Origin of the sequence: Methanobrevibacter gottschalkii DSM 11977 (genome assembly GCF_003814835.1) — an archaeon.
In the GTDB taxonomy this organism is placed as follows: Archaea; Methanobacteriota; Methanobacteria; order Methanobacteriales; family Methanobacteriaceae; genus Methanocatella; species Methanocatella gottschalkii.
On sequence record NZ_RKRG01000002.1, the window covers coordinates 227,737 to 285,407 of the forward strand.

The 57,671-nt window shown below is 30.2% G+C and carries 57 protein-coding genes (2 of these 57 only partly in view); 39 read left to right on the forward strand and 18 right to left on the reverse strand.

Going from position 1 to position 57,671, the window contains the following annotated elements:
• The 11 genes from EDC42_RS04940 to EDC42_RS04990 form a co-directional block, all read left to right on the forward strand.
• Window positions 1–110: the final stretch of an isopentenyl phosphate kinase gene (locus EDC42_RS04940; protein WP_069574656.1), read on the forward strand. 691 nt of this gene lie to the left of the window's left edge; only the last 110 of its 801 coding nucleotides appear in the window; its start codon lies beyond the left edge, outside the window; it ends in the stop codon at window positions 108–110.
• Window position 111: 1 nt separating this feature from the next.
• Window positions 112–1,158: a type 2 isopentenyl-diphosphate Delta-isomerase gene (fni, locus tag EDC42_RS04945; protein ID WP_069574655.1), complete on the forward strand. Its 1,047-nt coding sequence runs from the start codon at window positions 112–114 to the stop codon at window positions 1,156–1,158.
• Window positions 1,159–1,161: 3 nt separating this feature from the next.
• Window positions 1,162–2,505, forward strand: a complete 1,344-nt coding sequence (locus EDC42_RS04950; protein ID WP_069574654.1) for an RNase J family beta-CASP ribonuclease — start codon at window positions 1,162–1,164, stop codon at window positions 2,503–2,505.
• A 13-nt stretch (window positions 2,506–2,518) separates the two neighbouring features.
• Window positions 2,519–3,499 carry a short chain isoprenyl diphosphate synthase IdsA gene (gene idsA / locus EDC42_RS04955; protein WP_069574653.1) on the forward strand — a complete coding sequence of 327 codons (981 nt, stop codon included), beginning with the start codon at window positions 2,519–2,521 and terminating at the stop codon, window positions 3,497–3,499.
• A gap of 628 nt (window positions 3,500–4,127) precedes the next feature.
• Window positions 4,128–5,141 carry a molybdopterin-dependent oxidoreductase gene (locus EDC42_RS04960; RefSeq protein WP_123833407.1) on the forward strand — a complete coding sequence of 338 codons (1,014 nt, stop codon included), beginning with the start codon at window positions 4,128–4,130 and terminating at the stop codon, window positions 5,139–5,141.
• A gap of 7 nt (window positions 5,142–5,148) precedes the next feature.
• A complete protein-coding gene (locus tag EDC42_RS04965) occupies window positions 5,149–6,297 on the forward strand; it encodes a Coenzyme F420 hydrogenase/dehydrogenase, beta subunit C-terminal domain (protein ID WP_123833428.1) in 1,149 nt (382 codons plus the stop codon).
• Between the two features lie 11 nt (window positions 6,298–6,308).
• A complete protein-coding gene (locus tag EDC42_RS04970) occupies window positions 6,309–6,710 on the forward strand; it encodes a hydrogenase iron-sulfur subunit (protein WP_123833408.1) in 402 nt (133 codons plus the stop codon).
• Window positions 6,711–7,435: 725 nt separating this feature from the next.
• Window positions 7,436–7,801 (forward strand): hypothetical protein, encoded by a 366-nt coding sequence (locus EDC42_RS04975; RefSeq protein WP_091699933.1) that lies wholly within the window; start codon window positions 7,436–7,438, stop codon window positions 7,799–7,801.
• Between the two features lie 16 nt (window positions 7,802–7,817).
• Window positions 7,818–8,834 (forward strand): molybdopterin-dependent oxidoreductase, encoded by a 1,017-nt coding sequence (locus EDC42_RS04980; RefSeq protein ID WP_123833409.1) that lies wholly within the window; start codon window positions 7,818–7,820, stop codon window positions 8,832–8,834.
• 9 nt (window positions 8,835–8,843) lie between these two features.
• On the forward strand, window positions 8,844–9,986 hold the full coding sequence (locus EDC42_RS04985; protein ID WP_211327345.1) for a Coenzyme F420 hydrogenase/dehydrogenase, beta subunit C-terminal domain: 1,143 nt from the start codon (window positions 8,844–8,846) through the stop codon (window positions 9,984–9,986).
• Window positions 9,987–9,998: 12 nt separating this feature from the next.
• Window positions 9,999–10,403 (forward strand): hydrogenase iron-sulfur subunit, encoded by a 405-nt coding sequence (locus EDC42_RS04990; protein WP_091699559.1) that lies wholly within the window; start codon window positions 9,999–10,001, stop codon window positions 10,401–10,403.
• A 458-nt stretch (window positions 10,404–10,861) separates the two neighbouring features.
• Here EDC42_RS04990 and mcrA read toward each other — a convergent pair whose 3' ends face one another.
• Genes mcrA through mcrB form a run of 4 tightly spaced genes read right to left on the reverse strand, consistent with a single transcriptional unit; the run spans window position 10,862 to window position 15,167 of the window.
• A complete protein-coding gene (mcrA, locus tag EDC42_RS04995) occupies window positions 10,862–12,517 on the reverse strand; it encodes a coenzyme-B sulfoethylthiotransferase subunit alpha (protein ID WP_069575111.1) in 1,656 nt (551 codons plus the stop codon).
• 1 nt (window position 12,518) lies between these two features.
• The gene (gene mcrG, locus EDC42_RS05000) at window positions 12,519–13,313 is read right to left on the reverse strand and encodes a coenzyme-B sulfoethylthiotransferase subunit gamma (protein WP_069575112.1); all 795 of its coding nucleotides are present in this window, start codon (window positions 13,311–13,313) and stop codon (window positions 12,519–12,521) included.
• Window positions 13,314–13,330: 17 nt separating this feature from the next.
• Window positions 13,331–13,825: a methyl-coenzyme M reductase operon protein D gene (gene mcrD / locus EDC42_RS05005; RefSeq protein WP_069575113.1), complete on the reverse strand. Its 495-nt coding sequence runs from the start codon at window positions 13,823–13,825 to the stop codon at window positions 13,331–13,333.
• Between the two features lie 10 nt (window positions 13,826–13,835).
• Window positions 13,836–15,167: a coenzyme-B sulfoethylthiotransferase subunit beta gene (gene mcrB, locus EDC42_RS05010; protein ID WP_069575114.1), complete on the reverse strand. Its 1,332-nt coding sequence runs from the start codon at window positions 15,165–15,167 to the stop codon at window positions 13,836–13,838.
• A gap of 1,238 nt (window positions 15,168–16,405) precedes the next feature.
• On the opposite strand from mcrB, the gene EDC42_RS05015 reads away from it, so the two are divergent.
• Together EDC42_RS05015 and EDC42_RS05020 are read left to right on the forward strand one after the other, a co-directional pair.
• Window positions 16,406–17,227 (forward strand): nicotianamine synthase family protein, encoded by an 822-nt coding sequence (locus EDC42_RS05015; RefSeq protein WP_091699558.1) that lies wholly within the window; start codon window positions 16,406–16,408, stop codon window positions 17,225–17,227.
• Window positions 17,228–17,319: 92 nt separating this feature from the next.
• Window positions 17,320–18,105 carry an ADP-ribosylglycohydrolase family protein gene (locus EDC42_RS05020; protein ID WP_180365871.1) on the forward strand — a complete coding sequence of 262 codons (786 nt, stop codon included), beginning with the start codon at window positions 17,320–17,322 and terminating at the stop codon, window positions 18,103–18,105.
• Here the strand turns inward: EDC42_RS05020 and EDC42_RS05025 are convergent.
• Entirely contained in the window at window positions 18,098–18,880 is a 783-nt protein-coding gene (locus EDC42_RS05025; RefSeq protein ID WP_069574559.1) for a TrmB family transcriptional regulator, read from the reverse strand. The genes EDC42_RS05020 and EDC42_RS05025 overlap by 8 nt on opposite strands.
• Window positions 18,881–18,998: 118 nt before the next feature.
• Between EDC42_RS05025 and hcp the strand changes: the two genes are divergently transcribed.
• Window positions 18,999–20,306, forward strand: coding sequence for a hydroxylamine reductase (hcp, locus tag EDC42_RS05030; protein ID WP_069574558.1), 1,308 nt, complete (start codon window positions 18,999–19,001; stop codon window positions 20,304–20,306).
• Window positions 20,307–20,308: 2 nt separating this feature from the next.
• Window positions 20,309–20,638 carry a cupin domain-containing protein gene (locus tag EDC42_RS05035; protein ID WP_069574557.1) on the forward strand — a complete coding sequence of 110 codons (330 nt, stop codon included), beginning with the start codon at window positions 20,309–20,311 and terminating at the stop codon, window positions 20,636–20,638.
• Window positions 20,639–20,769: 131 nt separating this feature from the next.
• On the opposite strand, the gene EDC42_RS05040 is transcribed toward EDC42_RS05035, so the two are convergent.
• From EDC42_RS05040 to EDC42_RS05050, 3 genes are read right to left on the reverse strand one after another with little or no spacing between them, the layout of a single operon-like run.
• Entirely contained in the window at window positions 20,770–21,582 is an 813-nt protein-coding gene (locus EDC42_RS05040) for a class I SAM-dependent methyltransferase (RefSeq protein ID WP_069574556.1), read from the reverse strand.
• 2 nt (window positions 21,583–21,584) lie between these two features.
• Entirely contained in the window at window positions 21,585–22,592 is a 1,008-nt protein-coding gene (locus tag EDC42_RS05045) for an aldo/keto reductase (protein WP_083234846.1), read from the reverse strand.
• A 1-nt stretch (window position 22,593) separates the two neighbouring features.
• Complete coding sequence (locus EDC42_RS05050) at window positions 22,594–23,598, reverse strand: tetratricopeptide repeat protein (protein ID WP_069574554.1); 1,005 nt, start codon at window positions 23,596–23,598, stop codon at window positions 22,594–22,596.
• 105 nt (window positions 23,599–23,703) lie between these two features.
• Here EDC42_RS05050 and EDC42_RS05055 point away from each other — a divergent pair, with 105 nt between their 5' ends.
• Window positions 23,704–25,374, forward strand: coding sequence for a glutamate--tRNA ligase (locus EDC42_RS05055; protein ID WP_069574553.1), 1,671 nt, complete (start codon window positions 23,704–23,706; stop codon window positions 25,372–25,374).
• Between the two features lie 7 nt (window positions 25,375–25,381).
• Window positions 25,382–25,843 carry a hypothetical protein gene (locus EDC42_RS05060; RefSeq protein WP_069574552.1) on the forward strand — a complete coding sequence of 154 codons (462 nt, stop codon included), beginning with the start codon at window positions 25,382–25,384 and terminating at the stop codon, window positions 25,841–25,843.
• Between the two features lie 163 nt (window positions 25,844–26,006).
• On the opposite strand, the gene EDC42_RS05065 is transcribed toward EDC42_RS05060, so the two are convergent.
• Window positions 26,007–27,482: a hypothetical protein gene (locus EDC42_RS05065; RefSeq protein ID WP_091699552.1), complete on the reverse strand. Its 1,476-nt coding sequence runs from the start codon at window positions 27,480–27,482 to the stop codon at window positions 26,007–26,009.
• 324 nt (window positions 27,483–27,806) lie between these two features.
• On the opposite strand from EDC42_RS05065, the gene EDC42_RS05070 reads away from it, so the two are divergent.
• From EDC42_RS05070 to EDC42_RS05090, 5 genes are all read left to right on the forward strand, one after another.
• Entirely contained in the window at window positions 27,807–29,036 is a 1,230-nt protein-coding gene (locus tag EDC42_RS05070; protein ID WP_069573895.1) for an LL-diaminopimelate aminotransferase, read from the forward strand.
• Window positions 29,037–29,738, forward strand: coding sequence for a DUF6882 domain-containing protein (locus EDC42_RS05075; protein ID WP_233144859.1), 702 nt, complete (start codon window positions 29,037–29,039; stop codon window positions 29,736–29,738). It abuts the gene before it with no gap.
• Window positions 29,728–30,339 (forward strand): DUF6891 domain-containing protein, encoded by a 612-nt coding sequence (locus EDC42_RS05080; protein ID WP_245988571.1) that lies wholly within the window; start codon window positions 29,728–29,730, stop codon window positions 30,337–30,339. Before EDC42_RS05075 ends, EDC42_RS05080 begins: the two co-directional genes overlap by 11 nt.
• Window positions 30,336–30,920, forward strand: a complete 585-nt coding sequence (locus tag EDC42_RS05085) for a hypothetical protein (RefSeq protein ID WP_069573891.1) — start codon at window positions 30,336–30,338, stop codon at window positions 30,918–30,920. The genes EDC42_RS05080 and EDC42_RS05085 overlap by 4 nt, the downstream gene beginning before the upstream one ends.
• A 212-nt stretch (window positions 30,921–31,132) precedes the next feature.
• A complete protein-coding gene (locus EDC42_RS05090; protein WP_069573889.1) occupies window positions 31,133–32,155 on the forward strand; it encodes an adenylosuccinate synthetase in 1,023 nt (340 codons plus the stop codon).
• 200 nt (window positions 32,156–32,355) lie between these two features.
• On the opposite strand, the gene EDC42_RS05095 is transcribed toward EDC42_RS05090, so the two are convergent.
• The 3 genes from EDC42_RS05095 to EDC42_RS05105 all read right to left on the reverse strand — a co-directional run bounded on the left by EDC42_RS05095 (window position 32,356) and on the right by EDC42_RS05105 (window position 33,976).
• Window positions 32,356–32,850, reverse strand: coding sequence for an N-acetyltransferase (locus EDC42_RS05095; protein WP_198923024.1), 495 nt, complete (start codon window positions 32,848–32,850; stop codon window positions 32,356–32,358).
• Window positions 32,850–33,452, reverse strand: coding sequence for a class I SAM-dependent methyltransferase (locus EDC42_RS05100; RefSeq protein WP_069573885.1), 603 nt, complete (start codon window positions 33,450–33,452; stop codon window positions 32,850–32,852). The genes EDC42_RS05095 and EDC42_RS05100 overlap by 1 nt, the downstream gene beginning before the upstream one ends.
• A gap of 266 nt (window positions 33,453–33,718) precedes the next feature.
• On the reverse strand, window positions 33,719–33,976 hold the full coding sequence (locus EDC42_RS05105) for a methyltransferase domain-containing protein (protein ID WP_083234827.1): 258 nt from the start codon (window positions 33,974–33,976) through the stop codon (window positions 33,719–33,721).
• Between the two features lie 165 nt (window positions 33,977–34,141).
• Between EDC42_RS05105 and EDC42_RS05110 the strand changes: the two genes are divergently transcribed.
• The 3 genes from EDC42_RS05110 to EDC42_RS05120 all read left to right on the forward strand — a co-directional run bounded on the left by EDC42_RS05110 (window position 34,142) and on the right by EDC42_RS05120 (window position 37,847).
• Window positions 34,142–35,080, forward strand: coding sequence for an ABC transporter substrate-binding protein (locus tag EDC42_RS05110; RefSeq protein WP_069573883.1), 939 nt, complete (start codon window positions 34,142–34,144; stop codon window positions 35,078–35,080).
• 160 nt (window positions 35,081–35,240) lie between these two features.
• Complete coding sequence (locus tag EDC42_RS05115) at window positions 35,241–36,647, forward strand: glutamate--cysteine ligase (RefSeq protein ID WP_069573879.1); 1,407 nt, start codon at window positions 35,241–35,243, stop codon at window positions 36,645–36,647.
• A 228-nt stretch (window positions 36,648–36,875) separates the two neighbouring features.
• Window positions 36,876–37,847: an ABC transporter substrate-binding protein gene (locus EDC42_RS05120; protein WP_069573897.1), complete on the forward strand. Its 972-nt coding sequence runs from the start codon at window positions 36,876–36,878 to the stop codon at window positions 37,845–37,847.
• Window positions 37,848–37,877: 30 nt separating this feature from the next.
• Here EDC42_RS05120 and EDC42_RS05125 read toward each other — a convergent pair whose 3' ends face one another.
• The 3 genes from EDC42_RS05125 to acs all read right to left on the reverse strand — a co-directional run bounded on the left by EDC42_RS05125 (window position 37,878) and on the right by acs (window position 41,052).
• Entirely contained in the window at window positions 37,878–38,504 is a 627-nt protein-coding gene (locus tag EDC42_RS05125) for a DUF447 domain-containing protein (protein ID WP_069573876.1), read from the reverse strand.
• Entirely contained in the window at window positions 38,501–38,875 is a 375-nt protein-coding gene (locus tag EDC42_RS05130) for a hypothetical protein (protein WP_069573871.1), read from the reverse strand. Before EDC42_RS05130 ends, EDC42_RS05125 begins: the two co-directional genes overlap by 4 nt.
• Window positions 38,876–38,955: 80 nt before the next feature.
• Complete coding sequence (gene acs, locus EDC42_RS05135) at window positions 38,956–41,052, reverse strand: acetate--CoA ligase alpha subunit (protein WP_069573867.1); 2,097 nt, start codon at window positions 41,050–41,052, stop codon at window positions 38,956–38,958.
• Between the two features lie 323 nt (window positions 41,053–41,375).
• Here acs and EDC42_RS05140 point away from each other — a divergent pair, with 323 nt between their 5' ends.
• Window positions 41,376–42,296, forward strand: coding sequence for an MJ0548 connectase family domain-containing protein (locus EDC42_RS05140; protein WP_069573863.1), 921 nt, complete (start codon window positions 41,376–41,378; stop codon window positions 42,294–42,296).
• Between the two features lie 10 nt (window positions 42,297–42,306).
• Window positions 42,307–43,230 carry an MBL fold metallo-hydrolase gene (locus tag EDC42_RS05145; RefSeq protein ID WP_069573858.1) on the forward strand — a complete coding sequence of 308 codons (924 nt, stop codon included), beginning with the start codon at window positions 42,307–42,309 and terminating at the stop codon, window positions 43,228–43,230.
• Here the strand turns inward: EDC42_RS05145 and aroC are convergent.
• Window positions 43,227–44,327 (reverse strand): chorismate synthase, encoded by a 1,101-nt coding sequence (gene aroC, locus EDC42_RS05150; protein WP_069573853.1) that lies wholly within the window; start codon window positions 44,325–44,327, stop codon window positions 43,227–43,229. The genes EDC42_RS05145 and aroC overlap by 4 nt on opposite strands.
• A 530-nt stretch (window positions 44,328–44,857) precedes the next feature.
• Between aroC and EDC42_RS05155 the strand changes: the two genes are divergently transcribed.
• The 7 genes from EDC42_RS05155 to EDC42_RS05185 all read left to right on the forward strand — a co-directional run bounded on the left by EDC42_RS05155 (window position 44,858) and on the right by EDC42_RS05185 (window position 53,277).
• Entirely contained in the window at window positions 44,858–47,485 is a 2,628-nt protein-coding gene (locus EDC42_RS05155; protein WP_069573849.1) for an FmdE family protein, read from the forward strand.
• An 86-nt stretch (window positions 47,486–47,571) separates the two neighbouring features.
• Window positions 47,572–48,066, forward strand: a complete 495-nt coding sequence (locus EDC42_RS05160; protein WP_069573842.1) for a hypothetical protein — start codon at window positions 47,572–47,574, stop codon at window positions 48,064–48,066.
• A gap of 396 nt (window positions 48,067–48,462) precedes the next feature.
• Window positions 48,463–49,467, forward strand: coding sequence for a porphobilinogen synthase (hemB, locus tag EDC42_RS05165; RefSeq protein WP_069573837.1), 1,005 nt, complete (start codon window positions 48,463–48,465; stop codon window positions 49,465–49,467).
• Entirely contained in the window at window positions 49,464–50,345 is an 882-nt protein-coding gene (locus EDC42_RS05170) for a triphosphoribosyl-dephospho-CoA synthase (RefSeq protein WP_069573832.1), read from the forward strand. Before hemB ends, EDC42_RS05170 begins: the two co-directional genes overlap by 4 nt.
• 165 nt (window positions 50,346–50,510) lie before the next feature.
• On the forward strand, window positions 50,511–50,834 hold the full coding sequence (locus EDC42_RS05175; protein ID WP_069573831.1) for a hypothetical protein: 324 nt from the start codon (window positions 50,511–50,513) through the stop codon (window positions 50,832–50,834).
• A 125-nt stretch (window positions 50,835–50,959) separates the two neighbouring features.
• Entirely contained in the window at window positions 50,960–52,504 is a 1,545-nt protein-coding gene (pheS, locus tag EDC42_RS05180) for a phenylalanine--tRNA ligase subunit alpha (protein WP_069573828.1), read from the forward strand.
• Window positions 52,504–53,277 (forward strand): exodeoxyribonuclease III, encoded by a 774-nt coding sequence (locus tag EDC42_RS05185; protein WP_069573823.1) that lies wholly within the window; start codon window positions 52,504–52,506, stop codon window positions 53,275–53,277. Before pheS ends, EDC42_RS05185 begins: the two co-directional genes overlap by 1 nt.
• 23 nt (window positions 53,278–53,300) lie before the next feature.
• Here EDC42_RS05185 and EDC42_RS05190 read toward each other — a convergent pair whose 3' ends face one another.
• Together EDC42_RS05190 and EDC42_RS05195 are read right to left on the reverse strand one after the other, a co-directional pair.
• Complete coding sequence (locus EDC42_RS05190; protein WP_069573820.1) at window positions 53,301–53,996, reverse strand: TIGR02253 family HAD-type hydrolase; 696 nt, start codon at window positions 53,994–53,996, stop codon at window positions 53,301–53,303.
• Between the two features lie 38 nt (window positions 53,997–54,034).
• The gene (locus EDC42_RS05195) at window positions 54,035–54,718 is read right to left on the reverse strand and encodes a DNA polymerase domain-containing protein (protein WP_069573815.1); all 684 of its coding nucleotides are present in this window, start codon (window positions 54,716–54,718) and stop codon (window positions 54,035–54,037) included.
• A 192-nt stretch (window positions 54,719–54,910) separates the two neighbouring features.
• Here EDC42_RS05195 and EDC42_RS05200 point away from each other — a divergent pair, with 192 nt between their 5' ends.
• The 5 genes from EDC42_RS05200 to EDC42_RS05220 form a co-directional block, all read left to right on the forward strand.
• Window positions 54,911–55,255, forward strand: a complete 345-nt coding sequence (locus EDC42_RS05200; RefSeq protein ID WP_069573810.1) for a hypothetical protein — start codon at window positions 54,911–54,913, stop codon at window positions 55,253–55,255.
• Between the two features lie 63 nt (window positions 55,256–55,318).
• Window positions 55,319–55,594, forward strand: a complete 276-nt coding sequence (locus EDC42_RS05205; RefSeq protein WP_069573804.1) for a hypothetical protein — start codon at window positions 55,319–55,321, stop codon at window positions 55,592–55,594.
• A 12-nt stretch (window positions 55,595–55,606) separates the two neighbouring features.
• Window positions 55,607–55,837, forward strand: a complete 231-nt coding sequence (locus tag EDC42_RS05210; RefSeq protein ID WP_091699536.1) for a hypothetical protein — start codon at window positions 55,607–55,609, stop codon at window positions 55,835–55,837.
• A gap of 191 nt (window positions 55,838–56,028) precedes the next feature.
• On the forward strand, window positions 56,029–56,403 hold the full coding sequence (locus tag EDC42_RS05215) for a 30S ribosomal protein S8e (RefSeq protein WP_091699535.1): 375 nt from the start codon (window positions 56,029–56,031) through the stop codon (window positions 56,401–56,403).
• A gap of 384 nt (window positions 56,404–56,787) precedes the next feature.
• On the forward strand, window positions 56,788–57,671 hold the 5' portion of the coding sequence (locus EDC42_RS05220; RefSeq protein WP_069574471.1) for an MFS transporter. It continues 496 nt past the right edge of the window; 884 of the gene's 1,380 nt are visible here — the first part of the coding sequence; it begins with the start codon at window positions 56,788–56,790; the stop codon falls past the right edge of the window.

Here is a 57,671-nt window from a genome sequence, read left to right on the forward strand (position 1 = left end):
CAGATTTGGGAATTGAATCTAAAATAATAAATGCGGAAGTTGAAGACAATATTTTTAAAGTATTGGAAAACGAAGATGTAAAAGGAACTGTGATTTCAAGGGGGAAGTAACATGATTTCAGATAGAAAATTAGAGCATTTATTAATTTGTGAAAATTATGATGTTTCATTTAAAAATAAAACTAATGGTTTTGAAGATATTGAATTGATCCATAATGTTTTACCTGAAATTGACAAACAGGAAATTGATTTGTCCACTTCTACTTTTGGTAAAAAATTAGATTCACCTCTTTTTATTACAGCCATTACTGGAGGACATCCTGCTGCAAAAGAAATCAATAAACAATTAGCTATTGCTGCTGAAAATAATAATATTGCATTAGGTGTTGGATCTCAAAGAGCAGCATGTGAACATCCGGAACTTGAGGATACTTATACTGTTGTTCGTGAAAATGCTCCTAATTGTTTACTTGTTGGGAATATAGGTGCACCTCAATTAAATTTAGCTGAAAAAGCAGTTGAAATATTGGATGCAGATATTCTAGCAATTCATTTAAATCCTCTTCAAGAATCAATACAGCCTGAAGGTGATTTGGATGCAAGGGGATATCTTGATTTAATCAGTCAAATTACAAATTCAGTCAACATTCCAATTATTGCAAAAGAAACTGGCTGCGGTATATCAGCAGAATCTGCAGAAGCACTAGTCGAGGCAGGTGTTGATTTTATTGATATTGAAGGTGCTGGTGGAACTAGCTGGGCGGCTGTTGAAACATACCGGGCTGAAGATAGATATTTAGGAGAAATATTTTGGGATTGGGGAATTCCAACTGCGGTTAGTACAGTTGAAGTTACTAATGCTATTGATGTTCCAGTAATTTCATCTGGAGGAATTCGCAGTGGTCTTGAAGCGGCCAAAGCAATTGCTCTTGGAGCAGATGCTGTTGGTATGGCTTTACCTTTCTTAAAAAATTCTACCTCACAGGAACAATTAAACAAATTTATTTCAAGATTCAATGAGTCATTAAGAATTGCAATGTTTCTAGTGGGAGCTAGTAATATTGATGAATTAAAAGAATCTAAGTTAGTTATTCGTGGAAAAACAAGGGAGTGGCTTAATGAAAGAGGTATTAACACAAAAAATTATTCAAGGAGATAAAACATGAGCGTTGAAGTAATCGCTATTGGAGGATACCAAGAAGTTGGGAAGAACATGACTGCTGTCAAAGTTGGTGAAGATGTCATCATTTTTGATATGGGTATCCATTTGGACAGAATTAGTATGCATGAAGATACAGATATCGATAGAATGCATAGTTTAGATTTAATCGAAAGAGGAGTTATTCCTGATGATACATTAATGAAAGATGTAGATGGAAAAGTCAAAGGAATAATCTTTTCACATGGTCATTTAGACCACATTGGTGCTGTTGCTAAATTAGCACATAGATATGATGCACCATTAATTGGAACTCCGTATACTGCTGCTTTAATTGAAAAACAAATTAAAGGTGAACGCAAATTCAAAGTAAATAATCCAATTAGACCTTTAAATGCAGGTAGTAAATTAAAACTTTCAAAAGATATTACTTTAGAATTTGTCCAATCAACTCATAGTATTCCACAAGCAGTATTTCCGGTTTTACACACTCCGGAAGGAATTATTGTTTATGCTTTAGATTTTAAATTTGACAATCATCAAAAAGTATCTCCTCCTCCTGATTATAAGAGATTAAGAGAATTAGGTAGGGAAGGAGTACTTGCTTTAATAGTGGAAACAACTAATTCTACTAATTATAATGAAGTTAAAACTCATTCCGAGCGTATTGCTCGAAATATATTGGAAGATGTAATGAGAGGACCTCTTCAAGAGAAAACTGGTATGATAGTCACTACATTTTCATCTCATGTTGAACGTGTACAAGCTATTGCAGATATTGCTAAAAAAAGTCACAGAGAAATATTTTTCCTAGGAAGATCAATGGAAAGGTTCTGTGGTATTGCACAAAAGTTAGGTATTTTAAAATTACCTAAGAATGCTAGTATTTATGGATCTCCTAAAGCAATAAATAGAGCTTTATTGAGGGCCGATGAGGATAGGGCTAATTATTTGCTTGTAACTACAGGTCACCAAGGTGAACCTGATGCATTACTTCCAAGAATAGCTAATGGTAGAACACCATTCAATATTAAAAAAGGAGATAATGTAATTATTTCAGCACCTATTATTCCAAATCCAACTAATGCTGCAAATAGGCATATCATGGAAAGAAGATTAAAATTAAAAGGTGCAAGAATTTATCCTAATGCTCATGTTTCTGGGCATGCTGGAAGAGAAGATCACAGAGAATTTTTACGCATGTTAAAACCTCAGCATATCATACCAGCACATGGAGACTTAACAATGCTTTCAGCTTATGCAGAACTTGCAGAAGAAGAAGGATATAGAATTGGATATGATATTCACATCTTGAGAAATGCTCAAGCACAAGTTTTTAAAAGTTAAAAGAGGGATGTATATGAGTGATGTAAAAAAAATACTTGGAAATTATTCCACTGATATTACAAGAACAATTGAAGAAGAATTATCAGCAATTACTCCTAATAATCTTGCAGAAGCATCAGTTTACCTTACAAGAGCTGGTGGTAAAATGCTTAGGCCTGCTTTAACATTAATTGCTGCTGAGGCTGTTGGTGGTAATCGTGAATCTGCATTAAAATCTGCAGCCGCAATTGAATTGATCCATACATTTTCACTTATTCATGATGATATTATGGATCAGGATGATATGAGGAGAGGAATGCCTTCTGTTCATAAAGTTTGGGGTGATGATGTAGCAATTCTTGCAGGAGATACATTATTTTCAAAAGCTTTTGAAATTATCATTGGAAATAAAGGAACTACCTCTGATCAGAATAACAAATCTTTAGCTACTGTTGCTGATGCTTGTGTAAAAATTTGTGAAGGTCAGGCATTAGATATGGGCTTTGAAGAAAGATTTGATGTAACAGAAGATGAATACATGGAAATGATTTTCAAAAAAACTGGTGCATTAATTGCAGCGGCTACTAAAGTTGGAGCTATTATGGGTGGGGCATCAGAAGGAGTCATTGATGCTATGTATGAATATGGTCGTTTGATTGGTCTTGCTTTCCAGATTCAGGATGATTATCTTGATTTAGTATCTGATGAAGAAACATTAGGCAAACCAATTGGTTCTGATATTGGTAAAGGTAAAATGACCGTTATTGCAATTAAAGGTTTGGCTAGTGATGATACTGGCAGATTGCTTGAAATCTTAAAAGATGATGAAAACTCAAATGAAGATATAACTGAAGCAATCGATATTTTAACAAAATGCGGCGCTATTGAATATGCTCGTAATTTGGCATTAGAATCTATTAAGCAAGCAAAAGAAGTACTTGAAATATTAGATGATTCTTCATCTAAACAAATGCTTGTAGATATTGCAGATTTTGTACTTGAGAGAAGTGCATAATTTTTCTCTCACTTTTTTATTTTTCATTTTTTTTATCAGGATTAATCGTAATACTTATCATAATTTATACATGATTAATTATGATATTTCATGATTAATTATGATAATTATTTTTTTTAATATATGCTCTTTGATTATAAATCAAAATTCAATATCTCATTTATTTTTAATATTCTTATTTTATAAATGGATATTTTCAGTATAATTTAATTAAATAAATTTATATTTGATTTAAACTCTTTAAATTCCCTAGGTTTAAGAGACAAGATTTATATATGTAATACCATATATACAGTATTAATTATTTAATTAAAGTTCTTAATTAGATAATTGACATATAAAATAGTTTGGGAGTATATGGAGATATAACATAAGATAATGGATTGATTAGAACAAATTTTATCGTATGATTGAGTTTGATGATATTATCGAATATGTTTTGGTGAAGTGAAATAAGTTTTGACATTATTTCAAGATAATGTGAAAATTTAGATTTAAACTTTATGATTGATGGAAATTTCATTGGGTTAGTCAAAAATTTAATCTAGATTATACTTTTTTTAGTAGCTATGATGTTCTCATTATAGAACATGTTTTACTCCCTTTAACTACTTTTTGGTGATGTATTATGTTGGAGATTAAGCATACATTATGCCCTTCCTGTAGTGTTGGTTGTGGGATTAATGTAGTTTTAAAAGAGGGGAATGTTGTCGGGACTTTTCCCTATAAAAGACATCCGGTTAATTCTGGAAAAAATTGTTTAAATGGGAGAAATTCAATTGAATGTTATTTAAACAAATTTGAAGATATTAATGTGGATGATGTTGTTGCAGATGTTTTAAAAGAGTTGAAATCTGCTGATGCATCTAGTGTTACTGTTGTTTGTTCAGGTAATAATGATGTTGAGGAAATTAAGGCTATTAAAGAATTTGCAGAATCTAATAATTTTAATTTGGCATTTTATGCTGATAATTTAAAAAATTTTGATGATGTTGCAACATATGATGATGTTGCTGATGCAAGCAAAATATTTGTTATTGGTGATCTTTTGTTTGAAAATCCTTTGATTGGTAGGAGGATTGTTCATGCAAAGCAGAATGGTGCTAAAATTTATGCATTGGGGAAGACTGAAAAATCTGTTACATTCAATATTGCAGATGAAACTTTCAACACTTCTGTAGTTGATTTTTTGGATGCTAATGATTCTAATATTGATGAATCCTCTGTAATTGTATTTAATTATGTTGATTCAGCCGAGGATTTAGATAAAATTGAATCTATTGGATGTAAATCTTTTCCTGTTTTCAGCAAATCCAATTCTAAAGGTGCATTGGATATTGTTGAAGTTAAATCTTTAGATGAAATGATGGAATTGCTGGAAAATACTAAAGTTTTATTGGTATTCAATGATGATATTGCTGATGAAATAGATTTTGATTTTACTAAAATCTCTAAAATTATAAGTTTCGCTCCATGTGAAAATAACACAACAAAAATCTCAGATATTGTTGTACCTATTAAAACATGGCTTGAAAAAGACGGATCATTTGTAAATGCAATGGGTGATACTCAAACTTTCACCACTGTCATAGATTCAGATGTATTAAGTGAAATCGAAGTAATTGAAAAACTAAATAGTTAAGTCGGTGATTAATATGAGTTATGTTTTAGCAAAATCTAAAGATGATGATATTCTTAGTGCAGGTGAATGTGGCGGAGCGGTAACTAGTATTCTTAAATATTTGCTTGATGAAAAACTTGTTGATGGTGTTTTGACATTAAGGCCATTTGATGATATTTATGACGCTATGCCAGTATATGTGACTGATTCTGATGATTTGATAAGTACTGCGGGGTCTTATCACTGTGCTCCTACAATGATTGGGGATATTATTGAAAGATTCATTGATGATGATACTAAAATTGCAGTCACTGTTAAACCTTGTGACATGAGGGCTATGAAAGAGCTTATAAAAAGGCACAGAATTAATGATGATAATGTTTATTTCATTGGTTTGAATTGTGGTGGAACTGTTTCTCCTGTTAGTGGTAGAAAAATGATTGATTTATTCTATGAAGCAGATCCTAATGATGTTGTAAGTGAAGAGATAGATAAAGGTAAATTCATTATCGAGCTTGCAGATGGTGGGGAAGAAGCAGTAAAAATTCATGATCTTGAAGCAGAAGGATATGGGCGCCGTAACAATTGTCAAAGATGTGATGTAAAAATTCCAAGAATGGCGGATATTGCTTGTGGAAACTGGGGTGCTGAAGATGGCTGGACATTCATTGAAATCAATGATGAAAAAGGTCAAAAGTTAGTTGATGGTGCTAAAAAAGTGGGCATTCTTGAAACTAAAACTCCTAATGATGCGGCGGTGGAAGGAAGAAGCAAAGTTGAAAACATCATGATTAAAATGGCAAAAAAGAACCAAGATGCAACTTACCCATTGGTTAGTGAAAGGGATGAATGGAGCCGCTGCATCGGTTGCTATGCTTGCCGTGATATTTGCCCTGTCTGCTGGTGTTTTGAAAACTGCGAATTAAACAAATCTTACTTCAAGGATGAGGCAAACGCATTTTCAAGTCCTATTGCTTTTCAGGGTGTAAGACTGTCTCATATGAGTTTCAGTTGTTGTGATTGCGGTCAATGTGAAGATGTATGTCCAATGGATATTCCTGTTTCACTAATTTTTGACAAATTACAGAAAAAATACTATGGAAGAACTGGTTATGTAGCTGGAGTTTCAGAGGATATCAAACCTCCTTTATACAGTCCAGAAAAAACAGAATTATAAAGGTGTTTTTCATGTCTGAAGATTTAAAAATTGTAGGTTTATTGTGTAATTGGTGTTGTTATGGTGGTGCGGATACTGCAGGAACTGCACGTATGCAATATCCATCAAATATTAGAATTATTCGTGTAATGTGTTCTGGGAGAATTAATCCGTCAATGGTCTTTAAAGCATTTCAGGAAGGTGCTGACGGCGTATTTGTAGGCGGGTGTCATATTGGTGACTGCCACTATGATGCAGGTAACTACAAATGGTCTAGAAGATCTAAGATTGTTGAAGATATTCTTGAGGAATTTGGTATTGAAAAGGAAAGATTCCGTCATGAATGGATTTCAGCATCTGAAGGTGAAAAATTCCAAACAACAATGGAAGAATTCCACAAAACATTAACCAAATTAGGACCATTAGAATTATAATTATTGGTCTTATTTAGAGATAAAATATTTAGAATTAAATTATATATGCATTGATAAATTCTCATCTCAGCCGATAACTATTAATTTTAAGCATTACCGATTGATAGTTATCAACTTTTCTCCATCAATGTAGAATATTTAATTCAAAAAAAGAAAAATATATTTGAAATTAGTATAGGTTTCTTTTTACTGTCTACAATCGGCTATTAAAGTTAATCTTTAATAGCTATCCATTTTTTGTATTTCTTATAGTCAAGTATTACTTTTTTTAAATTTTTTATGAATTAGAGTAGTATTATTTTACTGAAAAGTATTACAAATATTTTATTCTCCGTATTTTACATTGTTTAGTGTAATTTCAATTCAAATAATTTATTTCACGTTGATATATCTTGATGATATTTGTTTAATTTTTTAAAATGATATTTGTTCTTATTTTGTATTGAGGTGATGAATGGTGTTTATTTTTTATATTTTTTAAATTATTAATTTCCTTGATTTAACTGTTTAAACATAATTATTTTTGATAAATTGAATTTCAATCTATTTTGACTAAAAAATATTAATTTTCAATTAGTTATATCTGATTTAAACATAGAATTCCCATAAAATTATTTAAAAACATTTATATGGTTATTACTTGTTAGTATTGTATAAATTATTTGATTATTTTTGTAGTTGGATAATTTTTTTATTAATTATTAATAAATAAGTTGGGGAGAGTTATGGAAATTTATATGCAAAAAATTGGATTGATTAGACAAAGTTTGAACCCTAAAAATTCAAGTTTGGATTTGGATATTGATTGGAATATTGAGTATGTTCATAGAAATCAAAATGAAATAAATTTTGACATCAATTTAAGATCAATTGAAAACTTTAATTTAAACTTTAAAATTGAAGGGGTTATTGTATTAGATTTATTTGAAATTTTTATTCAAGAAGATGTTTCTCAAATAATTTTTCATCGTGCATGTAATGTTCTTATGGATATGATATCTTTAACCCGTCAATCAAGTCATATTTTATCAAATGAAGATAAATATCCGGATATAGGCAGTGAACATATTCCAAAAACTCTCTATAACTAATATTTGGTGATGTATTATGTTGGAGATTAAGCATACATTATGCCCTTCCTGTAGTGTTGGTTGTGGGATTAATGTAGTTTTAAAAGATGGAGATATTGTCGGGACTTTTCCCTATAAAAGACATCCGGTTAATTCTGGAAAAAATTGTTTAAATGGGAGAAATTCAATTGAATGTTATTTAAACAAATTTGAAGATATTAATGTGGATGATGTTGTTGCAGATGTTTTAAAAGAGTTGAAATCTGCTGATGCATCTAGTGTTACTGTTGTTTGTTCAGGTAATAATGATGTTGAGGAAATTAAGGCTATTAAAGAATTTGCAGAATCTAATAATTTTAATTTGGCATTTTATGCTGATAATTTAAAAAATTTTGATGATGTTGCAACATATGATGATGTTGCCGGTGCAAGCAAAATATTTGTTATTGGTGATCTTTTGTTTGAAAATCCTTTGATTGGTAGGAGGATTGTTCATGCAAAGCAGAATGGTGCTAAAATTTATGCATTGGGGAAGAGTGAAAAATCTGTTACATTCAATATTGCAGATGAAACTTTCAACACTTCTGTTGAGGAATTTTTAGATAAAAATGCAAATGAGTTTGATGATTCCTCAGTAATTGTATTTAATTATGTTGATTCAGTTGATGATTTAGATAAAATTAATGAACTTAATTGCAAAAAATTACCTGTTTTCAGCAAATCCAATTCTAAAGGTACATTGGATATTGTTGAAGTTAAATCTTTAGATGAAATGATGGAATTGCTGGAAAATACTAAAGTTTTATTGGTATTCAATGATGATATTGCTGATGAAATAGATTTTGATTTTACTAAAATCTCTAAAATTATAAGTTTCGCTCCATGTGAAAATAACACAACAAAAATCTCAGATATTATTGTGCCTATTAAAACATGGCTTGAAAAAGACGGATCATTTGTAAATGCAATGGGTACTTGTCAGGAGTTTACTGCTGTTGTGGAATCAGATGTATTAAGTGAAATCGAAGTAATTGAAAAATTAAATGGAAACTAGAGTGGTATTATGAGTTATGTTTTAGCAAAATCTAAAGATGATGATATTCTTAGTGCAGGTGAATGTGGCGGAGCGATAACTAGTATTCTTAAATATTTGCTTGATGAAAAACTTGTTGATGGAATTTTCGCATTAAGGCCATTTGATGATATTTATGACGCTATGCCAGTATTTATAACAGATTCTGAAGATTTGATAAGTACTGCGGGGTCTTATCACTGTGCTCCTACAATGATTGGGGATATTATTGAAAGATTCATTGATGATGATACTAAAATTGCAGTCACTGTTAAACCTTGTGACATGAGAGCAATGCATGAACTTGTAATTAGGCACAGAATTAATGATGATAATGTTTATTTCATTGGTTTGAATTGTGGTGGAACTGTTTCTCCTGTTAGTGGTAGAAAAATGATTGATTTATTCTATGAAGCAGATCCTAATGATGTTGTAAGTGAAGAGATAGATAAAGGTAAATTCATTATCGAGCTTGCAGATGGTGGGGAAGAAGCAGTAAAAATTCATGATCTTGAAGCAGAAGGATATGGGCGCCGAAATAATTGTCAAAGATGTGATGTAAAAATTCCAAGAATGGCGGATATTGCTTGTGGAAACTGGGGTGCTGAAGATGGCTGGACATTCATTGAAATCAACAGTGAAAAAGGTCAAAAGTTAGTTGATGGTGCTAAAAAAGTGGGCATTCTTGAAACTAAAACTCCTAATGATGCGGCGGTGGAAGGAAGAAGCAAAGTTGAAAACATCATGATTAAAATGGCAAAAAAGAACCAAGATGCAACTTACCCATTGGTTAGTGAAATGGATGAATGGAGCCGCTGCATCGGTTGCTATGCTTGCCGTGATATTTGCCCTGTCTGCTGGTGTTTCGAAAACTGCGAATTAAACAAATCTTACTTCAAAGATGGAACAAATATGCCTCCGAGTCCTATTGCTTTTCAGGGTGTAAGACTGTCTCATATGAGTTTCAGTTGTTGTGATTGCGGTCAATGTGAAGATGTATGTCCAATGGATATTCCTGTTTCACTAATTTTTGACAAATTACAGAAAAAATACTATGAACGGACTGGTTATGTAGCTGGAGTTTCAGAGGATATCAAACCTCCTTTATACAGTCCAGAAAAAACAGAATTATAAAGGGGTGATTTTATGTCTGAAGATTTAAAAATTGTAGGTTTATTGTGTAATTGGTGTTGTTATGGTGGTGCGGATACTGCAGGAACTGCACGTATGCAATATCCTCCGAATATTAGAATTATTCGTGTAATGTGTTCTGGAAGGATTAATCCGTCAATGGTCTTTAAAGCATTTCAGGAAGGTGCTGACGGCGTATTTGTAGGCGGGTGTCATATTGGTGACTGCCACTATGATGCAGGTAACTACAAATGGTCTAGAAGATCTAAGATTGTTGAAGATATTCTTGAGGAGTTCGGTATTGAAAAGGAAAGATTCCGTCATGAATGGATTTCAGCATCTGAAGGTGAAAAATTCCAAACAACAATGGAAGAATTCCACAAAACATTAACCAAATTAGGACCATTAGAATTAAAATAATTATTTCCGGCCATTAATGTAAATAACTATCTTATAGTTATTTACTTCCTCCTAATTGTCTTTCTAAGATTAGTATCTTTTACTAATGTTAGAAAAATAGTTAAGTAGAGAATATTTAATTATTTTTCGAATTAATTAGGTCTATATTGATAACATCATTTAGCCGATAACTAATTAATTGTCAGCATTACCAATTTTTTAGTTATAATTTTTCTCCATCGATGTAGAAATAATTAATCAAATAAAAAAGAGAAATATATGAAATTCATATAGGTTTCTTTCACTGTCTACAATAGCTATTAAAGCTTCTCCCTTTAATAGCTATCTATTTATTTACTTTTCTTTAACTTTTTTAAAAATTTTATTATTATCACTATGCTTAAGTTATTTATTCTGATTTTTGGATGGTTTTGGTTTTGTGGATTGTGGTTAAAAAAATAAAAAAGAGAAATATGGAATTATCTTGATGGGATAATTATTTCTCTTTCTCCTGCAGGCATAAATTCTCTTAATGCGCCTTTTGCAATTTCTTTTCTTGGATGTCTAAAATCAAAAGTAAGATGATGATCTGCAAATGCAATCTTAATTAATGGATTTGTACAGAATGCATCTCTTCTTGCTGCATGAGGAGCCTGTGCAATACCAGCATATTCTGGCTGATGGCCAACATTCATTGCATAGTTCGGGTAGTTTGGACCTCTTAACTCGTGGATTAAACCTTCATCACTTCTAATTGATAAAGAATTTGATGCACCCGCTTGGTCTTGTAAATCATAACCATAAAATCCAAGTCTAGAATGTGTTTCTTTGTGTAAAATCATACTTAAATACCAACCATTCACACCTGCATTGGAATTTCCAGTAGCAAATGCAGTTGAACATCCTGCTGCTGCAGACACTACCGAAGCTCTTTGAGAACCTCCAAAATGAGTTTCTAAGAGGGTTGGTGTTTCATATTGTTCTAATCCGTAAAGAGTGACTTCAGTTGATATGTCACGAACAGTGTCCATACTTAAATCAGCTTGACACATTCCATATTTCTTTTCAACATAATCTTTACCATAATAAAGGAAATCGTCTAAAATATCATCAGTATATGCTGCACTTGCATATTGGGTAAATCCTACACCACCTGACATGTATGATCCTAACCACACTTGGTCGTATAATGCTGCAGCTGCTGCAATAACTTCTAGGGAAACTTCACAGGGGTCATCTGATATTCTGGATGTTTGAACCATATCTGCTAATGTACCGAATGCTACACCACCAGGTTCGTTAGGTCCTCTTGCACGTCTTGATGGTAAAAATGCACCCATTCCAATAACATCTGCATGTTTTGCAGCATATGAGAAATCTGCAATTGCTGCTTCTCCTGCACATAATTTGTATGCATTAATAAAACTCATACCAATTTGCATTGCTGACCATCTGGAAACTGTACCTCCATCACAAGCTCTTACTACAAGTGTTGGAACTCTACTTACTTGATAAGTTTTATTTCCAACATAGCTTTTAAGCATCTCAGCTTGTTCTTCTGGAAACTCCTTGTTAATGTCAATTAATAGTCTTTTATCTAATTCATCAGCTAAATCATCATTTCCAGTAAATATTTTTGCATAACAATCATCTACAAGACCCGGATGTACTTCCACCATATGTTCTTGTACTACGGCACCACCGGGAAGTGCATGGTTAATGTTTTCCATATATTCGTTTATTGTTTCGGGAGTTACTTCTACACCTAATCTTTCTTGAAGTACTGAATGTGCAGTATCCATTCCAACAATAATTGTTCTTTTAATATCATCAACTAATTGTTGGATTGCAGAGTTGTTACAAAAGTGTAAATCATCACCTTCGACATAATCTTCGGTTCCTGAAATTTTATATGCCATTAATTGTCTTTGACCTAAAGGTACACCAATATCAGGATTATAAAAAGGAATGTTTCTTTCTTTAGCCAATTTTTCAGCAGCTTCATTAAATTCTCTTTTCCTAGCAGATTGTTTCCATCCGTCAAAGCAATAGAAACTGGTGTGGTCATTTTCCTGATCTTCGCCTTTAAATTTTTTATTCAGTGCGCTTAAAAATTTTTTATTCTCCAAACCCATTTCATTCACCTAACTTCTTTTTCAAGTCTTTAAAAAATACTCCCATACCATATCCTCCTTCTGTACGTGCAGTATGTATATTTTCTATAACTTCAAGCGCTTCTTTATCTTGTCTCATACCAATATTGTCTTCTCTATATATTGTGGTAATTTCTTTTAGATATTCTTCATCTAATGGAACACCTACATCTATAGCTTCATCTAATTGACGTCCGACCTGGTCTTTTATGTAGTAAACATGACCATCTTCTTCATTAAAAATATATCTTTGAAGACCATCAAACATTAAACCGTTTTCATCAAGTCTTAAAGAGTGTCCATGCACAGTAGCTCCTCTCATACCACATCTTGCAGGGTCAAAAATATCTGTTTCAACTAATTCTTTAGATATTTTTTCTAAATCTTGCTCTCTTATTTCAATAACTTGTCTTCCAGATAATGTTCCTGTGTCTACTCCCCTATATCTCCACATATATGTTCTTGCTCGATCGTATGGTTGTGCTGGAGCATTATACATTGAATCTGCAAATTGGATGTATCTTACTCTAATTCCTTCAGCAGCTCCAGGAGTAGGTTCTATGATACTTTTAATAATATCGCCATCATCTTCCATTTCAGCCAATGGGGGATGTACAGTTTTATAACTTTCACCAGGGTTTCTGTGGCCTAAAATTTTTACAAGTCCTTCATCAGAAACGGATCTAATTTTTTTGAATTCATGTTCTGGATTCATATGCTTTCTTCTATTTTCAGCAATTATTGTTTCACCAGGACAATATTGTGCTTTATATTCCATAATTCACCTACATAATATTATTTAATAACTTTGACTGTTTCAGAAGTTTTTGAATGTGAATCTACTAAACCAATGTAACGTCTGTCAATAGAATTTTCGAAATTGTTTCCATATTTTAAATAATCTGAAATCGTTGTTTTTGTCCGTGTAAATACTCCGATTAATATATAATAATCGCATGGCATGTGTGTTTCTAAAATGTCTTTTAGATTATTCATAAATTCTTTTAATTCTGACATGTCTACAGTAACAATTATTTCCCCAACCATCACTCGTAACTCAACATCACATCCTTTAACATTTATTTCCTTTCTATCAGTGTGATTTACAACATGTCCTTTACCCGGTCCGTAAAAAACCTTTTTTGGAATAGAAGGACCATGTATTAAGACTCTTTGTTGACCTTTTAATTTATAAATCTCATTTAAAATCTTTTCGGTTGTTTTAGGTTTTAAAAATCTGTATGGAGTAATTTTAACATCTATAACATTAATTTGTTCTGATTCATCCATAAAAACACCTTCAAAGTTTATCTTTAATTTCTCCTGCAATTTTTGCTACATTGGGGATTGGATTTCTAAGATTGTCTATGGTGCCATAAACAGTTCCGATTAATGCTGATGTCCTTTGAACTGAAAACATTTGAGTACCTGCATCTAAACACATTGCTGCTGATGCACATGGGATTGCAGTTCCTTTTGCATGTCTTGTTACCACATGGTTTCCATGGAAAGTTCCGGGTCCTCCACCACCATAAATTGAATGTGAGAAGAAACTGAATCCTACACCAACACCTTCTGTTCTACCATAATCCACTCCTGGAAGTCCAGTTTCATATTCTAACATGTCATTATAGTATAATACTGTTGATGCTACTGCCTGTGCGGCTCTTGCAGCCCCTACATTAATAATTACTGCTGCAAGTAAACCTGCAGCAGCATATGCATTCCATAATGCCCAATCAATAGGTTCATACATATTATATCCTGAGGGCATTTTTTTAGCTACTTTAATGATTTTATCTTCAATTGCTCTTCCAACTAATGTTTGGATAACTGTACCTACTGTTCCTTTACCATTTTCTTTAACTATATCAAATACAAGGTTATTTGCATTTAATCCTTGATAAGCTAAAGTCAATAAATGCATTCTTTCAAAAGCTCCTGTAGCATCACCTGTTTCAAACATTGCAGTTTGCTCCATAATTGAAGATAATGCAGCAGCATTTAAAGTTTGTTTATTTGTAATAGCCACTACGTGATTTGCCATAATGTTTCTTAAACCATATCCCAATCCTTCTAAAAGAACGGGTGGTCCAAGTAATGCACTAATATTTGACCCTGAAAGGTCAACTGTTCTTGGGTATGCTCCCATTACTGCAGTTTTAATGGTTGATGCATCAAACATATTAATTTCAAAGCTGTCAATGATTGATTGAATGGTTGCTGCACTTGTTTGTAAAGTAGATACACTGTAATCTGCGGCTACATTTAATCTTTCAAATGGGAGTTGAACTAATAACTGTTGTCCACCATTAATGAGATTGACTGTGGTGTCATCATCTTCATTAACCTGTAGTATTTTTTTAATTTTTGTTGCAATTAATTCTGCATTTTTAACAATAGGTAAATCTAATTCACGGCCTGGAATATAAGTGGATTTTCCACCCATTGCACCTGATTTTAAACCTTTTTCAATTCCTACTAAATTAACAGCGGCTGATCTTTTAATATCATATATCATCTGTTGTATAGCAGAATTTTTAAGGGGACTAATAGATTCAAGGGGTACTGATTCTTCAATAATTTTCCCATCTGGACCATATAAATCTAAATTGTCATCATATATTTTCATTAGCTACCTCCTAAAAAATCATATTAAATAATTAGTGCATTGCACTAATCTTTAATACTTGTTTTAATAATGATTATTTTAGTAAAATAATCGTAATTAGTTACTAGTAATACTTATATAAATTTTTCTTCAATTGAAAAGGTTTAAAATTTATTTGATTCTTATTTTACTAAATTTTAAGTCTATTATCTAAGTTTAAGCTGATGTATGTTTTTTTATTTTGAAAAAAAAGATTAGTAATATTATTTTATTAAAAAGTATTATTTTTATATTTTTATATTTTTACCCTATTCAATAATATTTTAGAAAATTAGTGGAAATTATAATACGTCTTGTTTAAATAGGTGTTTTTTGTCCTTTTTTGAATTAAAATATCTATAATTTTTATTTTACTTCAAATATGGTTATTGGTATTGATGATTTTGTAAAAAGTAATAAGTATTACACTGTGAATTTGTACTAAGTATTATTTTTTCTTAAAAAAATTGATTAAAATAATAATTTTTTAATATAAAAATTAAATTGAATAAAATATTTTGTTTTTGTAATTAAGATATAACTTTATAAAATCAGATATATTAAAAAAATAGAAGTAAAGTTTTGACTTCTATTGGTTTGGCAAAGTTTGATGATGAAGTCAATTTTACTTATATTTTTTCAACTTATGATGTAAATTGGTTTGTTTTGTGCAACAACCAAATTACTTTTAATAGTAATAATTATATAAATGTTTGTTTTAGTGATTGTATCACTCCATACTTATTTTTCATTATAACTTCTCAATTTTTATTATATTTTTAAATAACAAAGGAACTGTTTTTTATTTTATTGTACGAAGTTTATTTGTGCTTTATTTGATTTTGTATATTTATTAATTTTCTGTTATTTTTTATTATTTTTTAATAAACATTCATTTTATGTGTTAAATCTAATATTTAGTTTATTTTAATTAGTATTTGGTAGATATTAGATAATTTCATCTTTTTATTTCGAATTTTATTAGTTTAAATTCATTTTGTATTTTGTAATACTTTTTTTAAATTTAATAATATTTAATTATTATTTATTTTAAAATAATTATTATTTTTTTCAAACTCAATTCATTATAATATATTTTATTAAAGTGTGTTTAAAAAATTTTTAATTTATATTAATTCTTAATTTAAAATTATTACTATGGTTAACTTTATAAATGGGATATATGATAATTTTATTTATAATTGTTTTAAGTGATACAAATGAGTTGTTATAAATATTGGGGTAAACTCGAAGAAATTGCTAATAAGTTATCCTCATATGGTGATTTAGATAAATATGGTGATTCTGCATTAGATGATGTGGATATTAACGAAATTATTGAAATTTTAGATGATGTTGAAATTATTGCTCATGATAAAACAATAGATTTTGATTCTGCAAAGCATATTCTTGATGATGAAAAAATGAATAAGGCGTTGAAATTAATTAGAAAATTCTATGTTTATGTTGGTGCAAGACTCGAAACCGAAAAGGCAATTGAAATGTTAGAATCGGATGATCTTGATACAAATCTAGAATCATTTGAATTTTATGACCGTTATGTTGGATTGTTAAATAATGAAAGTCAATTAGCTAAATTCAATGAAAATAAAACATTCGTGTTTTTAGGCTCCGGTCCACTTCCAATTACTTTAATGATGTTTAATGAATTGTTTGGATGTAAATGTATTGGAATTGAACAGCAAGAAGATGTTGCTGAACTTTCAAGAAAACTTTTAAAGAAATTAGGTCTTGAAAATGAAATTGAAATTATAGTTGGGGACGAAACCACTATTGAATCATTGGAATATGATATTTTAATGGTTGCTGCTTTAGCAGAACCAAAAGAAAGGGTATTCTCAAATATCTGGCAATATGTTGATGAGAAAACTCCTGTAATATATAGGACTTATACTGGAATGAGAGCAATTTTATACTCCCCAGTTTTGGATAAGGATACAAGAGGATTCCATAAAGAGGTAATGATCCTACCAACAGGAAATACAAATAACACTTCTGTTTTAATTAGAAAAATAGTTTGATTTTTTTTATAGATTGGTATTATGCTTATGCATATAACTTTTTTATTTTTTTATAGATATTCTTATTACTTATTTTTATATAATATAATTTCATGAAAGGAATTTTGGGCGCAATTTGTGGAGATATCATTGGATCAACTCGTGAGTTTAATCCAATTAAAACAAAAGATTTTAAACTTTTCAAACGTAAATCTACATTCACTGATGATACTGTAATGACATTAGCTATTGCAAACTGGTTAATTGAAGATACAGCCTCTGAAAGTATATTGATTAAACAGTTACAATATTGGGGAAATAAATATCCTGATTCAGGTTATGGCGGAAGATTTAGAAATTGGTTAAAAGAAATTGATCCGAAACCTTACGGGAGTTGGGCTAATGGATCTGCAATGAGAGTTTCTCCCTGTCCCTGGGTTGCAAATTCCTTACAGGAATCTCAAAAATTAGCTAAATTGTCAGCTATTGTAACTCATAATCATCCTGAGGGAATAAAAGGGGCACTTGCAACTTCAGATGCAATTTATCTTGCAAAAACTGGTGCTGGTAAAGAGAAGATAAAACATCATATTGAATCTCATTACAGTTATGATTTATCTCGTAGTGTAGATGAAATAAGGACTAATTATTCTTTTGATGTTTCATGTGCTGGAAGTGTTCCAGAATCTATAATCTGCTTTTTAGAAGGAGTTTCATTTGAAGATACAATTAGAAATGCAGTTTCACTTGGTGGTGATGCAGATACACAAGCAGCTATTGCTGGAAGCATTGCATCTGCATATTGGGATATTCCAAAAAATATTTCGTATAAGTCAATTAACCGTTTGAATTATGATTTGCTAAATGTTTTAGTTAATTTTGAAGAAAAGTTCATGTAGTTTTTTTCTTTTTATTTTGTATTTTATGTAATTGGTTCATGAATCGCTCATCATAATTTCTTGCAATATCTTCATATTTGTTCCAAATTCCAATTGCGGTTTCTGGAAGAACAGTTCTTTTGTCTTCACTAAATTTAGTATATGTATGCATCATTTCTTTTGAATCAGAAATTAATACTTTAACAAATGGAATGTCTGCTTTGTGAACTGGCATGTCATTGTCTTTAAAAAATTTGATAATGTTGAATGTTTTATTGTTAATACAGCAAGTTGGTGAAGCAAGTATATTGATATTTAAGTTTTTTCTTTTTTTGAGTATTTTAACTAATGCTTCTCCTTCTTCTTCAAATAAAAATCCGATTCTCATGTTAATTGAATGTTTAGCGCGAGTAATGATTTCTAATTCTTGATTTATGATTTTATCAACACCATAAATCCTCCAAATAGGGGCTTGAACCTGACTCATTCCATTTTCATATACATTTGTTAGTCTAGTTATTGTATCATCCAGTTCTGTAGTCAATCTGTTTTTTTCAAGACTTAATACTTCAACTGGGGATTTAACATTGTAAGTTAAAGGTCTTCCATCTTCAACATCAATGTAATTTTTTTGGATTAGTCCTTTGAGTACATCATATATTTTACTTCGAGGAATCCCTGATTTTTCAGATATTTCTGTTGCATTTGATGAGATTAATGAAACGAGTGTTACATATGCTTGAGCTTCATACATAGTAAGACCAATTCCTTTAAGTATAGCTATATTTTCATCCATATTTATTGTATTGTTGGATTTATAATATAATACTTACCATTACAACTCATAAAGTGACAAAATGTTTATATAGTATTTTGTTCTAATTTTATCTAACGATAATTATGAGGTAATTATTATGGCAGATGGCTTAGATATGTTTTGTTATCAATGTTCTCAGACTGCTCATGGTACTGGCTGTACTATAAGTGGTGTTTGTGGTAAAAAACCAACCGTAGCAAGATTACAAGATAATTTAATCTTTACTATGAAAGGAATTAGTGCATACAACTACAATGCAAATGTTTTAGGAAAATACAATCCTGAAATTGATGCATTTTTAACTAAAGGTTTGTATACTACTTTAACTAATGTTAATTTCGATGCTGAGGATTTAGTTGCTCTTGCATTGGAAGCAGGTAAAATCAGTGTGGATGTAATGAGATTGCTTAAAGATGCACACATCGAAGCATATGGTGAACCACAACCTGTGGAAGTAAAAGTAGGTGCACAAGAAGGACCTGCAATTATTGTAACTGGTCACGACTTAAAAGCATTGGAAGAATTATTAAAACAAGTTGAAGGTACTGATGTTAAAGTTTACACTCATTCCGAAATGTTACCTGCTCATGGATACCCTGGACTTAACAAATACGAAAATTTAGTAGGTCAATTAGGTGGAGCATGGCACGATCAAAGAACAATCTTCAAAAAATACAATGCAGCTATTGTTGGAACCAGTAACTGTGTATTACCGGCACTTGATGCATATAAAGAAAGAATGTTCACCATGGATGTAGCTAAACTTGAAGGAGTAAAAACTATTGAAAATTATGATTTCTCTGAAGTAATTGAATGTGCAAAATCTTTAGGATCATTAGAACCTGAAGAATTAACCACTCTTACTACAGGTTGGAGTGCAGGTGCTATTGTTGAACATGCTGATGCAATCAAAAAATTAGTTGAAGAAGGTAAAATAAGAAGATTCTTCGTTGTCGGTGGATGTGACAAAGCATCAAAACACAACAACTACTATAGGGAATTTGTACAAAACTTACCGCAAGATACTGTTATCTTAACATTAGCATGCGGAAAATACAAATTTAATGACTTAGATTTAGGTGATATTGAAGGAATCCCAAGATTATTAGATTTAGGTCAATGTAATGACACCATTGTTGCAGTTGATGTGGCATTAGCTTTATGTGAATTATTTGATATGGAATTAAATGAATTACCATTAACTATTGTTCTCAGTTGGATGGAACAAAAAGCAGCGGCAGTACTATGGGCTTTACTCTATCTTGGAAAAACTGACATGTGGCTTGGACCTATTCTTCCTGCATGGTGTAATGAAGACATTTTAAATGTCTTAGTTGAAAATTACAATTTGACTCCAACTTCTGGTAATGCATTAGTAGATATCAAAAAAATTATGGGGGAATAGTTGTGAATGAGGATATTAAAGCTAAGTCTTTAAATATCCAATTTTTATTGGACTATCAAAAAGATAGTGTTGTCAGTCGTGAAATAATCAAAAAAGAGTTAGGTACAGTCACATTCTTTGCTTTTGATCAAGGTCAAGGATTGTCTGAACACTCAGCTCCTTTTGATGCAATGGTTCAAATTATTGATGGTGAAGCTGAAATCACAATTTCTGGTAAAAAAAATACTGTTTGTGCAGGTGAAATAATTATCATGCCAGCAAATGAACCGCATGCACTTCAAGCTGAAAATTGCCCATTTAAAATGATTTTAACCATGATTAAATCAGATTAATTTCATTTTAAATTTTTTATACCTAAATAAGAATATACCACGTGTATTAACCATGATTATTGGATGGAATTTTATCCAATTCTTATGGTTTTTAGTCTCTTTTTATCAAATTAAAAACAAGAATTTGGTGGTTATTTTCTCCACCAAATCAAAATCCAATCAGCTTTGTCTTTAACATTATAATATTTTTTACTTTTTCTATTGTAAGTAAGAATTCTTTCTAAATATTTTTCAAGAAGCTCTTTTTCTTTATCATTGTATAAATCAAGTCTAAATTTACCATTGTCCATTGCTTCTTTGATACTATCATATTCACGATAATTGCTTAAGTCAAATCTTTCAATATTTGCATAAATTCCTAAATTAAATAATATGTTAAAGAAAAAGTTGTAATCTGGGAAATCTTCAGTTTTAATCCCTATTTCTTTTTCAAAATCTTTTTCGATTTTCTTATTTTCAGGTCCAAAAATAGTTATGAAAACATACTTGTTTGCAATTTTATTTAGTTCAGATAATGTTTTATCAATGGGAACAATACCGTTTAGTGATCTTGAGCAAATTACTACATCTACATTTCCAATTTCATCATAAGTTATGTCTTCAATTGGTTTTAGAATTGTTTCAATATTATTTATATTATTTTCAATAGCTCTTTTTTTGAGATATTCAAGCATTTTAGGAGAAGAATCAATTCCTATTACTTTTCTTACTTTTTCAGCTATTGGGATAGTGACTGAACCTTCACCACAACCGACATCTAAAACAGTATCATTTTCATCAAGTATTAATTTTTCAAATAATGCATCTTGATAGTCATCTTTTCTGGTTCTTTTATAAAAACCAGGCGCTGCTTTATCCCAATCTTTATTTTTTTTATTTTTTAAGCGTTCAGCCCAAAAATTCACCCAATCTACATCATTTGGGTTGTCAATACATTGTTTCATATTCACACCTTTGTTTTCCCACTTAAAACATTTTGATAATCTTCATAGTTTGATTTTAAAAGTTCAGGTATGTCAAGTTCATATGGGCATTTATCAACACATGAATAGCATTCAGTGCAGTCTTTTGTTTTTTCCATAATTTTTTGAGTTTTTTCATCTAAACTGGGTTCTGTCGGAAAACGTCTAAGCCATAAAGACATCCTTGAACATAAACTAATATTAATTTCTTCTGGACAAGGCATACAGTATCCACAACCTCTACAGAAGTTCACTCCAAGTTCTTCCTTATCTTTTTCAATATATTCTTTTAAATCAGCGGTTAAAATAGTATTGGCATCATAAGATAGAAATTCATCAAGCTCTTCTAATTCTTGAATCCCCCATATTGGTAAGACATTATCAAATTGATTCATATATGCAAAACTGGCTTGGGAATTTTTAATTAATCCCCCGCCCATTCCTTTCATAGCAATAAAACCAACATCTAATTGCCTACATTTTTCAACAAGGTTTAACTCTTCTTCACCACTTAAGTATGAAAATGGGTATTGTAATGTTTCATAAAGTCCGCTATCTAGTGCTTCATGTGCATGTGTTATTTTATGGGTTGTAATTCCAATGTGTTTCACTGTTCCTTCTTCTTTAGCCTCAAGCATTGCTTTATATAATTCATCATCTTCTTTTGGACAAAATGAAATGTTATGAAACTGGTATAAATCAACATAATCAGTTTTTAATTCTTTAAGGGAGGTTTCCAAATCATTCCAAAATTCTTCAGGAGTTTCTGTTCCAGTTTTTGTTGCGATGTAAATGTTTTCACGAATATCTTCAAATGCTTTTCCGAGTTTCCCTTCGCTGTCTGTGTAAAAACGAGCTGAATCATAAAAGTTAATTCCATTATCATATGCTTTTTTAAGTATTTCAATTGAATCTTTTTCATTTCTTCTTTGGATTGGAAGGGCTCCAAATCCATTTTTATTTACTTTAAAATTAGTTTTTCCAAGCCTCATTTTAATAACCATTTAATTTTAATATGATAAAAAATATAAAAATAATGAACAATATGATTAAAGATGTTTTAGTTGAGAAGAATTTACTTTTTCTGAATTCTTCATCTGTTACATTTCCTTTTTTCATAATTCTTTCCTTTTCAAAGGAACATTTCTGATATATTGCTTCAATATTTCTTGGAAGTCTTCCATGTTCATTTAACATGTTAATAGTTTTATTTAAATATTTTATAGCTTCACCATCATCTCCAAGATTGACACAACAAAATGCAGATTTGTAATTAAAATTAGTAATTAATTCTAAATCACCTTCTATTTTACTTTCATAATTTAGGCAGTTTTTGTATTCTTTTAATGCATCTTCATATCTTCCAAGGTCGAATAATGCATCACCTTTTGCATTAAATCCAACTAATGTATCTTCTTCAAGCAATGACTTGTTTAAATATACAAGTGCTTCTTTATTTTTACCGTTCTTTTGAAGCATTTGACCTTTGTATAAATCTGACTTTTGATTGCCGCCAAATTGATTTTCATAATTATTAAGATATTTTAATGCATCATCATATCTTTTTGCTTGCATTAGGAGTTCAATTTTTGCAATTAAAAGTTCTTTTTTAGAAATACGTGGTTTTTCAATTTTAGAATAATTTTTATAATTTTTATATGCCGTATCCATATATTTTAAAGATTCGTCAATTTGTCCTTTATTAAATCTGGACATCGCTTTGTCACACAGGGCATTAATGGATTTTGGTTGTTTTTTGAGATATTCATCAAAGTATTTTTCACCATAATCTCCATTGTCATGTGTTTTATCATAATATTGATAATACATTCCTTTTTCTTCAATAGCTATTATGTAATCCGCTTCAATTAATAAATCTAAAATGGATAAATAAGTTTCAACATCATCTTTTGAATGTTTTTTGCGAGCTAGAATAATAGCATCTTTGTAATTTTCATCATCGATGTATTTTTGTGCTTTGTTAATGTCAGTATTCATTATATCAACTTAATTTTTTTATAATTGAGCTTCCTAATATTTATATATATTCAGATAGATAAATAATAATGCTTATTTTTATATTAATTAAATTGTGATGATTAAATGAATGATTTAGAAAAAATTGTTTTTAAACATGCTTTATTAAATGCGGCTAAACATAAAGGAAGTGCAAATCCCGGTGCTGTAATGGGTTCAATCATGTCAAATGAAGTAGAACTTAGAAGTAAAGCAAAAGAAATTGGTTCACTGGCGGGTAAAATTGTAGCAAAGGTAAATGCTTTATCACCAGAAGAACAAGCTAGTGAAATGGAAAAGTTTGGTGTTGAAGTTCAGGATAAAAAACCAAAAACCAAGGATTCGGGACTTCAAGAACTTCCGGGAACTCATGAAAATATAGTATTACGTTTTGCTCCAAATCCAAGCGGACCTTTACACATCGGACACTCAAGAGCAGCCGTTCCTAATGCAGAATATGTTAAAAGACATGATGGCAAATTAATTTTGAGAATTGAAGATACTGATCCGAAAAGAGTATTTGAACCTGCTTATGAAATGATTCCTGAAGATTTAGCATGGTTGGGAATAGAACCAAATGAAATCGTTTACCAATCTGATAGATTTGAAATTTATTATGATTATGCTCGCCAATTAATCGAAAAAGGTGCTGCTTATATGTGTACTTGTGATGGTGAAACATTCAAAGAACTTAAGGATAATTGTAAACCTTGTCTATGTAGAGATAACAGCGTAGAAGAAAATCTTGCATTATGGGAAAAATTTGATACTATGGAATCTGGAGAAGCAGTACTTAGAATAAAAACAGATATTAATCACAAAAACCCGGCTATTCGTGATTGGGTCGCAATGAGATTGGTTGATGAAGAACATCCTCGTGTAGGTACTAAATATAGGATTTATCCAATGATGAATTTCTCTGTTTCTGTTGATGATCATTTAATGGGTATGACACATGTTCTAAGGGGTAAGGACCACTTAGCAAACAGTGAAAAACAAAAATACTTATATAATCATATGGGATGGGATTTACCAGAATTTATCCATTATGGAAGACTTAAAATGGAAGACATAGCTCTCAGTACTTCAAAGGCGATGGCGGGAATTGAAGATGGCACATACAGCGGATGGGATGATCCGAGGCTGGGAACATTAAGAGCTATTGCAAGAAGGGGAATTGATCCAAGAACAATTTATAACTTAATCACTGAAATTGGTGTTAAAATGGCCGATTCTGCAATTAGCTGGAAAAAAATTTATGGATTGAATCGTAATTTTGTAGAACCCATCGCAAACAGATATTTCTTCTGTGAAGATCCTGTTGAGATTAAAATTGATGGTTATAATGATGGCGAAGTCTCAATCGAAAGACCGTTGCATGCAGACCACATAGACAGGGGGAATAGGATTTTGTCCTTTGACGGTAGTGCTTATTTAGCAAAAGAAGATATTGCTGACGGTATTTTTAGATTAATGGATGCAGTTAATGTTGAAATTGATGGGAATAAAATAATTTATCATTCAACATCTTTTGAAGATGCGAAAAAAGTAAAAGCTAAGATTATTCAATGGGTTCCAACTAAAGATAATGTAAATGTTAAAATAGTTATGGATGATGCATCAGCTAAAACTGGAGTTGGTGAGGATACACTTCGTGATTTGGAAGTTGGAGATATTGTTCAATTTGAGAGAGTGGGTTTTGCTCGTTTAGATGAAATCAAAGATGATAAATTAGTATTTTATTATGCACATAAGTAGTGATAAAATGACTATGTTTAGTAATGGTTATTCAACTCTTCGAATGCCGGAGGATTTTGAACCAGTTAATGCCAAAGACGAGTTCAATGATTTGTATTTAGTAAATACTAAAATTCCAATGTCTATTAAATTTTCAACAACACCTACATTAGTTGGGCTTCCTTCTATAAAAGAGGATATTGAAAAGAATATTAATGATAATCCCAGAATTAATGTAATATTGTCTGATTTTATCCCAATAAATGAGGATATTTATTATTTGATTGTTTCCTCTTTTTCCGATGGTGAAAAAGAGATTAGACGTAATGAATTCTTATATGTTGAAGATAATAATTTATATATCTTCGAATTCACTTATCCTTATGCAGATAGGGAACTTGATGATTTTTACCTGAATATCATCCGTTCTTTTAAGATTAGTGTTCCAAAATATATTGTTGAAGATGGAAATTATAAATTGAATGAATAATTTCCATTATCCTTTTTATTAATTATATAAACTGAAAATTATGATGAATAGATGATTCATTATCAAATATGAGAAAAAATTATATAAAATTATAAATTATTTAAGTCTATTTTAATTGATTTAAAGAAGAAATTAAGATATTAAAAAAGTTGTAAAAAGATATTTAATATATCTTTTTAACATCAGCTGGTTTAATTATGATATTTTGACGTCTGTATTTAACGGAGATATCATCACCATTAATAGCATAAACTTGGCTGGAATAAGTTTCACCTAAATGATTGAATATGATTTCGTCTCCTTTTTTAAGTACTACTTCATTATTATTTAATTTTATTTTTATGTTGTTTCTTGAAGGTTTACTTTTAATAGTTGGGATTTTTTGTTGTGTAACTTCAGGTTTTGAAGAATCCTTAATCACTTCAAAAGCTTTAGGTTTATTTTCTAATTTTAATGACTGATTATCTTCAAATGCAGGTTCAATATCTCCAATAGGATCTACATAATCGGCATGTGTCTCGTTTATAATAGGCTCAAAGTCATCATATTCTTTCACATTTCTAATATAAGTTTCATCTTTGGGAATTCCTTCTTCAATGTATTCTTCTGGTTCAGCAGTAAGTTTTTCTTTAACATCTTTGAAGAGTTTGGATCCTTTAATTTTTTGTGTAAATTTATCCAGATCTTTTCTATAATCTAAATCCATAGTTTCTTCATTGTCTTCTTTAAGAGGGGAATTAAATTCAGAATCGTTTGATTCATCGACTTTTGTTGGAGTTTTTAGAGTTGGTTCTTTAATCTCTTCATTAGGAATATCCATTTGATCATCATCTGCATGTAATAATACATCAGTTATGTTTTCGTTTTCAGAAAGGTTTTCAATTTCTTCTTTTTTTTCTTGAGAAGCAGAGGAAATTGCTTCTTCAATAGTTTTTTGTGATGTTGTTGATGTTTCAATTTCTTCAGATGTTTCATCCTCATTAAGTTCTTCTTCATTTAATAAACTTTCAATTGTTTCAAATTCACCAATATCTTCTTCACTAGAAGATTTTTCGATAGTATTTTCTTGTTTCTTAGCAATACTTTCTTTAAGTTCAGTTAATTCACTATCTTCAACTTTTGGTTGCTCTTTTTCTCTTTCGTTATCTTTTCTTTTAGATTCTTTAATTAATTCATCAATTGTGAATAAATCTTTTAATTCTGTTTTATCATCTTTATTTTGATTCATAATATCCATCTGGCTTTGTTTAATTGGTTCTTGAAATTTTTTAACTTTATCTCCATAATCAATGAGAACTTGGTTTTCAGACTCATATTCATAAGTTTTTTTATTATTAACTTCGGGGACAATATAAACATCATAGTCTTGTGAGGTATGTTGTTTGTTTCCGTATAGTGATTTGGTATTTTGAGAATTTTGGGTTCGGGTTGTTTTTGAAGATAAACTATTAGTAAGGTTTTTTGAATTAATTTTTTCTTTTCCTTGTGATAATATTCCATTTAATTTATCTGTGCTTGGAATTATTGATCCTTCATCTTGTTCGAGTTCATTACCTTTGTAGTGTAATTTAACTAATATGCAGGCAATTACACCAATTATTACAATAGTTATCCAAATTAATATGGTTATTCCATTCATTTTTCCCAACCCTAATTTTTTTATTATGTAATAATATATGTATAATTTATTAATTTAAATATTTTTATATTGCAATTAATTTTTCTAATTATTTCTGTTTAATTTTAAAATTACTTATTCTAATTTAATGAATTGATGTTTATTGTTTTGATTGATTTTATTTTTTTAAAAAAACTTTATTTTTAGTTTTTTTGAAAATATTGAATTATCTTAATTATATTTTTTCAAAACAGCAAATTTTAGTTAAAATTATCTAAACAATTACTTTATATATGCCTAAAATAAAATATAGATTAGATTAATCATTTATTATGAGGAATAATCATGGTTGTTAAAATTAATGAAAATTATCTTAAATTAAAAAGCAGTTATCTCTTTGTTGAAGTAGCTAGAAGGGAAGCGGAATTCGTAAAAAATAATCCTGATGTTGATGTCATTAAAATGGGTATTGGGGATGTTACAAAACCATTAGTGCCATCTGTTGTTAAAGCATTCAAAGATGCTGTTGATGAAATGGGAAGTGCAGATACTTTTATGGGATACGGACCGGAACAAGGTTATGAATTTTTAGCAGAAGCTATTGTGAAAGATTATGAAAAATATGGAATAACTCTTGATACATCAGAAATTTTCATTAGTGATGGTGCTAAATGTGACACTGGCAATATTCAGGAAATTTTCGGAATTGATAATAAAATTGCAGTAACTGATCCAGTCTACACTGTTTATGTTGATACAAATGTTATGGCAGGAAGAACTGGTGAAATGAATGATGGTATGTATGAAGGTTTAACTTACCTCAAATGCAATGCTGAAAACGGATTTGTTCCAGAATTGCCTTCAGAACCTGTTGATATTATCTATTTATGTTATCCAAATAATCCAACTGGTACTACATTAACTAAAGATCAATTAAAAGTGTTTGTAGATTATGCAAGAGAAAACAAAGCTATTATTTTATTTGATGCTGCTTATGAAGCATTTATCAATGAAGAAAATGTTCCTCATTCTATCTATGAAATTGAAGGTGCAGAGGAAGTAGCTATTGAATTTAAAAGTTTTTCAAAAACTGCAGGATTTACTGGAACTCGTTGTGCATTTACAGTTGTTCCTAAACAATTGACTGCATATGATAGTGAAGGCAATGAAGTAGAAGTTAACCCATTATGGAATAGGAGACAAACTACCAAATTTAATGGTGTTTCATATCCGGTGCAAAAAGCAGCACAAGCAACTTATTCCATTGAAGGTCAAAAAGAAATTCAAGAAGTCATTGATTATTACATGGAAAATGCAAAGGTTATTTGTGAAAGCTTATCTAATTTGGGATTGGAAGTTTATGGTGGAATTAATTCACCTTATATCTGGGTTAAAGCTCCAAATAATATGGATTCATGGACTTTCTTTGATTTGTTATTAAATGAAGCAAATGTGATTGGAACTCCTGGTTCTGGATTCGGTCCAAGCGGTGAAGGTTATTTGAGGCTTACTGCATTTAATACATTAGAAAATACTAAAGAAGCAATGGATAGGATTTCTAAATTAGAATTTTAGGTGTTTAATTTGAAAAAAATAGAAAAACCGGTAGAAATTGAAGATGGGGATTCATTTAAAGTAATCTTATCAAAATATGGTGCACTGGCACTTGATAAACAAGAAAATTTAGCTGAATTAATTGGTGAAACAATTGGTGATTTGGATATTGAAAATGAGGTTATTTCTTTTGATGATATTAAGATGCCAATTCACGTTTTGGGTTTTTACTCACAAGACTTAAATCAATGGTCTTGGGCATGGGATTGTGAAGAAATATTCGGCAATAATTTAATTGCATCTGCAGTGGAAATTAAAAAACTTGGAGATAAATTTGATGTTCCTGAATTCAATTCCTCATTAATTAAAACAGATTTCAATTTTTGCCATACTATTGCAATGACTGCAACTACTATTCTTGGATTTGATGGTTATTATGCTGTTTCTGAAGATGGTCTGGATATTTTTGTTGCTATCGAATCTGATCTGGTTAAAGAGAACAATGATGTTAAAAAGTTCAGAGATACTTTTTATACTTTCCAAAAGAATTTCAATATATTTCCAAAAATTGCTTTTGAATCTTACACTAAACTTAAAGGATATGGTTTTAAACCGCAAGATGGTTTTTATTTGGCTAAAATAGGTGAATCTCGTGTTATGGCGGGGTTTACTGAAAGAGGAAATGTAACACGGATTTTAATGTTTGGTGAAGATGAACAGTGATATTATGAATCAGGATTTAGTTGATGAATTAGAATATATGGAAGAGTTACTCACTAAATCCGGATTTTTTGATAGTGAAGAGATATTGGAAATATTGGAAGATCAGTTCATTGATGAGGATATTGATATTTCTCAATATTCTGTTTCTTCAAATGATTTTTCTAATGAAAATTTCTCAAAATTGGAAAATGCCTTTACAAATTTAGCTAGTGAAAAAATTGTAGCTATTCATAATTGTGGCTATGATATTAGTGAAGGAGTAAATGATGCATTTGAATTATATGTTCATTTGCATAATAATAAATTCTCAGTTGAAGGTTTCAGTTTTTATACTTTTGAAGATATTGAAGAATCTATTTGTGAATGCAAATTAAAGATAACTTTCGGTGATTTTGAAAATAATGAAGAAATGGCATTAAAAATCGGTAAAATAGTTTTCAAATATCTAAAAGAAGAAAATTTCAATATTGCTTGGGATGGAACAATTAATAATCAAATTGAAATTTATCCGTTTAAATGGGATAAATCTTATGATTCTGAAAAAGAATATGAAATTGAAGGAGCATATGAAGTTTTTATTAAAAATCAGGTGTTAAAATGAATACTAGATCTTTAAAATTAATTCGCGAGGTTATGATTAATTCAGGTAAGTGGTCTTCAATTGAAATATCACAGGATTCAATTTACCTGCAATTTAGAGATGTTGAACTTGGAACTCCAAAAATCGATGAAGATTTTTCTCTGGTTGTTAGGTTTGCTGATGATTCATTTTTCACAGTATTCTATAATAATATTTGGGATATTGATTTTTTATCAAAATATGATTTTAAAAATCAGTTATTAAGTGAGGAAGTATCATTCAATATTAAAGATATTAAATTCATTGATTTTGAATATTTAAATACATTTTTCACTAATTATAAAAAAGAGAAATCAGTTTCTGTTGTTGAGGATTTTAATATTCACAATATTCGCAATGATTTTTTCATGTTGCTTGAAACTGATGAAATAGCTATTGTTGTTGGTGGAAACCAAATGGATTTCTTTTCACCTTTTGAAAGATTAGATGATGCATCGCTTCGTGAACTTTCAAATGATTGGATGCTTTATTTTTTAAGATATCATCAAAAAAGAAATATAGTTAGAGATCCGATGTGTGAAAACCACCCATTGAAATTATAATTTTTACAGATTTTATTATTCCTTAAAAAATTCATCATTTACTGTTTTATGAAATTCAGACTATATTTTATAATTTTTATTTGGTATATTTTTATTTAATATGGTATTTATATATTATTTACAAAAGCTTTTTAATTATAAAAAATATAATACTAGTGTTATGAAGATTTTCATGAAAATTTTCAAATATTAATTTTTTAAGGAGTTATTATATGACTTGTAATATTTTAGTTGGTGGAGCATGGGGTGACGAAGGTAAAGGAAAATGTATTACTTATCTTTGTGACAACGATAAACCAGATATTATTGCTCGTGCAGGAGTTGGGCCAAATGCAGGGCATTCTGTTGAATTTAACGGAGAAAAATATGGTTTAAGATTAACTCCATCTGGTTTCGTCCATACTGGTGCTAAACTCATGATTGGAGCGGGAGTTCTAGTAAATCCGGATGTTTTATTTAAAGAATTTGAAGATTTAAAGAAATATAATGTAAAAGAGAGAATGTGTATTGATTCTAGATGTGCTATTATTAATGAAGAGCACATGACTAGGGATAAAGGTTCAGAACATTTAGCTAAAAAAATAGGGAGTACTGGATCTGGTTGTGGACCAGCAAATTCCGACAGAGTATTAAGAACTATTGAATTGGCTCGTGATATTCCAGAACTTGAAGATTACATCACTGATGTTTCATTAGAATGTAATGAAGCTATTGATGAAGGTAAAGATGTATTTATTGAAGGATCTCAAGGTTTTGCATTATCTCTTTATTATGGAAGTTATCCATATGTGACCAGTAAAGACACTACTGCATCTACATTCGCTGCAGATGTAGGTGTTGGACCAACTAAAGTAGATGAAGTCATTAATGTATTCAAATCTTATATTTCTCGTGTCGGTGAAGGACCATTCCCAACTGAAATGACACAAAAGGAAGCTGAAAGTCATGGATGGGAGGAATACGGTGTTGTAACTGGACGTCGTAGAAGGATTGGATATTTTGATATGGATCTTGCAAAAGAATCTTGCAGGATTAATGGTGCAACTCAAATTGCTCTGACTTGTGTTGATAAATTATATCCCGATTGTGCAAGAACTCAAGATTATGATGAGTTATCTGCAGAAACTAAAGCTTTCATTGATGATATCCAGTCTGCAACTGGTGTACCAGTAACTATCATTTCAACTGGGCCGGATTTGAAAGATACAATAGATTTAAGAAAAGAGTTATTATAGCTTCTTTTTTAATATTTTTTTAATAACAACTATTTTTTTTGTTTTTCTAAACTTTTTTATATTTTAATGTTAAATTCTGTACAAGAAAATCAGAATTTCATAAAATGTGATGGCTGTAGAAAAATATTGTTTATAATAGATTAAATGGGAATATTAATTCTAAATATGGACTAAATGTTAAATTTTTTCATAAAAAAGAGTTAATGTAATGGATTCATCCACTGATATGCAATTCTTGGAGATCCATCTGTTACATAAATTCTTCCACATTTTTGAAATCCATTTCTCTCTATTAACTTTTGCATTATTTTATTGTCGTGATGCGTATCTATTCTAATATTTTCGGATTTACTTTTACAATAATCTATTAAAAACTTAAAAATACCTTTTTGTGTTCCATCACTTGCAATTCTGTGTATTGTGATATATTCATCTTCATTAAGCCATCTACCATTCTCAATATGTTTATAAGTTGGTTCAATACCTTTAAAAATTACAAAAACACCATGAATGTCTTCTCCATTACAGACTAGATAGCTATTTTTTTTATCTATATCCTCTTTTACTTTTTCTTCTGAAGGATTATTATGTCCCCATTGGTTTGGATTTCCCGATTCAATCATGAAATCCTGTGCAATTTTATAAATGCTCATGATTTTACTCAAATCATCAAGTGTTGCTTTTCGAATATACATTATTTTTTCCCGATAACTACTAAAATGTATTCATCTTCTTTTTTAAATACTTCCACACTTCTAAATCCAGCATTAAGTAAGTACTTTTCTAATTCTGGAGCAGTATAAATTCTCATTCCTTCAACAGTATTTACCCAAGTTTCATCATTCGGATTATTGCCGTCAGTTTCTTGAGCTATCATGAATTGCCCATTCGGTTTTATTATTCTTGAAACTTCTTTAAAGGTTTCTTCAAGATTCGGCCAGAAATATATGGTTTCAAATGCACTTATAAAGTCATAGCATTCATCTTTAAATGGCATATTGCTCACATCTGCTTGAATAATTCTACATCTTCCATCATCAATAGCTTTCTGATTTCTTTTTATTGATTCGGTTACTGCAATTTCTGAATAATCAAGTCCGTCAACATTATTTTTTGTTATTTTGAGGAATTTTTCAATGTTAACTCCACCACCACATCCGGCATCTAATATTTTATCATTATCTCCAATAATTGCACATTTAAATGCAAATTCAGAGATGTTTTTGTGGTTTTCATTCATATTTTTAATTGTCTGAAGTCCTTCTTCACCATGCGGTTTCATATATTGATCAGTCATTTTATCCATTCCCTATACTTTTTAATATTATTTTTTCCAATTACTACAATGATATAATCATTTTCTTTTTTAAATGTTTCCGCACTTTTAAAACCAGTATTAAGTAAGTATTTTTCTAATTCTGGAGCAGTATAAACATTCTTTTCTTCTACATTTGTCCAATTCGCATCTTCAGGATTATTTCCATCAGTTTCTTGGACAATTATAAATTGTCCATTTGGTTTTATTATTTTTGAAACTTTTTTAAAGGTTTCTTTAAGATCTGGCTAGAAATATATGGTTTCAAACGCTGTAACTATATCATATGTATTGCTGTTCATTGACATATTAGTAACATCTGCTTGAATAATATTGCATCTTTTATTATAAACTGATTTTTGATTTCTTTTTATTGATTCGGTTACTGCAATTTCTGAATAATCCATTCTGTCAACATTATTTTTTGTTATTTTGGGGAATTTATCAATATTAATTCCACCACCACATCCGATATCAAGAATTTTATCATTATCATTGATGTTAATTCATTCAAAAGCAAATTCAGATACTCTTTTGGTGTTTTCATTTATTTCATCTATTATTTCTATGCCTTTTTCACCATGTGCTTTCATATATTGGTAAGTTTTTTCAGCAGACATTTTATCAAAACATTTAATAATTTTTTTAATATATTATTAATTGGTGATTTAATGGATAAAAAGATTATTGCAATTATTGTTGCATTCATAGCTATTGTTGCTATTGGAGGATATTTCCTACTGGGTGGTGGTAGTGATAATGTAACTATAGGGTACTTGCCATCTGACCATGATGCGGCTCTTTTTGTTGCTGATGCACAAGGGCAATATGCTAAAAATGGAATTAACACTAAACTTGTTCAATTTAACAATGGCGGGGATTTGATGACTGCTATGGCTAGTGGGGAAGTTGATGTTGGTTATGTTGGAATCACTCCAGTTTTATCTTCAATTGAAAAAGGAGTTCCTGTAAAAGTTATTTCAGCAGCTCAAACTGAGGGTTCCGGAATTGTTGTTGCTAAAAACTCTGGAATTAATTCTGTATTTGATTTGGAGGGTAAAAAAATAGCTACACCAGGTGAAGCATCTATTCAACACATGTTGCTTCAATATTACTTAAAACAAAATGGTATTGATATTAAAGATGTTAAAGTATCTGCAATGAAAGTTCCTTCAATGAATGATGCTTTAAAAACAAATAATATAGATGGTATGATTACTTTTGAGCCATATGTATCAATTGCTGAGAAAAACGGTGCAAAAGTTTTAGTTGATTCCTCTGAAATACTGCCGAATCATCCATGTTGTGTTGTTGTGGCTTCTGATAAATTCCTTGATGAACATCCTAATGAAACTCAAAAGATTTTAGATATTCACAAAAATGCAACTGATTATATAAATAATAACACTGATGAAGCTGCAGAATTACTTCCTAGTGATATTGTTAGTGATGTGGATGTTGAAAAACAAGCACTTGCAGGATTTCCATTCATTTCTGGTTTAAATGATACTTATAAACAGAATGTAATGGAATTTATGAATTTGGAAGTTGAATTGGGCGTTTTAAAGAAACCACTATCTGAAGATAAAATATTTTGGAACGGTAGTTAATTAATTTTAACTACTAATTTTTTATCAAAATTTAAATATAACAACTGTTAATATTTAATTGGGTAATAACTGGATTTTTTAGGATAACTAATGTAATTTAATAAATATGACAAATACAAAACAATTAATAGATTGTTTTGTTTAAATTTAGGGATGTAAAATGGAATTAATAAATTTAAGTAAAATATCAAGTGAAGAAATTCTTGCAGGTTCCTTTGGTATAGAATGGGAAAGTTTAAGAGTCAAATCTAATGGGGAATTAGCATTAACTCCTCACCCTTCTGTTTTTGGGGATAAATTAAAAAATCCTGTTGTAACAACTGATTTTTCAGAAAGTCAAGTTGAAATAATAACTCCTGCTTTTGATACTGTTGATGAGGCTTTTGACACTTTTTCGGCATTATCTGATGTGGTTAATTCATCTCTTCCAGAGGGTGAGTATTTATGGTTCCAGTCCCTTCCATGTATTTTACCATCTCCAAATCAAATTCCAATTGCACAATATTCACAGGAAGGTGAAGAATCCCAAAAATACCGGGAAAACCTTGCATCAAAGTATGGCGTTAAAAAACAATTGATTTCAGGTGTTCATTTTAACTTTTCATTTGATGATGGATTCATTGAGAAATTACGTAAAATTACAAAATCTGATTTGTCATTTAGACAATTTAGGGATGAAATTTACTTAAAAATAACTAGAAATTATCTTAGATATTGTTGGTTGATAATTTATTTAACTGGTTGTTCTATTGGTGCACATGAGTCATTTTCATCTGAATGTATTAATTTAATGGATATGCAAGATGGATTTGGAGGTTATTACTCTACAAAAGGACCATCATTTAGAAATGCGTCATCCGGATATAAGAATTTAAAAAAGTTATATCCAAGTTATAATAGTATTTCTGAGTTTACTCGTGATGTAACTAATTTTATTGATAATGGTGATTTATCAGAAGCTAAAGAATTATACACACAAATAAGATTAAAACCTAAAAATCCTTCTGATGTCTTAAATTCTCTTAACGAAACTGGAATTGAATATATTGAAATTAGAACTTTGGATATTAATCCATTTTATAAATGTGGGCTTGTAAAACATGATATGAAATTTTTACATTTGTTCTTAATTTATATGTTTGTTAAAAATGAGTCTGATTATCCTGATTGGCAAAGGGAAGCTAATATTAATGAGGAAAGAGTAGCTGAAAGAGCATTTGATGAATCTATGAGACTATTAAAAGATGGCAATGAAGTCACTCTTAAAGAATGGGCATATGATTTAATTAATGAGATGTATGGTATGTGTGATGTTTTTGATATTAATGAGTATAATACATTAAAATTAATGCATGATCGTGTTTTAAATCCAGAACTAACTCCGGGTAAAAAGTTATTGAAACTAATTAAAAGAGACGGTTTCATTAATGCACATATGTTTTCCGCTATTACTCATAAACAAACTAGTAAGAATTTAATTAAAAATGTTGATAAAGAGGAATACGGCAGACTTAAAAAATATTTGAATATAGCTCTTTACAGGAAAAAATCTGATAAGAATAGTTAAGCAGAATTAGATTGATATTAGGAATTAAACAAATAGTTTAGAAATTGCTTTTTAATTGAATTTACAGTTGATTGTTTTTTAATGGATTGCCGTAATCTTTATATGTTATAAGCATTATATTAATAATGAATTTGTTATAACAATTGTTATTTATTGAGGCAATATATTTATAACAATGTTCCTAATATTAAATATTATAATGAATTTAAATTGATTGATGGTGAAAAAATGAATAAAAAAATTACATTTGTTTTAGTGTTTGCACTTGCTGCATGTTTAGCTATGGGTTCAGCTAGTGCTGGTCTTTTCGACTTTTTAGGTGGGGGAGATGACACTGTAAAGATAGGTTACTTACCTTCTGATCACGATGCAGCATTATTTGTTGCTGATGCTAAAGGTATGTATAAAGATAATAACATTACAACAGAACTTGTTCAATTCAACAATGGTGGGGATTTGATGACTGCTATGGCTAGTGGGGAAGTTGATGTTGGTTATGTTGGAATTACTCCAGTTTTGTCTTCAATTGAAAAAAATGTCCCTGTAAAAGTTATTTCTTCTGCTCAAACTGAAGGTTCAGGTATTGTTGTAACTGATGATTCTGGAATAAAATCTCCTGCTGATTTAAAAGGAAAAACTATTGCAACTCCTGGTGAAGCTTCTATTCAACATGCTTTACTTGTTTACTACTTAAATCAAAGCGACTTAACTGTTGATGATTTAAATGTTTCTGCAATGAAAGTTCCTTCTATGAATGATGCTTTAAAAACCGGTCAAATTGATGGTATTGTTACTTTCCAACCTTATGTGTCCATTGCTGCAAATCAAAGTAATGCTCACATATTAGAAAATTCATCTGAAATATTGCCAAACCATCCATGTTGTGTTGTTGTAGCTTCTGATGATTTTATCAAAAACCATGAAGATCAGGCAAAAACTATTGTAAAAATCCATGAAAATGCAACTAAATTCATCAATGATAATGTTAAAGCAGGCAACGCAGATAAAATTGTAAAACTCTTACCTGAAGATATTGTATCTGATGCAAATTTGGAAGCTGATTCTTTAGCTAGTTTCCCATTTATTTCTGGTATTGATAATGATTTCAAAGCAGATGTGGATGAATTCCAAGCACTGGAAGTAAGTATTGGTCTTTTAAATAATACCATTCCTCAGGATAAAATATACTGGGAAGCATAGTTAATTAACTATGCTTTTATTTTTTTAAAATTAGTATTTTTCGTATTCAGATTTTAAATCGGAAATTGCCTTTTTAGTTTTTTCATCTGAAACTTTATTTATAACTCTCTGATTTTCAATTAGTTTGTCCATATATTCTTTTCTTTTTTCTTCATCTACTATTTTGTATCTTGAAAAGTTAACTAATGATTCAATTAATGCAGACATTCCTCTATTGAATGCTGCTGCTCTTTCATCATTTACAACTAATTTTCTGATTTTTCCATATATAAAATAGATATTGCTATCTCCTTTAATTGGAAAATTTTCAGGTGTTTTAATTTCAACATTTTCAACATCAACAATAATGTAAGCTGGAGTGTTTTTAATGATGGCTATTGATTCATCATCAGTATAATATTCATCGCCTAAACAATCTAATGTAGCATATGTGAAAACTAGTGGATTTTGTGTTATGTTAACTACATATTCATTAGTATCTAGGATATTTTTTAAAGTTTTTGATCCTTCAAAGATGTGGCATTTTACTTTATCATCACCCAAATATTCAAATGCAAATGCACCTGCATTTTTCACACCTTCTTTGTTAACAGTTGTGGTAATGCATTCATATTGCAAGCCTGATTTAATTCCGATTTCGGATAAATCAAATTTCATTTGAATGCACCTCTTTTTTCAAAGTATTCATTACCCACTTTAATTAATTTCACAAAAAGGTCTGATAAACTATTCAATGCAACTTTAAGGTTTTCATCATCTATTTTTCCTATAGTTTCATCAATACTTTTGGTATATTCTGGAAACATCACCATTCCATTTTCAAAAAATGGGTCATATTCATTAATATTAATTTCTTCTTTTGATAATTCGTTCAATATATCTTCATATATCTGGTTTAAATCATTAAAACAATCATTTATATCAGAAATTATATCAGTTACTATTTTTTTATCTTCAATTTTTTGAAAAATGGAATTTAATCGAATAATTGAAATTGTATATAATTCTAAATCAATTTCACCATCCATAAAATCACCTAATGGTTATTATGAATTTAATATTTATTAAAGTTTTAAAAAGAAAAAGAGGTAATTTCTCATGTGAGAAATTATAATTTAATTTTAATATCAAGTGCACTTGAACCTTCTTCATAAACGAAGATCGGGTTAATATCTAACTCGGATATTTCTGGGAAGTCTAAAGTTAATCTAGCTACTCTTTTAATTGCTTCCTTAACTTCTTCAACATCACAAGCTGCTTCTCCTCTGTATCCTGCAAGCAATTGAGATACTTTGGTGGTGTTGATTTGTTCATCAATTTCTTGTGAACTCATACCTTTTGCGAGGTTGAATGAAACATCTTCAATAAGGTTAACATAGATTCCACCCATACCAAATGCAATCATCGGTCCAAATTGTTCATCACGGATCATACCAACAATAACTTCTTCACCAGAATCCATCATTTTTTGTACTTCTACGCCGTCAGGGATAATGTCTGGGTGTGCTGCTTTTGCATTTGCGATAATCTCATCATAAGTTGATTTGGCTTCTTCAGCACTGCTGATTCCTACTTTTACACCACCAATATCTGATTTATGTAATATTTTATCGGATGCAATTTTAAGTACAACTGGGAATTCCATTTCTTCTGCAAGGGAAGCCGCTTCTTCAGCATTTGTAGATAGTTTTATTGGTGCTGCTGAAATTCCATATGCTTCAGCAACTGCATATGCTTCACTACCAAGCAAAGTGTCTCTTCCATCTGCTTTAACTTTTTCAAAAATGGCTTTTACAGCATCTTTGTCAACATCATCTATGTTTTCAACAACATCATCATATGATTTATCTTCGAGTTTTGCATAATCTGTCATTGCTTTGAGTGCTGTTACTGCAGTTTCAGGGAATACATATGTTGGAACACCATTTTCTCTTAAAGCATCGTTTGCTTTTTCGAATGATGGACCGCCCATGTTCACTACAATAATTGGTTTATCAAATTCTTTTCTTTCTTCTAAGATTGCATTTGCAATTCCATCTGGGTCTGCAGATGCTGTAGGACAAACCATAACAATCAAACTGTCAACTTCATCCTGACTCAATACAATCTCCAAGGATTCTTTGTATCTGCTTACTGGCGCATCTCCTAATACATCAATAGGATTTTTAGCACTACCTTCTTCTGTAACACATTTTTTTAATCTTTCAGTTGTTTCTTCATCAAACTGAACGAGTTTTAGTCCTGCTTTTTCCATTGCATCTACAGTAACTACTCCTCCTCCACCAGCATTTGTAATGATAGCTACATGGTCTCCTCTTGGGAGTGGTGCTTTTGAGAATGCTAAACCTAAATCGAATAATTCCGCCATAGTGTCCACACGGATAATTCCGGATTGGCGGAATGCAGTATCAAATGCAAGGTCACTGCCTGCAAGTGCTCCTGTGTGGGAAGATGCAGCTGCTGCTCCTGCTGAACTTGAACCGGATTTAAGTATGATAATTGGTTTTTTACGTGCAGTTTCTCTCATTGTTCTAACGAAGTCTTCATTCTCAGAAATAGATTCTAAGTAACAAATGATAACTTTAGTTTCATCATCATCTGCTAAGTATTGTAATAGTTCAATTTCATTTACTCCAGCTTTGTTACCTAGACTGATAACTTTACTGAATCCAATTCCGGAGGTTACACTCCAGTCAATGATAGCTACCATCATAGCTCCACTTTGTGAGATGAATGCCATATTTCCAGTTGGTGGCATCATTTGTGAAAATGATCCGTTCATTGGAGTGTGGGAATCAGTAATTCCTAAACTGTTTGGTCCGATTATGTTTATTCCATATTCTTTGCCAATTGCTGTTAATTCTGCTTCTAATTTAGCACCTTCATCGCCTACTTCTTTAAAACCAGCAGTAATAACTACCATATGTTCCACACCAGCTTCACCACATTCTTTAACTACTGCATTTACAAATACTGATGGGATAGTAATTATTGCAAGGTCTACTTTTCCAGGAACGTCTTCTATATTCGCATATGCTTTTTTACCTAAAATCTCTCCACCTTTCGGGTTGATTGGATATATTTCACCTTTAAAGCCGTCATTAATAAGATTATCAACAATAATATATCCAACTTTGCCTGGAGTATTTGAAGCTCCAATAACTGCCACAGATTCAGGTTTAAACATTTTATTGAGATCTACCATAAGTTTTTCTCCTTATTGATTTTTATTTAATAATAATTTATAATGATAAATAATTAAAAATTATATTAAATTTATTATAGTTTTTGTCATATTAATATTTAAATATATGCTTAATTTTCATTTATTTTTGTATATAATGGTCTTAACAATTCTTTAACAAATTTTTACAATGTGTAAAAATCTTTAAATAACTCTTTGATTTTGTTTCATTTTTACTTATTAAACTTTATAATATAAGATTATCATAAATATATATGATTATTAAACAATTGATATTTTGAAATAGTTAATTATTTTAATAAATATCAAAATTAGGAGATATTATGAGCTTAATTATTGCTTACATAGGTAAAAAAGGATGTGTAATGGCTGCTGATAAAAGAAGAATAGGATATTTTGGTGATAAAAAGAATTTAGATTTATTAGAAGAAGAATTGTATGAAGGATCTATTGGAAATGATGAAGAATTTTTAGCTAGGGCATCAGAACTTGGAATTTCAATTAAAATTACTGATGATGCAAATAAGTTAAAAACAGTTGGAAATTGTATTCGTGGTGAAGTAAGTACAAAAGGAACACTGGAAACTAAAAGAAGAAGGATTTATGGTACAACTAATGGTTATCAAATCATTGAATTATTGGGTTCGGATACAAAATCACGTAATGCAGGTGAAAACGGAATTGTTATTTTTGGTAATAATTTCGCAAAACAACTTGCTCACAATTTAATTTCAAAAAAATTAAAAGGTTCTAAAAGTTTAAGGTATATGGGAGAAGTATTTGAAGACATTTTAAAAGAAGTTTCTTCTAAAACTCCCACTGTTGGAAAAAACATTGATGTTTTAATGCAACAACCGGATTTCAATAAAACAGAAGCACAAAAACATTTAAACTTGACAATTGATCACGATATTAAAGTATTGACTAAATTCAGACAAGAATTAACAGAACAGATTGTCCAACAGTCTATTGAAATTGAAATGGCAAATAAAATTATCAATAAAGGTAGTGTAGGTCATGTTGTAAATGTTGATGGAAACATGTTATTCATCCAATTAAATGATAAAACACAAGCAATGGATGGTAACTGGAAGCAATTAGCAGCACCGGGTCAGAATGTGTTAATGTTTAGTGAAAGCAGTAATGTGGAAATTGGGGATGAAGTTGTTATTGAAAATGAAGAGTTATGTCTAAAAAAAGATAAATCTTCTCTTAAATGTGATATAATTTTATGTTCTTTATAAGGCGATTCAAATGAAAATTACATTTTTAGGAAGTGGTGGGGGAAGATTCTCCTCTATTTCTCAGCGAAGAATGACTGGCGGTTTTAGAATTGATAATCTTGGCGGTAAGAATTATCATATAGATCCTGGTCCGGGGGCACTTGTCAGAACATATCAATTTGGGTTTGATCCTCGCAATCTAAGTGGAATTTTTGTTTCCCATGCACATACTGATCATTATAATGATGCTGAAATTTTAATTGAAGCAATGACCAAGGGTATGACTAAAAATAATGGGACTATTCTTGGAAGTGTTAGTGTTTTAGATGGTTATAAAAAATGGGGTCCATGTATTTCAAAATACCATCAGTCAAAATCAAGAACTGTCATATTGGAACCGGGTGAGACTAACGAATTTGATTCAATTAAAGTAAAAGGTACTAAAACTCAGCATGGTGATCCTGTAGGTTCCGGATTTCAAATAGATTATAATGGATTTAAAATATCTTATACTTCCGATACCGGCTATTTTGATGGATTAGCAAAAGATCACGAGGGTGCAGACATTTTAATAGCTAGTGTATTAAGGCCTGGAGAAAAATCAATACCTGGACATATGTGTTCACGTAATTTCATTGATTTAATCGAAGAAGTAAAACCGAAAGTTGCTGTAATGACTCATTTGGGTCTTAAAATGATATCCAATAATCCTGTTGTTGAGGCCAAAAAAATTTCCAAAAAAACGGGTGTTAAAACAATAGCTGCATTTGATGGGTTATCATTTAATATAAACTATAATAATCCAAGAAAATTTAGGTTAATTTCACTTAAAGATGTTGAATCTTCAATGCATAGCACTAGTCATTCATTATTTAATAGTGGTAGGAGAAACTCATATCAAACTTCTTTTAGAAATAAAGAGTTTGATGAGTTGTCCATAGTAAAAAGAAACTAAATACTTTTATCCAAATTAGTAGGATGGATGAATCCTGAGCGAATCATATGGTCTGCAAGAACAATCGCAGTACTTGATTCGGCCACTACTGTTACTCTAGGACAGATACATGGGTCATGACGTCCTTTAATTTCTATTTTTTCATTTTCCATTTTTTCTAAATTAATTGAATTTTGGCATTTGGAAATGGAGGGTGTAGGTTTAACTGCAATTCTTGAGGTGATTGGCATTCCATTACTCATTCCCCCAATAATTCCACCCGAATTGTTTGTCTTTGTTGTTATTTTATTATTTGTAATTTGATATTCGTCATTTATCTCAGATCCAGTATGAGTTGCTACATCAAATCCAAGGCCGATTTCAACTCCTTTCACTGATCCAATGTTCATCAATATTCTTGCAAGATCACCATCTAATCTTTCAAAGACAGGTTCTCCTAACCCCTGTGGAACTCCAATTGCTATTGTTTCTACAATCCCTCCAACAGAATCACCTTCTTGTTTTTTAGATAAAATAAATTCTTCCATTTCTTTGGAAGCTTTTAAATCTCCACACCTAATTGGATTTTTTTCAATATTTTTTTTGATTGTGCTGTAATCTTGAGGTTTTGCTTTAATATCTCCAATTTGGACGACATGGGATATAATTTCAATTTTTTGTGTTTTTAAGAGTTTTTTAGCTATTGCTCCACCAATAACATGTCCAATAGTAACTCTTCCACTACCTCTACCTCCTCCATTGTAATCATAGTTTCCGTATTTCACCATCCAACTGTAATCACCGTGTGATGGTCGTGGAGTATTTTTAAACATTGAATAATCTTTTGAATGTTGATTTTTATTAAAGATAATGCCTGTAATTGGTGTGCCATCTGTTTTTCCTTCAAATATTCCAGAAAGAATTTGAACTTCATCATTTTCTTTTCTAGGGGTGGTCACACTGCTTGTTCCGGGTTTCCGTTTATTGAGTTCTTTTTGTATGTCTTCTGTTGTTAATTTAAGATTTGCAGGACATCCGTCAACAATTGCTCCAACACCAAAGCCATGACTTGATCCGAAACTGGTTATTTTAAATTTTTCTCCGATTGAATTTGACATTTTTGGCCTCTTTTTAATAGCTATTCATATTATTTTTAAATTATCCTATATTAAGTTACACATCTAATTTAGATAGTAACTGTTTTCATTTTTATCAGATTAACTTAGTTTGGATAGTTTTCTTAATCTAATTAATATTAAGATTCCGGTAAAAATTTTAATTTTATGATTGTGTCACCCATCCCTTTATGAAATTTAATAAATATGCGGCAAGTAATATATTACATTTTTAATTAGTAATACTTTCATTTTTATTAAAAAATAGCTGATTTTAGTCAGTTTAAGATAAAAACAATACTTTTTGTTTGATTTAATATAGTACTACTTTTATAAAATTGTTGAACATAGCATTAGAAAAATATGATTATTTTTGTAATTTTTCACAATATTGTTTTTTGTATTACATTTTTTAAAAAAATTATGAAAAAAGTAATAAGATAGTTTTATATTATTATTACTATTAAAAAGAAACATGACTTGTTTAATTAACTTGTCTATTTTTTATAATTTATTATTGGAGGAACAAACAAATGAAACGGCATGGACTTTTTATTTTAATATTGTTAATTGTAGTATTGGCTATAATGAATAGTGCATCTGCTGAAAATTCGTCAGCTGATTTGATTTCAGATACTCAATATGAGAATAGTGTTGATATTGATGTTGCTGATGATAATTTAAAGTCTTATCAAAGTGTATCTTCTGATTTGGAAGATAATAATGAGGTATATAATCTTAAATTAAATGATAATTCTCAAGTGGATAATACATTTTTAAAAGATAATGCTTCTGTATCTGATTCAAAGATATATAAATTAGGTTATGATGTTACACATGTTGCAGATAAATTGCTTAATTTCTCATCTGCTGATGACATATTGGTAATTACAACTGCAGGTATGGCTTGGATTGATAATAAAACTACTGAAAGTGCATTAGGCGGGATAGTCGATGCTTCAAATAATTATGTAAGTTATGGAAAAGGCAATATATTGACATTATCTTCCACAAGGAACGATCCTACTAATATTGCATTTTTTATTAAAAAAGACAATTCATTAACCATGGCATTTTATAAAAATGGATCTTTAACTCCAATTTTCCATGGAAATGCAGGTCCAACATTAAGTGCTGGTGAATGGAAAAAACTACAAAAAGCATTAGGTGATGAAGATGCCTATTCATACATTAGTATAGCTAATGCATGGTCAGCCGGAATGCCTAATGATGTGTTAACTCAAGCTACTTATCATGGACATGTTTGCACTGGTCTTATAAGTGGTCAGGCTATGATTCAAACATTATTAACTTATTATCCACCAAAAGATGAATTTGGATTGCCCTTAGAGCATACAGCATATTATGTACTTGGAGTTCCGGGCGGATCTGAGGATGATGCATTTACATGGTCATTAGACATTACTCCAGGAAAAAGGGCGTACATAGGTATTGATACCATGGTAAATAAAGCCATGACTGGATTTATCCGATGGAATACAACTTCAAATACTGGAATTATTATTATAATGAGTTATAATGAAACTGCAATAAAAGAAAGCTTTAAAAAAGTTTCTGGTTTAAATCCTGATGCAAGTGCAACTAATGACTTGAAATACCAAAATTGGCTTATTAGTACCTTACATACAAACCCAACATCACTTGTCACAATACTTTATGAATTTAAAGGATTAACTAAAGATAATCTTGAATATTTGATGGGATTGGAAATTGGTAAGGGTAATGTGGTTAAAAGTGCTCATGGTTTGGATATGAATTATATTCTTGGATTAAACTTAACTAAAGCAAATCGTGAAGCTAATGTTAATATTGCTGAAATAAAATTAAGCGATGCTAAATTAAAACAGATAGGTATTGATGCTTGTAACAATGCAATTGAATATTTTAGTTCACAAGGAATTACCATTAGCAAAGATTTAAATAATTTATATGTTTTAACTTCTGCGGGATATGTTAGAATTAATGGTACTCCTACTTCAATGGTATTTGATGGTATTTACGAAGTATTAGGTTCAGCACTATACAAAAAAACATTATTCCCAGTTCATACGCCTATATGGAAAGATTTAGTGTTTGATTTTTATTGGGTAGATCCAAATAATGTTACAAATGATTCTTCATTTAGTTTGAAGTATGATGTTGCTAAAGATGAATTAATTGTTATAGGCAACACCACTAGAAATGCAAATTACATTCTTCAAAATGCTATAAAATATGACCCTCCATATGATGTATTAATTGGATGGTTATTCCACAATCACGTATGTGGTGGAAGTGCACCAGGTTATTTAATTGCTGATTATATATATGAAAACTTCCCCACTAATGAAAATGAATCATATATCTACTTAACAACTAATGCGAATTGTAAGGATGATGTGATTTCAAGAGTTTTAGGTGTATCACCAGGTATGGGGACATATTATAATTTAAGATATGATAATAATAAAACAAACTCAACAAATGTAGGTATTGCAATTAAATGGAATAGCAAAACCAAAACTGGAGAATTAATTATTATTAATCTTGATAATTGGGGTTCAGGAGCAATATTCAAAAAAGGATCCAATATGTATGAGGAATATATTAAACTATATAAAAAAGATTATTCCTCTCCAAATTTAATTTCAAGACCGCAAATTTCAATAACAGCAAGAAAAGAAATTAATGAAGAAATGCTGAACAAAATTATTGGAGGAGCAACGGATACTAAAGAAGGAAATTCTATTGCATATATTATGAATCTTCCAGACAAACTTCCAATTAATAATGGAGAAAACAACAACAAAAAAGACAATAAAAAAACAAAAATAACTGGAAACAAAAAGAAAACGGATGGAAAGCATATAAATAATAGCAGTTCATCTTCAAATTCTATTGATTCTAATAGTCCTACAACTGGAACTTATGGAAAATCCAATGCAGGTTTATCCGTCGGAATTTCAAAAAATATTATAAATGCAAATAGTAATTCTGAAAGTTCAGATGAAAGTTCTGGTGATGGAAAAACTTATGAAATAAGTAAAAAAAGTCCTAATAAAAAAATTAATTCAAACAATGCCATTTTTGCAATTTTAGCAGTTCTTGTTTTAGGCGGTATTGTTGGATATGGTTACATTAGAAAAAATAGAGGTAAATAAATGCATAGTATTTTCACATTTTGTGAAAATACAATTTTTTTTATTAAAGGAGACATGGTATTATTAATAAACAATTAAAACAGATTTTGATTATAGTAATAGTGATTTCAACGGTTTTATCGGTATCTTATGCTCATCCGGGACATGGTCACTATGTAGATGAGATTACATCTGAAGATGTTGGCCATAGTAACCACCCTTCAAGTGATTCACATGATAGTTCCGGTAAAGAATTATCATCAAAAAGTTCATCAAATAGCAGAATTGCTTCTTCTCATAGTAATTCGAAATCAAATAAGGTTTCAAGTTCGGATACCTCCAATTCAGATTTATCAAATAAACACACTTCATCACAAAGCATTAAAAGTTCAAAAGGTGATGTGGAACCTATAAATTCTCAAAATGAGGAAATGCCAAATAATACTCAAGTTAAAAATACAAGCAATATTACTAATCATACAATAACTGAAGAAGCGGAAAATACAAACTTGCTGACTCAGTCAAACATATTATTATTCATTTTAGTGGCTATTGTTGGGTTTTGTATAGTTGTTCTATTTGATAAATTTAAAAATCGATGATTAGAGTCACAATTTTATGTAAAGTTTTTAGATATCTGAATATTTTTAGTTTTTCGGATAATTGTTGTATGGCTGTATTTGGGTGGAATTTTTGTGATATGGAGGCATATCCTAAAAATACACTTTAATTCACTGTTTTTGTCAACTGATTTTTGCCCACATTTCTGTATTTTTTCATGTTGTGTCATTGTTTGGGTAATGAAAAAATCCTAAAACGAAAAAAGAGATATAAAGAAATACTGTCAAAAAAATGCAAATTGAACATCCAAGACAGCTTTCAAATAAATCAAAAAAATCTTAGCTTGTCAGCATTGGATTTTTTCCATAAATTTAATTAACTATCCAAATCAAATTTTAATTATTATTAAAAATAGTTTAAATATTTACGTGATTATTATGGAATTTCCAACTACAAGATTGAGAAGACTTAGAAAAAATGCTAAAATTAGAGATATTGTTCGTGAAACTAAACTTCTAAAAGAAGATTTAATTTATCCAATTTATTTTAAAGAAGACCTTCAGGGATTGGAAAAAGAAGAAATTTCATCACTTCCTGGTGAATTCAGATACTCTTTAGATAGTGGTGTTGAATTTGCAAAAGAACTTGAGTCAAAAGGATTAAAATCAATTATTGTATTTGGAATACCGAAAGAAGAAACTAAAGATGAAATTGCTTCTCCAGATTATTCAGCAACAGGTATTGTTCAAAAAGCGATTAGAAGACTTAAAAACGAAACAAATCTTGTTATAATTAGTGATGTGTGTTTATGCCAATATACATCTCATGGTCATTGTGGATTGATTAAAGAAAATGAGGACACTGATGATGGAATTGAAATTTTAAACGATGAATCATTACCTTACATTGCAAAAGTGGCATTGTCTCATGCTGAGGCAGGTGCAGATATTGTTGCACCATCTGACATGATGGATGGGAGAATAAAATCTATTCGTGAAACTTTAGATGAAAATGGATATTATAATGTAATGATAATGGCTTATTCTGCAAAATATGCATCAGCTTTTTATGAACCATTTAGAGTTGCAGCTTGCTCATCCCCACATTTGGGAGATAGGAAATCTTATCAAATGGATCCGGGCAATGCAGTTGAAGCAATTCGTGAATGTGAGCTTGATGTAGTTGAAGGTTGTGACTTTTTAATGGTAAAACCGGCACTCCCATACTTGGATGTAGTTCGGATGGTTCGTGATGAGTTCATGTTACCTTTAGTTGCATATAATGTAAGCGGAGAATATGCAATGATTATGGCAGCTATTGAGAAAGGATTTTTAACAGAAAGAGCGATTACCGAATCGTTGCTCTCAATTAAAAGAGCTGGTGCAGATTTGATAATCACTAACTTCGCACCTTATTTGCTTTTAAATGATGTGATAGAATGAATGCATCTGAAATCGCAAAAATTGCTCAGATTGCATCAGCACTTGAAGTAAGCGGATATCCAAAACCTGGAAATGTTCACAGAATTCGTGATTATGATGATATGGAGTTTGAGGACTTTGTAATCAGTGGAATTGTAATTGGAGACACTATTCGTGAAGCATGTGATGATGTTGATGTTAAAAATCCTAAGTTGGGTAAATACATCTTACAAGCAGTATCTGAAACTGATAAATGGATTAAAAATAACACAAATCTTGGTATTGTCATGATGATTATTCCAATTGCAGTTGCGGCAGCTATTAGTAATTCATTTGATGAAATTCGTGATAATATAAAAGTATTAATGAAAAATACTTCAGTTGATGATGCATGTGATCTTTATGATGCAATTAATATTGCAGATGCAGGGGGGATGGGTGACCAAGATGAATATGATGTGGCTAGTGATAATGCTAAAAAGGGACTTAAAGAAAATAAACAGACAATGTATGATGTTTTAAAAATCTCAGCTCCCTGGGACATGTTAGCTCGTGAAATGACATCGGATATGCCCGCTGTTTTTGAAATTGGTTATCCTACTTATCATGAATTGTCTAAAAAGAAATCTAAAAATGAAACTTGCATTTTAACATTCTTAACATTGCTCTCTCAAGTTCCTGATACTTTAATCTCAAGAAAATATGGTTCTGATGAAGCTTTAAAGATTTCTATGATGACTAGGGATTTGCTTAATCTTAAAAATGAATCTGATTTTAAAGATAAGCTTAAAGAATTCGATGATTTCTTATTTAAAAATAAATATAATCCGGGAACAACTGCCGATTTAACTGCAGCCTCTATTTTTGTAAGCTATTTGAAAGATAATTTTATGATTTAGGGAATTTATTCCCTTTATATAATTTGGGGTTAAATGTTCAATTATATAATATTTAAATAGATATAGTTTAATCATTTTTCAATAACTATTTAAAGACCTAATTTAAAATAATATAAATAACTTATTGGTGAAAATAGTAATACATAATATAAATGGGGATTTAATATGGAAATTGAATATAATAAACATGCAACATATCCTCCTTTAATTGAGGATTTAGTAAATGAATTGTTAAAAGATGATTTTGTGCATTTTAAAATTTTATGTGCAAATGAAGTGCATCATTTTAATAAATCTGATAATTCTATCATTAAATTTGAAACTACATATGTAAAAGAAACTTGTGAAAACGGTGATATGTTATATATTGCATATCCTGATATTTTCAGAGTTAAACTGTACAGGGATGCAACTCAATACATTAAAGATAAAGAAAAAATTGATGCATTTAATGATGTCGACTGGACTGGAAATAGAATTATATTCTAGTTTTACTTTTTTTTAATTTTTTAATTTATTTTTTTATTGATCTGTTTTTTACATTTTACCATATCTTTATAAATAATTTTAAACAGATATTATTATATTATTAATTTATATTTTATGGTGTTTAAATGAGTGAGGATATTAAAAAAACCATTAATGAATTACATATTTACGAAAAAAAACTTTTAAAAGAATTGGAAGCAAGTGCAAATGCAAATCCCGAAAAAATAGCTGAAAAAACTGGCATGGATATTAAAGCAGTTATGAGTGCAGCCGGATCTCTTGCTTCAAAAGATATTATTGAAGTAGATAAAGAAGTTGAAGAGGTAATTTCTTTATCTGATGTGGGTTTGGAATTTGTTCAGGATAAACTTCCAGAACGTAAAATTCTTGATGTTTTAATTGAAAAAAAAGAAATACATATGAAAGATTTGACTGATATTTCTGGCCTTGATAAAAAAGAATCTAATATTGCTATTGGTTGGTTACGCCGTAAAAACTGGGCTCAAATTGATAAAGGTGTTGTTAAATTAACTGATGATGGTATTGCATTTAAAGATAAACTAGGTGATGATGAAGAATTACTGAATATTTTATCTGAGACTAAAAACATTATAAAAGAAAATTTGTCCGGCGATTTAATTGACGGATTTAATAAATTAAATGAAAGAAAAAATATCTTAAACATTAAAAAAAATACCTCACATTCTTTTAAACTTTTAGATAAAGGTGAAGCAATACTCAAACAGGGATTCACTATTCAAAAACAAGCTACCCAATTAACACACCAACAATTAAAAGATGGGGAATGGAAAAACTTACAGTATCGTCCTTATGATATTAATGCTGAAGCACCTATTGTTTTTGCTGGTAAAAAACATCCTTTAAGGGTTATTATTGATGAAATCAGAGAAATCTTCTTAAACATGGGATTTTCTGAAGATAATGGACAATATGTAGAATCAGCTTTTTGGAACTTTGATTCTCTTTTCCAACCACAAGATCATGCGGCTCGTGAAATGCAGGATACATTTTACTTAAAAAACCCTTTAACTTGTGATTTGCCAGATATGGATTTGGTAAAACGCACTGCTGAAACTCATGAAACTGGTGCCGGCACAGGTTCTGTTGGCTGGCAGTATGATTGGAGTGAAGATATTGCACGTCAAAGTGTTTTAAGAACTCATACAACAGGAATTTCTACAAAACATTTATTTGAACATGAGCCTCCAATCAAAATGTTTTCTGTGGGGAGAGTGTTTAGAAGGGAAACTTTTGATTATAAACACTTACCTGAGTTTCACCAAGTTGAAGGACTTGTATGTGATGAAGGAATTAGCTTCCAAAATCTTCTTGGAACTTTAAAAGAATTTTATAAGAAATTAGGTTTTGAAGTAAGATTCAGACCGGCTTATTTCCCTTACACTTATTTATCTACTGAAACCGAAATTTATTTGGAAGAAAAAGAAAGTTGGATTGAACTTGGAGGGGCGGGGATGTTTAGGCCAGAAGTGCTAAAACCTTTAGGAATCAATCAACCAGCTTTAGCTTTCGGTTTAGGTATTGAAAGGCTTGCAATGATTAGATATGATGTGGAAGACATTCGTATGCTTTATAAGAGTGATATTAAATGGCTTCGTGAATTACCTATTGATAGGGGAGTCGAATTATAATGTCTATAAAGCTAGTTTCTTGGAATGTTAATGGAATTAGGGCACTCTCAAAAAAAGAAGAATTTTGGGAATGGTTTGATAATACTGATGCAGATATTATTAATTTTCAAGAAGTAAGGTCTACAAAAGAACAAATTCCAGAAAAATTAGCAGATGTTGAAGGATTTCATAAATCATTTAATGAAGCCGAAAAGAAAGGGTACAGTGGTGTTGGAACTTATTCTAAGATTGAACCTGTTGATGTTGTTAAAGGTTTAGGTATTGAAGAACTTGACGGTGAAGGAAGGGTTTTAAGAATCGAGTATCCTAACTTTATTTTATATAATATTTATTTCCCAAACAGCGGCACGGGAGCTAAAAGACTGGATTTTAAAGTTGAGTTCTGTAATGCATTATTAAAACAGATTGTTGATCTGAAAAATAAAGGTAAAAATGTTGTTGTTACTGGAGATTATAACATTGCTCACAATCCAATAGATGTTTATAACCCTAAAAATTGCGAAGGAAAATCAGGATATTTGCCTGAAGAACGTTCATGGTTGGATGAACTTGAAAACGCAGGTTTTGTTGATACATTCAGGATGTTTGATGAAGGGGAAAATAACTTTACCTGGTGGAGTTATAGAACTCGTGCTCGTGAGAGAAATGCTGGTTGGAGACTTGATTATTTTTATGTAAATGAAGAAATAAAAGGCAATGTAAAATCGGCTAAAATTTTAAATGAGGTTTTTGGTTCAGACCATTGTCCTGTGACTTTAGAGCTTGATTTCTAAAAAAGAGTTAAATTGATTGATGATTATAATATTGTATCCACATCACCAATATTTTCAATAATTTTAATGTCTAATTTATTTTTCTTGATAAATTCTCTGTCTTCTTCGGTTACATCAGAATTTACAAGAATTGCACTCATTCCTGCATTAACTGCACCTAATCCATCTTCTTTTAATTTATTACCTATCATAACAGATTTTTCAGGATTTCCTCTCATTTTTCTAAGTGCAACATCATAAATTAAGTTGTCGGGCTTTTCTTTACCCACTTCTTCAGAGGTAATTACTGCATCGAAAAATGAATAGACATTAAGCCTAACAAGTTTTTCCCATTGTTTAATGGTAATGCCGTTTGAAATAACAGCTAGACGGTATCCTCTACTTTTAAGATAAATTAAGGTGTCGATTGTTTCTGCAAAAGGTCTTAAAAGTGCCATTTTAACATTGTGGTAGGTAACCATTCCAAGTGCTACAAGCATTGGATCCTCATGGCCTAAGACAACTTGTGTTAATATGTTAAAATGTTTATTGTAATTAGATCCTTTTTCACGGATAATTGTTTTTAAAACACCGTATGCTTCATCTTTATCTAAAGGCAAGCCATTATCTACCATTAATCCAATGGCTGCTTTTCTAGCGGTTTCAGCAAAATTTGATGTATCAAGTAATGTACCATCTATATCAAAAAAAACTACACGATCGTTGTCATTGTTAATCATATAAGACTTATTATAGTTTTGAAAATATTTAAATTTTTTTAGAAGAATGCATCTAAACTTTGCTGGACTTCCCCTTTTGCCATGTCTTCTAAGTCTCTTTTTGTATATCCGAATGAATACATGATTCTCTCAATAGCTGGAATTAGCTGATTGTTGATATAATAATTTTTATCATATGTATAACCCTCACTGTATTCGTAAGGTACTGCACGCTGACTGATAGAACCTTTTCCTTTAACAATTATATACTGTATAATAGTTCCACGGGAGACTTTAATCCCATGTTCTTCAATTTTTCTTGCAGCTATTACATGAGGTCCAACTTGTTTGTATTGGTCAAGAGGTTTAGTGATTTGTGTGTGAATTATCATTTCTTTTTTATCCACATTGCCTTTTTTAATATTTTTTAAGACTTTTTTAACTTCATTGATTGCTTTATCAGCATCACCTTCTTTTAAAATAGCCATTAAAACTGCTTCTTGTGTTTTTTTAACAATAGGTGCCCAGTCTCTTCTAACTAATTCTAATCCTTTTGCTATAATCTCCCCATCTTCGATTACAGCATATCTTTTTTTACTTACGAAAAATCCTCTTCTGTAAAATCCTTCGTATTCAAGTTCCATACTCTCTGGAAGAGTTGAATTAAGATATTTTAGAAATATTTGAGCTTGCTCTTTGATTTCTGCTTCAAGTTCTAATTGTTCTTTTGTCTCACTGACCAATTCTGACACCTATTTTAAATTTTGATTTAGCTTATTAATAATACTTTTCTAATGCAATTTTTTAAAATTATATTAATTTTACTTACTTAAAATGCGATAATTGATATTAATAATAGTTTATATTAGTTTTCAAATGCTCTTAGATGTGTTTTATATGTTTCAACAAATATACTATCTGTGAGGTTTGATACGATGAAAAAAAGATTGATTTCAAGCTATGATGAGATAAATGATATATTTGTTGGAAAAGTTGATGGTGAAAATGGTTTTTATGCGGACTTTGATATTTCGGATGGGATATTTCTTGGAATTAACAAAGATAACTGTCCAAATTCAATATATGTAAGTGATGCATCTCGTGTACTGAATGTTTCAAAACAAACTTTAGAAAATTCAGATGTTAAAATAACAGTTAGTTGTGATTCAACATGTTTGTATTTTTCAATGTTTATTGGAAACTTACATATCTGTTCATATAGGTGTAAAAACATATTTAAAATTCCATTCATTGACTTTGAAATGGATAGTAACTATTAATGTTACTGTCCATTAAATTTTAAATATTAAATAAATAATATTTATATTAAGGGAGAAGATATCGTGGATAATCCAAAAATAAATGTTAACTCGGAAGATGAAATAGTAATTGTCGTTCCTAAAGATGTTGATGAAGACGAGTTAGTGATTGATTTAGATGAATTAGGTATTGATATTGAGCAATTGGGTGATGAAGTTAATATTGTAATTCAAGTTGAAGGCGATGATGAGTTGGAAAGCGATTTCATCACTGATGAGGATTTTATATTGGAACCAAATGAATGGTATTTTGATGATGATCCTTATGGTATTGTATATTATGAATTTCCAGAAGAATGACAGGTGGGATTAATGGATAAAGAAATTCCTTATTATGTTTTAGATGAAAATGGTCAAATAGGTTCAATCAATGAACCTTACATTGATGATGGTGATTTAAAAGAATTATTGTTATCAATTTTGGGGGATGACATTCCTCAAGAAGAGATTCAAAAGATTTTAGATGCTTCGGCCGATGAAAAATTAACTGAAGATGAATTTGATAAGTTGGTCGATGAATTTATTTTAAAAAATAAGAAGTAAAATTACTGTTTTTGACCTTAAAAATAAAACATTTATATATAAGAATAAAGTAATATTTTAATATCATTATTCATTAAGGCTCTTTTTTGCTCTCAAAATTAATTTATCACAAATCTTGCCGATAAGTTAATGGAAAAGAGGCTTACTGACAGCGATTATTATTTGTATAATTATATTAATTAGGTGAAATAATGGCAATTTCTCAAGGAAAATCAACAAGGAGTCCTTCCGGTGCAAGAAATGTTGCAAACCGTGGAAAAAGAAAATCCGAATTAGGAAGAGACCCAGCAGAAACTAGGTTAGATGCAAAAAGATTAAGAAAAATTAGAACTCGTGGCGGAAACGAAAAACTCAGATTGGCTACTGGTAATAGAATCAATGTTACTGATGCAGATGGTAAAACCAAGGTTTTAGATATTCTCAACGTAGTAGAAAACACTGCAAACCCTAACTATGTAAGAAGAAACATCATTACCAAAGGTGCAATTGTAGAAACTGCTGAAGGTAAGGCTAAAGTAACATCAAGACCTGGTCAGGATGGTGTTATTAACGGAATTTTAATTTAAAGATTTTTCTTTAAATTTCTCTTTTTTTGAGTCTGTAATTAATTTTATAGGCTTTTTTGATTTTTATTTTTTTATAATTGAAGTTTTATTTCGATAAAACCAATTCTAATTTTGTTTAATTGAATTTTAATTATTAAAATAGCAGATTACATTAACAAGTGATGTGAATATTATTTTATGAGTAAATAATTAATATAATTCTAATAATAAACTTAATAGAGTTATTTTTTTTGATAAAATTTAATAAAATCTCAAAATCAAAAATGCTAATCTTTCTGACAGTTCCTTAAATTAATAAAAACCATATATATTTAATATATAGATATATAATCTATAAGATTAATTTAATGATTTATTTATTAATTGAATAGAAGGATGAATAAAATGAAACTAAAAAAATCAGATTATATTATAATAATATCTTTTATAGCTTCATTTATTGCAGCATTCATCTCAGCAGCACCTGCAGTTGCACTTCCCCAACTAGCAAATGAATTTAATTTAAATAATATTATGCAAAATTGGGTTGTGAATATATTTTTATTTACTGTTGCAATAACTGCCGTACCTCTTGGAAAATTCTCTGGAAAAAATGGAATAAAAAAAACATTAAACCTTGGATTAATTTTGTTTTTAATTGGAACAATAATTACTACATTTGCAAATTCTTATATAACTTTATTAATTTTTAGAGCAATACAAGCAATTGGTACAGCAATGATTTATAATACACAAACAAGTATTGTTGTATTAGCTGTAGAAGAAAAAAATAGGGGAAAAGCATTAGGAATAATAATATCTGGCGTATACATTGGACTTGCGATTGCACCATTTATTAGTGGAATATTAACTTATAATTTTGGTTGGAGAACTATATTTTACTTTACAATACCATTTACATTACTTGCATTATTCTTATCATTATATAAAGTCAAAGATGAATGGAATATGTATGAAGATGAGAGTTATGATAAATTTGGATCTATATTATATATGATTGGAATATTCTTCTTTATTTATGGATTTACAATATTAAATCAAACAAAAGGTGTGATATTCACAGTAATTGGTATAGTTTTATTAATTGGATTTGCAGTAATTGATTTAAAAATTAAAAATCCAATATTCGACCTTAAATTATTTAAAAATAAAAGATTTTCATCTTCAAATATTGCATCATTAATAAGTTATATTGCAACATTTGTAGTAACATATATACTTAATTACCATTTCCAGTATATTTTAAGTTTAAATTCACAAACAACAGG

Excerpts from the sequence above, each read along its gene's own strand:
- EDC42_RS05190 (WP_069573820.1), bottom strand. The coding sequence starts at position 53,996 with ATGATTAACAATGACAACGATCGTGTAGTTTTTTTTGATATAGATGGT.
- EDC42_RS04960 (WP_123833407.1), top strand. The coding sequence starts at position 4,128 with ATGTTGGAGATTAAGCATACATTATGCCCTTCCTGTAGTGTTGGTTGT.
- EDC42_RS05025 (WP_069574559.1), bottom strand. The coding sequence starts at position 18,880 with ATGGATGAAAATATAGCTATACTTAAAGGAATTGGTCTTACTATGTAT.
- mcrA (WP_069575111.1), bottom strand. The coding sequence starts at position 12,517 with ATGGGTTTGGAGAATAAAAAATTTTTAAGCGCACTGAATAAAAAATTT.
- EDC42_RS05100 (WP_069573885.1), bottom strand. The coding sequence starts at position 33,452 with ATGACTGATCAATATATGAAACCGCATGGTGAAGAAGGACTTCAGACA.
- EDC42_RS05090 (WP_069573889.1), top strand. The coding sequence starts at position 31,133 with ATGACTTGTAATATTTTAGTTGGTGGAGCATGGGGTGACGAAGGTAAA.
- EDC42_RS05055 (WP_069574553.1), top strand. The coding sequence starts at position 23,704 with ATGAATGATTTAGAAAAAATTGTTTTTAAACATGCTTTATTAAATGCG.
- EDC42_RS04970 (WP_123833408.1), top strand. The coding sequence starts at position 6,309 with ATGTCTGAAGATTTAAAAATTGTAGGTTTATTGTGTAATTGGTGTTGT.
- EDC42_RS05200 (WP_069573810.1), top strand. The coding sequence starts at position 54,911 with ATGAAAAAAAGATTGATTTCAAGCTATGATGAGATAAATGATATATTT.
- EDC42_RS05120 (WP_069573897.1), top strand. The coding sequence starts at position 36,876 with ATGAATAAAAAAATTACATTTGTTTTAGTGTTTGCACTTGCTGCATGT.
- EDC42_RS05215 (WP_091699535.1), top strand. The coding sequence starts at position 56,029 with ATGGCAATTTCTCAAGGAAAATCAACAAGGAGTCCTTCCGGTGCAAGA.
- hemB (WP_069573837.1), top strand. The coding sequence starts at position 48,463 with ATGGAATTTCCAACTACAAGATTGAGAAGACTTAGAAAAAATGCTAAA.
- EDC42_RS04975 (WP_091699933.1), top strand. The coding sequence starts at position 7,436 with ATGGAAATTTATATGCAAAAAATTGGATTGATTAGACAAAGTTTGAAC.
- EDC42_RS05110 (WP_069573883.1), top strand. The coding sequence starts at position 34,142 with ATGGATAAAAAGATTATTGCAATTATTGTTGCATTCATAGCTATTGTT.
- EDC42_RS05050 (WP_069574554.1), bottom strand. The coding sequence starts at position 23,598 with ATGAATACTGACATTAACAAAGCACAAAAATACATCGATGATGAAAAT.
- EDC42_RS04950 (WP_069574654.1), top strand. The coding sequence starts at position 1,162 with ATGAGCGTTGAAGTAATCGCTATTGGAGGATACCAAGAAGTTGGGAAG.
- EDC42_RS04980 (WP_123833409.1), top strand. The coding sequence starts at position 7,818 with ATGTTGGAGATTAAGCATACATTATGCCCTTCCTGTAGTGTTGGTTGT.
- EDC42_RS05045 (WP_083234846.1), bottom strand. The coding sequence starts at position 22,592 with ATGAGGCTTGGAAAAACTAATTTTAAAGTAAATAAAAATGGATTTGGA.
- EDC42_RS05155 (WP_069573849.1), top strand. The coding sequence starts at position 44,858 with ATGAAACGGCATGGACTTTTTATTTTAATATTGTTAATTGTAGTATTG.
- mcrB (WP_069575114.1), bottom strand. The coding sequence starts at position 15,167 with ATGAAAATATATGATGACAATTTAGATTTATATGGTCCAGATGGGAAA.
- mcrG (WP_069575112.1), bottom strand. The coding sequence starts at position 13,313 with ATGGAATATAAAGCACAATATTGTCCTGGTGAAACAATAATTGCTGAA.
- EDC42_RS05085 (WP_069573891.1), top strand. The coding sequence starts at position 30,336 with ATGAATACTAGATCTTTAAAATTAATTCGCGAGGTTATGATTAATTCA.
- EDC42_RS05020 (WP_180365871.1), top strand. The coding sequence starts at position 17,320 with ATGAAAGGAATTTTGGGCGCAATTTGTGGAGATATCATTGGATCAACT.
- EDC42_RS05125 (WP_069573876.1), bottom strand. The coding sequence starts at position 38,504 with ATGAAATTTGATTTATCCGAAATCGGAATTAAATCAGGCTTGCAATAT.
- EDC42_RS05130 (WP_069573871.1), bottom strand. The coding sequence starts at position 38,875 with ATGGATGGTGAAATTGATTTAGAATTATATACAATTTCAATTATTCGA.
- EDC42_RS05175 (WP_069573831.1), top strand. The coding sequence starts at position 50,511 with ATGGAAATTGAATATAATAAACATGCAACATATCCTCCTTTAATTGAG.
- EDC42_RS05210 (WP_091699536.1), top strand. The coding sequence starts at position 55,607 with ATGGATAAAGAAATTCCTTATTATGTTTTAGATGAAAATGGTCAAATA.
- EDC42_RS05080 (WP_245988571.1), top strand. The coding sequence starts at position 29,728 with ATGAACAGTGATATTATGAATCAGGATTTAGTTGATGAATTAGAATAT.
- EDC42_RS05070 (WP_069573895.1), top strand. The coding sequence starts at position 27,807 with ATGGTTGTTAAAATTAATGAAAATTATCTTAAATTAAAAAGCAGTTAT.
- EDC42_RS05170 (WP_069573832.1), top strand. The coding sequence starts at position 49,464 with ATGAATGCATCTGAAATCGCAAAAATTGCTCAGATTGCATCAGCACTT.
- EDC42_RS05065 (WP_091699552.1), bottom strand. The coding sequence starts at position 27,482 with ATGAATGGAATAACCATATTAATTTGGATAACTATTGTAATAATTGGT.
- idsA (WP_069574653.1), top strand. The coding sequence starts at position 2,519 with ATGAGTGATGTAAAAAAAATACTTGGAAATTATTCCACTGATATTACA.
- acs (WP_069573867.1), bottom strand. The coding sequence starts at position 41,052 with ATGGTAGATCTCAATAAAATGTTTAAACCTGAATCTGTGGCAGTTATT.
- aroC (WP_069573853.1), bottom strand. The coding sequence starts at position 44,327 with ATGTCAAATTCAATCGGAGAAAAATTTAAAATAACCAGTTTCGGATCA.
- EDC42_RS05145 (WP_069573858.1), top strand. The coding sequence starts at position 42,307 with ATGAAAATTACATTTTTAGGAAGTGGTGGGGGAAGATTCTCCTCTATT.
- EDC42_RS05060 (WP_069574552.1), top strand. The coding sequence starts at position 25,382 with ATGACTATGTTTAGTAATGGTTATTCAACTCTTCGAATGCCGGAGGAT.
- EDC42_RS05140 (WP_069573863.1), top strand. The coding sequence starts at position 41,376 with ATGAGCTTAATTATTGCTTACATAGGTAAAAAAGGATGTGTAATGGCT.
- hcp (WP_069574558.1), top strand. The coding sequence starts at position 18,999 with ATGGCAGATGGCTTAGATATGTTTTGTTATCAATGTTCTCAGACTGCT.
- pheS (WP_069573828.1), top strand. The coding sequence starts at position 50,960 with ATGAGTGAGGATATTAAAAAAACCATTAATGAATTACATATTTACGAA.
- EDC42_RS05015 (WP_091699558.1), top strand. The coding sequence starts at position 16,406 with ATGAGTTGTTATAAATATTGGGGTAAACTCGAAGAAATTGCTAATAAG.
- EDC42_RS05115 (WP_069573879.1), top strand. The coding sequence starts at position 35,241 with ATGGAATTAATAAATTTAAGTAAAATATCAAGTGAAGAAATTCTTGCA.
- fni (WP_069574655.1), top strand. The coding sequence starts at position 112 with ATGATTTCAGATAGAAAATTAGAGCATTTATTAATTTGTGAAAATTAT.
- EDC42_RS04985 (WP_211327345.1), top strand. The coding sequence starts at position 8,844 with ATGAGTTATGTTTTAGCAAAATCTAAAGATGATGATATTCTTAGTGCA.
- EDC42_RS05040 (WP_069574556.1), bottom strand. The coding sequence starts at position 21,582 with ATGAAACAATGTATTGACAACCCAAATGATGTAGATTGGGTGAATTTT.
- mcrD (WP_069575113.1), bottom strand. The coding sequence starts at position 13,825 with ATGGATGAATCAGAACAAATTAATGTTATAGATGTTAAAATTACTCCA.
- EDC42_RS05185 (WP_069573823.1), top strand. The coding sequence starts at position 52,504 with ATGTCTATAAAGCTAGTTTCTTGGAATGTTAATGGAATTAGGGCACTC.
- EDC42_RS05095 (WP_198923024.1), bottom strand. The coding sequence starts at position 32,850 with ATGTATATTCGAAAAGCAACACTTGATGATTTGAGTAAAATCATGAGC.
- EDC42_RS04990 (WP_091699559.1), top strand. The coding sequence starts at position 9,999 with ATGTCTGAAGATTTAAAAATTGTAGGTTTATTGTGTAATTGGTGTTGT.